At 66.2% G+C, this 56944-nt stretch carries 55 protein-coding genes (1 of these 55 running past the window's edge); 41 read left to right on the top strand and 14 right to left on the bottom strand.

Annotation, left to right across the window (positions count from 1 at the left end; genetic code table 11):
• Positions 1-74 precede the first annotated feature (74 nt).
• The 4 genes from MUG94_RS00285 (at position 75) to MUG94_RS00300 (ending at position 3305) form a co-directional block, all read left to right on the top strand.
• The gene (locus MUG94_RS00285) at positions 75-887 is read left to right on the top strand and encodes an alpha/beta hydrolase family protein (protein WP_227907414.1); all 813 of its coding nucleotides are present in this window, start codon (positions 75-77) and stop codon (positions 885-887) included.
• A 34-nt stretch (positions 888-921) separates the two neighbouring features.
• Positions 922-1842, top strand: a complete 921-nt coding sequence (locus tag MUG94_RS00290; protein ID WP_227907415.1) for a carbohydrate kinase family protein — start codon at positions 922-924, stop codon at positions 1840-1842.
• 27 nt (positions 1843-1869) lie between these two features.
• A complete protein-coding gene (locus MUG94_RS00295; RefSeq protein ID WP_227907563.1) occupies positions 1870-2406 on the top strand; it encodes a YbhB/YbcL family Raf kinase inhibitor-like protein in 537 nt (178 codons plus the stop codon).
• A gap of 95 nt (positions 2407-2501) precedes the next feature.
• Positions 2502-3305, top strand: coding sequence for an HAD family hydrolase (locus tag MUG94_RS00300; RefSeq protein ID WP_227907417.1), 804 nt, complete (start codon positions 2502-2504; stop codon positions 3303-3305).
• 52 nt (positions 3306-3357) lie between these two features.
• Here the strand turns inward: MUG94_RS00300 and MUG94_RS00305 are convergent, their stop codons facing one another.
• Genes MUG94_RS00305 through MUG94_RS00315 form a run of 3 tightly spaced genes read right to left on the bottom strand, consistent with a single transcriptional unit; the run spans position 3358 to position 8011 of the window.
• A complete protein-coding gene (locus tag MUG94_RS00305; protein ID WP_227907419.1) occupies positions 3358-4161 on the bottom strand; it encodes a phosphatase PAP2 family protein in 804 nt (267 codons plus the stop codon).
• A complete protein-coding gene (locus tag MUG94_RS00310) occupies positions 4158-5459 on the bottom strand; it encodes an alpha/beta hydrolase (protein WP_227907420.1) in 1302 nt (433 codons plus the stop codon). The genes MUG94_RS00305 and MUG94_RS00310 overlap by 4 nt, the downstream gene beginning before the upstream one ends.
• Positions 5456-8011, bottom strand: coding sequence for a bifunctional lysylphosphatidylglycerol flippase/synthetase MprF (locus tag MUG94_RS00315; protein WP_227907422.1), 2556 nt, complete (start codon positions 8009-8011; stop codon positions 5456-5458). The genes MUG94_RS00310 and MUG94_RS00315 overlap by 4 nt, the downstream gene beginning before the upstream one ends.
• A gap of 139 nt (positions 8012-8150) precedes the next feature.
• Here MUG94_RS00315 and MUG94_RS00320 point away from each other — a divergent pair, with 139 nt between their 5' ends.
• Together MUG94_RS00320 and MUG94_RS00325 are read left to right on the top strand one after the other, a co-directional pair.
• Positions 8151-8951, top strand: a complete 801-nt coding sequence (locus MUG94_RS00320) for a glycerophosphodiester phosphodiesterase family protein (RefSeq protein WP_227907424.1) — start codon at positions 8151-8153, stop codon at positions 8949-8951.
• A gap of 4 nt (positions 8952-8955) precedes the next feature.
• Positions 8956-10065: a glycerate kinase gene (locus MUG94_RS00325; protein ID WP_227890997.1), complete on the top strand. Its 1110-nt coding sequence runs from the start codon at positions 8956-8958 to the stop codon at positions 10063-10065.
• A gap of 12 nt (positions 10066-10077) precedes the next feature.
• On the opposite strand, the gene MUG94_RS00330 is transcribed toward MUG94_RS00325, so the two are convergent.
• Positions 10078-11391, bottom strand: a complete 1314-nt coding sequence (locus tag MUG94_RS00330; RefSeq protein WP_227890998.1) for a uracil-xanthine permease family protein — start codon at positions 11389-11391, stop codon at positions 10078-10080.
• A gap of 148 nt (positions 11392-11539) precedes the next feature.
• Here MUG94_RS00330 and MUG94_RS00335 point away from each other — a divergent pair, with 148 nt between their 5' ends.
• Positions 11540-12397: an SDR family NAD(P)-dependent oxidoreductase gene (locus MUG94_RS00335; RefSeq protein WP_227907425.1), complete on the top strand. Its 858-nt coding sequence runs from the start codon at positions 11540-11542 to the stop codon at positions 12395-12397.
• A complete protein-coding gene (locus tag MUG94_RS00340) occupies positions 12394-13806 on the top strand; it encodes an aldehyde dehydrogenase family protein (RefSeq protein WP_227891000.1) in 1413 nt (470 codons plus the stop codon). Before MUG94_RS00335 ends, MUG94_RS00340 begins: the two co-directional genes overlap by 4 nt.
• A gap of 83 nt (positions 13807-13889) precedes the next feature.
• Here the strand turns inward: MUG94_RS00340 and pgm are convergent, their stop codons facing one another.
• From pgm to MUG94_RS00355, 3 genes are all read right to left on the bottom strand, one after another.
• On the bottom strand, positions 13890-15521 hold the full coding sequence (pgm, locus tag MUG94_RS00345; RefSeq protein ID WP_227907426.1) for a phosphoglucomutase (alpha-D-glucose-1,6-bisphosphate-dependent): 1632 nt from the start codon (positions 15519-15521) through the stop codon (positions 13890-13892).
• 127 nt (positions 15522-15648) lie between these two features.
• Positions 15649-17118, bottom strand: coding sequence for a peptide MFS transporter (locus MUG94_RS00350; protein WP_479768614.1), 1470 nt, complete (start codon positions 17116-17118; stop codon positions 15649-15651).
• A gap of 177 nt (positions 17119-17295) precedes the next feature.
• Positions 17296-18723, bottom strand: coding sequence for an amidase (locus MUG94_RS00355; RefSeq protein WP_227907428.1), 1428 nt, complete (start codon positions 18721-18723; stop codon positions 17296-17298).
• A 130-nt stretch (positions 18724-18853) separates the two neighbouring features.
• On the opposite strand from MUG94_RS00355, the gene MUG94_RS00360 reads away from it, so the two are divergent.
• The 4 genes from MUG94_RS00360 to MUG94_RS00375 all read left to right on the top strand — a co-directional run bounded on the left by MUG94_RS00360 (position 18854) and on the right by MUG94_RS00375 (position 21582).
• Positions 18854-19171, top strand: a complete 318-nt coding sequence (locus tag MUG94_RS00360) for a rhodanese-like domain-containing protein (protein WP_227907430.1) — start codon at positions 18854-18856, stop codon at positions 19169-19171.
• Entirely contained in the window at positions 19168-20127 is a 960-nt protein-coding gene (gene pheA, locus MUG94_RS00365) for a prephenate dehydratase (protein WP_227907431.1), read from the top strand. Before MUG94_RS00360 ends, pheA begins: the two co-directional genes overlap by 4 nt.
• A gap of 60 nt (positions 20128-20187) precedes the next feature.
• On the top strand, positions 20188-21159 hold the full coding sequence (locus MUG94_RS00370) for a DNA topoisomerase IB (RefSeq protein WP_227907433.1): 972 nt from the start codon (positions 20188-20190) through the stop codon (positions 21157-21159).
• A gap of 153 nt (positions 21160-21312) precedes the next feature.
• Positions 21313-21582, top strand: a complete 270-nt coding sequence (locus tag MUG94_RS00375) for a hypothetical protein (RefSeq protein WP_227907438.1) — start codon at positions 21313-21315, stop codon at positions 21580-21582.
• On the opposite strand, the gene MUG94_RS00380 is transcribed toward MUG94_RS00375, so the two are convergent.
• A complete protein-coding gene (locus MUG94_RS00380; RefSeq protein ID WP_227907440.1) occupies positions 21579-22697 on the bottom strand; it encodes a diacylglycerol/lipid kinase family protein in 1119 nt (372 codons plus the stop codon). The two genes, MUG94_RS00375 and MUG94_RS00380, sit on opposite strands and share 4 nt — an antisense overlap.
• A gap of 86 nt (positions 22698-22783) precedes the next feature.
• Between MUG94_RS00380 and serS the strand changes: the two genes are divergently transcribed.
• Both serS and MUG94_RS00390 read left to right on the top strand, forming a co-directional pair.
• A complete protein-coding gene (gene serS / locus MUG94_RS00385; protein WP_227907446.1) occupies positions 22784-24061 on the top strand; it encodes a serine--tRNA ligase in 1278 nt (425 codons plus the stop codon).
• A 139-nt stretch (positions 24062-24200) separates the two neighbouring features.
• Complete coding sequence (locus MUG94_RS00390; protein WP_227891005.1) at positions 24201-25046, top strand: HAD family hydrolase; 846 nt, start codon at positions 24201-24203, stop codon at positions 25044-25046.
• A 21-nt stretch (positions 25047-25067) separates the two neighbouring features.
• On the opposite strand, the gene MUG94_RS00395 is transcribed toward MUG94_RS00390, so the two are convergent.
• Complete coding sequence (locus MUG94_RS00395) at positions 25068-25718, bottom strand: hypothetical protein (protein ID WP_227907448.1); 651 nt, start codon at positions 25716-25718, stop codon at positions 25068-25070.
• 80 nt (positions 25719-25798) lie between these two features.
• On the opposite strand from MUG94_RS00395, the gene MUG94_RS00400 reads away from it, so the two are divergent.
• Positions 25799-26017, top strand: coding sequence for a hypothetical protein (locus tag MUG94_RS00400; protein WP_227907450.1), 219 nt, complete (start codon positions 25799-25801; stop codon positions 26015-26017).
• A 103-nt stretch (positions 26018-26120) separates the two neighbouring features.
• On the opposite strand, the gene MUG94_RS00405 is transcribed toward MUG94_RS00400, so the two are convergent.
• Positions 26121-26666, bottom strand: coding sequence for an inorganic diphosphatase (locus MUG94_RS00405; protein WP_104053548.1), 546 nt, complete (start codon positions 26664-26666; stop codon positions 26121-26123).
• A 222-nt stretch (positions 26667-26888) separates the two neighbouring features.
• Between MUG94_RS00405 and dacB the strand changes: the two genes are divergently transcribed.
• The 23 genes from dacB to dhaM all read left to right on the top strand — a co-directional run bounded on the left by dacB (position 26889) and on the right by dhaM (position 49154).
• A complete protein-coding gene (dacB, locus tag MUG94_RS00410; protein WP_227907452.1) occupies positions 26889-28346 on the top strand; it encodes a D-alanyl-D-alanine carboxypeptidase/D-alanyl-D-alanine endopeptidase in 1458 nt (485 codons plus the stop codon).
• Positions 28347-28407: 61 nt separating this feature from the next.
• Positions 28408-29547: a zinc-dependent metalloprotease gene (locus MUG94_RS00415; protein ID WP_227891134.1), complete on the top strand. Its 1140-nt coding sequence runs from the start codon at positions 28408-28410 to the stop codon at positions 29545-29547.
• Positions 29548-29559: 12 nt separating this feature from the next.
• A complete protein-coding gene (gene tilS / locus MUG94_RS00420; protein ID WP_423724308.1) occupies positions 29560-30714 on the top strand; it encodes a tRNA lysidine(34) synthetase TilS in 1155 nt (384 codons plus the stop codon).
• A 36-nt stretch (positions 30715-30750) separates the two neighbouring features.
• Complete coding sequence (hpt, locus tag MUG94_RS00425; RefSeq protein WP_227891010.1) at positions 30751-31302, top strand: hypoxanthine phosphoribosyltransferase; 552 nt, start codon at positions 30751-30753, stop codon at positions 31300-31302.
• A gap of 219 nt (positions 31303-31521) precedes the next feature.
• On the top strand, positions 31522-33651 hold the full coding sequence (gene ftsH, locus MUG94_RS00430; protein ID WP_227891011.1) for an ATP-dependent zinc metalloprotease FtsH: 2130 nt from the start codon (positions 31522-31524) through the stop codon (positions 33649-33651).
• Positions 33652-33721: 70 nt separating this feature from the next.
• Positions 33722-34339, top strand: coding sequence for a GTP cyclohydrolase I FolE (folE, locus tag MUG94_RS00435; protein WP_227891012.1), 618 nt, complete (start codon positions 33722-33724; stop codon positions 34337-34339).
• A gap of 12 nt (positions 34340-34351) precedes the next feature.
• Complete coding sequence (gene folP / locus MUG94_RS00440) at positions 34352-35257, top strand: dihydropteroate synthase (protein ID WP_227907454.1); 906 nt, start codon at positions 34352-34354, stop codon at positions 35255-35257.
• A gap of 4 nt (positions 35258-35261) precedes the next feature.
• Positions 35262-35672: a dihydroneopterin aldolase gene (gene folB, locus MUG94_RS00445; RefSeq protein ID WP_227907456.1), complete on the top strand. Its 411-nt coding sequence runs from the start codon at positions 35262-35264 to the stop codon at positions 35670-35672.
• A complete protein-coding gene (folK, locus tag MUG94_RS00450; protein ID WP_227907457.1) occupies positions 35669-36166 on the top strand; it encodes a 2-amino-4-hydroxy-6-hydroxymethyldihydropteridine diphosphokinase in 498 nt (165 codons plus the stop codon). Before folB ends, folK begins: the two co-directional genes overlap by 4 nt.
• Positions 36167-36174: 8 nt before the next feature.
• Positions 36175-36684, top strand: a complete 510-nt coding sequence (locus tag MUG94_RS00455; RefSeq protein ID WP_227891016.1) for a DUF3180 domain-containing protein — start codon at positions 36175-36177, stop codon at positions 36682-36684.
• Positions 36677-37189 (top strand): PH domain-containing protein, encoded by a 513-nt coding sequence (locus tag MUG94_RS00460; protein ID WP_227907458.1) that lies wholly within the window; start codon positions 36677-36679, stop codon positions 37187-37189. Before MUG94_RS00455 ends, MUG94_RS00460 begins: the two co-directional genes overlap by 8 nt.
• Positions 37186-38823, top strand: a complete 1638-nt coding sequence (locus tag MUG94_RS00465; protein ID WP_227907459.1) for a PH domain-containing protein — start codon at positions 37186-37188, stop codon at positions 38821-38823. Before MUG94_RS00460 ends, MUG94_RS00465 begins: the two co-directional genes overlap by 4 nt.
• Complete coding sequence (locus MUG94_RS00470; protein ID WP_227907460.1) at positions 38810-39730, top strand: Rossmann-like and DUF2520 domain-containing protein; 921 nt, start codon at positions 38810-38812, stop codon at positions 39728-39730. Before MUG94_RS00465 ends, MUG94_RS00470 begins: the two co-directional genes overlap by 14 nt.
• On the top strand, positions 39727-40686 hold the full coding sequence (panC, locus tag MUG94_RS00475; RefSeq protein WP_227907462.1) for a pantoate--beta-alanine ligase: 960 nt from the start codon (positions 39727-39729) through the stop codon (positions 40684-40686). Before MUG94_RS00470 ends, panC begins: the two co-directional genes overlap by 4 nt.
• 147 nt (positions 40687-40833) lie before the next feature.
• Complete coding sequence (lysS, locus tag MUG94_RS00480) at positions 40834-42288, top strand: lysine--tRNA ligase (protein WP_227907565.1); 1455 nt, start codon at positions 40834-40836, stop codon at positions 42286-42288.
• A gap of 3 nt (positions 42289-42291) precedes the next feature.
• Positions 42292-42474 (top strand): hypothetical protein, encoded by a 183-nt coding sequence (locus MUG94_RS00485; protein ID WP_227891021.1) that lies wholly within the window; start codon positions 42292-42294, stop codon positions 42472-42474.
• A 97-nt stretch (positions 42475-42571) separates the two neighbouring features.
• The gene (locus tag MUG94_RS00490) at positions 42572-42898 is read left to right on the top strand and encodes a histone-like nucleoid-structuring protein Lsr2 (protein ID WP_227891022.1); all 327 of its coding nucleotides are present in this window, start codon (positions 42572-42574) and stop codon (positions 42896-42898) included.
• Between the two features lie 122 nt (positions 42899-43020).
• Positions 43021-45528: an ATP-dependent Clp protease ATP-binding subunit gene (locus MUG94_RS00495; protein WP_227891023.1), complete on the top strand. Its 2508-nt coding sequence runs from the start codon at positions 43021-43023 to the stop codon at positions 45526-45528.
• Positions 45529-45685: 157 nt separating this feature from the next.
• Positions 45686-46201: an amino-acid N-acetyltransferase gene (locus MUG94_RS00500; protein WP_227891024.1), complete on the top strand. Its 516-nt coding sequence runs from the start codon at positions 45686-45688 to the stop codon at positions 46199-46201.
• A gap of 181 nt (positions 46202-46382) precedes the next feature.
• The gene (locus tag MUG94_RS00505) at positions 46383-46559 is read left to right on the top strand and encodes a CsbD family protein (RefSeq protein ID WP_104159952.1); all 177 of its coding nucleotides are present in this window, start codon (positions 46383-46385) and stop codon (positions 46557-46559) included.
• A gap of 212 nt (positions 46560-46771) precedes the next feature.
• Positions 46772-47770 (top strand): dihydroxyacetone kinase subunit DhaK, encoded by a 999-nt coding sequence (dhaK, locus tag MUG94_RS00510; RefSeq protein WP_227907464.1) that lies wholly within the window; start codon positions 46772-46774, stop codon positions 47768-47770.
• 2 nt (positions 47771-47772) lie between these two features.
• Entirely contained in the window at positions 47773-48414 is a 642-nt protein-coding gene (gene dhaL / locus MUG94_RS00515; RefSeq protein WP_227891026.1) for a dihydroxyacetone kinase subunit DhaL, read from the top strand.
• Positions 48411-49154, top strand: coding sequence for a dihydroxyacetone kinase phosphoryl donor subunit DhaM (gene dhaM / locus MUG94_RS00520; protein ID WP_227891027.1), 744 nt, complete (start codon positions 48411-48413; stop codon positions 49152-49154). The genes dhaL and dhaM overlap by 4 nt, the downstream gene beginning before the upstream one ends.
• 10 nt (positions 49155-49164) lie before the next feature.
• Here the strand turns inward: dhaM and MUG94_RS00525 are convergent, their stop codons facing one another.
• Positions 49165-50127: an HhH-GPD family protein gene (locus MUG94_RS00525; RefSeq protein WP_227907466.1), complete on the bottom strand. Its 963-nt coding sequence runs from the start codon at positions 50125-50127 to the stop codon at positions 49165-49167.
• A gap of 88 nt (positions 50128-50215) precedes the next feature.
• Here MUG94_RS00525 and MUG94_RS00530 point away from each other — a divergent pair, with 88 nt between their 5' ends.
• Positions 50216-50902: a hypothetical protein gene (locus tag MUG94_RS00530; RefSeq protein WP_227891029.1), complete on the top strand. Its 687-nt coding sequence runs from the start codon at positions 50216-50218 to the stop codon at positions 50900-50902.
• A gap of 7 nt (positions 50903-50909) precedes the next feature.
• Here the strand turns inward: MUG94_RS00530 and disA are convergent, their stop codons facing one another.
• The 3 genes from disA to MUG94_RS00545 all read right to left on the bottom strand — a co-directional run bounded on the left by disA (position 50910) and on the right by MUG94_RS00545 (position 54719).
• Positions 50910-51986 (bottom strand): DNA integrity scanning diadenylate cyclase DisA, encoded by a 1077-nt coding sequence (gene disA, locus MUG94_RS00535; protein ID WP_227891030.1) that lies wholly within the window; start codon positions 51984-51986, stop codon positions 50910-50912.
• Between the two features lie 178 nt (positions 51987-52164).
• Positions 52165-53532 (bottom strand): DNA repair protein RadA, encoded by a 1368-nt coding sequence (radA, locus tag MUG94_RS00540; protein ID WP_227907471.1) that lies wholly within the window; start codon positions 53530-53532, stop codon positions 52165-52167.
• A 56-nt stretch (positions 53533-53588) separates the two neighbouring features.
• Entirely contained in the window at positions 53589-54719 is a 1131-nt protein-coding gene (locus MUG94_RS00545; RefSeq protein ID WP_227907472.1) for an FUSC family protein, read from the bottom strand.
• A 265-nt stretch (positions 54720-54984) separates the two neighbouring features.
• Here MUG94_RS00545 and pstS point away from each other — a divergent pair, with 265 nt between their 5' ends.
• Together pstS and pstC are read left to right on the top strand one after the other, a co-directional pair.
• Positions 54985-56109, top strand: a complete 1125-nt coding sequence (gene pstS, locus MUG94_RS00550; protein ID WP_227907474.1) for a phosphate ABC transporter substrate-binding protein PstS — start codon at positions 54985-54987, stop codon at positions 56107-56109.
• Between the two features lie 186 nt (positions 56110-56295).
• A protein-coding gene (gene pstC, locus MUG94_RS00555; RefSeq protein ID WP_104102602.1) for a phosphate ABC transporter permease subunit PstC crosses the window boundary here: on the top strand, positions 56296-56944 show its 5' portion. Its footprint extends 284 nt past the window's final position; 649 of the gene's 933 nt are visible here — the first part of the coding sequence; it begins with the start codon at positions 56296-56298; its stop codon lies beyond the right edge, outside the window.

Consider the following 56944-nt stretch of genomic DNA (forward strand, 5'->3'; position numbering starts at 1 on the left):
GTTGTGTTGCCGGCCGTCCGGTCCGACCGGACGCTAGGCTCAACTACCAGATTAGGCCAGATGAAGGGATGGTTATGATGCCGTTCGACCCGCAACGCCTTGCCTACGGTGAACACCCGGACCAATACGCGGAACTTACGCTGCCGGAGGACGACGACGGCGACGCTGTGCGTTCCGGAAACGTGCCGTCCGGAAACGTTACGTCCCGAAAGGCCGGCGGCGTGGTGGTCATCATCCACGGCGGATACTGGCGTTCCCGGTACACGGCAGAGCTGGGCCGGCCGGCGGCCCGGGACCTCGCCGCCCGGGGTTATGCCTGCTGGAACCTGGAGTACCGGCGGGCCGGCAACGGCGGCGGCTGGCCCGAAACGTTCGAGGACGTCAGCGCCGGCATCGATGCGCTTGAGCCGGCAGCCCAAAAGCACGGCCTGGACCTGGAACGGGTCACAGTGCTGGGACATTCCGCCGGCGGGCACCTGGCGGTGTGGGCCGCCGGGCGCACGGAGGCGGCGGTGCCAGTGACCGCCGTCGTCAGCCAGGCCGGCGTCCTGAACCTGGCCGAGGCGCTGGAACTGAACCTGAGCGACGGTGCGGTGCGCAATTTTCTCGGCTCCTCCCCGGACGCCGATCCGCACCGCTACCGCAGTGCGGATCCCATGCAGCGGCTCCCGCTGGCCGTGCCCGTCACCGCCCTGCACGGGGACAGCGACAAAAATGTTCCGCTGAGCCAGTCCGCCGGATTTGTGCAGGCGGCCGTGGACGCGGGTTCGCCCGCGGAACTGCGCATGGTCCCGGGAGACCACTTTGACCTGATCACGCCCGGCACGCAGGCCTGGGCCGCCGTCGTCGAAGCCGTGGCTGATGCGTCCGAACTGCGGGCAACTTAAGGAAACCGGGAGAGTGCTCTGTTAGGTTGAAAGCGTGCTTACAGTCATCGGCGAAGCCCTCGTGGACGAGGTTCTCAGCGACACCGCTCCCAAACGTTTCCATCCCGGCGGGAGCCCGCTCAACGTGGCCGTGGGCGTGGCCCGGCTGGGCCGTCCGGTGCAGTTTGTGGGCCGCTACGGCACGGACGCCTACGGGCAGCTGATCGGAGAACACCTGAGGGCGAACTCCGTGCTGACCCCGCTGCCGCCCGATGACCTGCCCACCAGTGTTGCCACCGCCGTCTTGGACCCGGCCGGCGGCGCCCGCTACACGTTTGACCTGCAATGGGAGCTCCCGTCCCTGGCTGACGCACTGCCCCCGCTGCTGGACGGCACCACCATGCTGCACACCGGTTCCATTGCGGCCATGCTGCGGCCCGGCGCCGATGCCGTGCTGCAGGCGGTGGAACGCGCCCGCCCCTCGGCCACCATCACCTATGACCCCAACTGTCGGCCCTCGACCATCACGGATGTGTCCTACGCCCGGGAACAGGCGGAGAAGTTCGTGGCCTTGGCCGACGTCGTCAAGGCCTCGGACGAGGACCTCGCCTGGCTGTACCCGGAGGAAGATCCCCGGGACGCCGCCCGGCGCTGGCTGGCCATGGGACCGGCGCTCGTCGCCGTCACCGGCGGATCCAAAGGAGCCTGGGCCGTGGCTGGCTCCGGGGAGGCTGAGGCCTCCGTTCCGCCCGTGACCGTGGTGGACACCGTGGGTGCGGGGGACTCCTTCATGTCAGCCCTCCTGGTTTCGCTCATGGACCGGGAGCTCGACGGCGGTGCCCGCCGTCCCGAGCTGGCCAGGATCGGCGCCGGGGACTTGTCCGCCGTGCTGGACTTTGCCGTCCGGGCCGCAGCCGTCACCGTCTCGCGGGCCGGCGCCAATCCACCGGCACGCGAAGACCTTTCCAACCCCTGACGAACCTTCCACGCCAAGGAGATCATGATGCAAAGCTATGACCCGTACGAAGCGCTTCCTTCGGTGCCGGCCTTTACCGTCACCAGCGAGGACTTCGCGAACATGGAACCGTTCAAGGCCGCCCAGTACAGCGGAAAAATGGGGATCCCCGGCGGGGAAGACGCCTCCCCGCAACTGACCTGGTCCGGAGCGCCTGAGGGCACCAAGAGCTTCGCCGTCACCGTGTTTGACCCCGACGCGCCCACAGGCAGCGGTTTCTGGCACTGGGCGGCCTTCAACATTCCGGAGTCCGCCACATCGCTGCCCGGCAACGCCGCCAACACGGACAACCTGCCGCAGGGCACCGTGCAGCTGCGGAACGACGCCGGATTTGCCGGCTTTGTGGGCGCGGCACCGCCTCCCGGCCACGGACCGCACCGGTACTTTGTGGTGGTCCACGCCGTCGACGTCGAAACCCTGGATGTTCCGGCCGATGCAACCCCCGCCTTCCTGGGGTTCAACCTGTTCACCCACACTTTGGCCCGCGCCCGCATGGTGGGTTTGGCCGAAGTCTCCGCCGACTGACCCTGCTGCCTGCCTCCGCATCCAGCCGTCCGGGCCGGATAGGCTGGATGCCTGCGCAGCTGCGCAGAAACCACAGCGAGTGAACGGGGTGCCCGGTGCGTCTGGTGGCAAGCGACCTGGACGGGACCATCGTGGGTCCTGACAACCGGATCAGTGAGCGGACCGTGCGCGCGTTTCGGGATTGCGCGGACGCCGGCGTCGACATTGTTTTTGTCACGGGCCGCCCGCCCCGCTGGCTGACGCCCCTCACCGACGCCCTGGGCCACACCGGCACCGTCATCTGCTCCAACGGCGCCGTCACCTACGACCTGGGCGCTGGCCGCGTGCTCAAGGCACAGGCGCTGTCCCTGCCGGATCTCTTCTCGGCCGCCGCGATCATCCGGGACCTTTATCCGGCTGTCCGGTTCGCTGCTGAAACCGTGGACGGCTTTCACCTGGCTCCGGGGTTCCTCGAATCCGGCTCTCAGGAGTTGCCGGGTGCTGCAGTCGCCGCTCCGCTGGAATCCAGCCTCACCGAGGCGGACACCGTGGTGAAGCTCTTGGCGCGGGTGGACGGTACCTCGCCTGATGAGTTCCTGCAACGGGTTCGACCGGCGGTGTCGCACTTGGTGTCCACCACGCATTCGGCGCCCACCGTCCCGCTGCTGGAGATGTCACTGCACGGCTTGAACAAGGCGGTCACGCTGGCTGACTACGCCGCTTCCCGTGACATTGCTCCGGCGGATGTGGTGGCCTTCGGCGACATGCCCAATGACGTGCAGATGCTGCAGTGGGCCGGGTGCGGGTATGCGATGGCATCCGGCCATGCCGACGCGCTGGCGGCAGCGGACCGGGTGGCACCGGCATTCGGTGACGACGGCGTGGCCCAGGTCCTGGAATCGTTCCTGCGCCGGCTTTAATGCCCGGGCGGGCTCTGACTTTTGCGAGTCCCGACTCCCTCAGCGGCGGCCTTCAGGGTCCGGCATCGACATCCAGCGCTGCCGCCCGGCGTGAGTGGAGCAGCCGGTGAACGGTGATGACCACCGCCAGCCAGGCCAGTCCCAGCGTCCACGCCACCAGGACATCGGTGAACCAGTGGTGGCCCAGATACACGCGGCTCAGGCCCACGGCCAAGGCGAAAGCGGCAGCGGCGGCTATCGTGAGCAGCTTGGCCCACCGTGCCTCCAGCCGCAGGATGATCAGGTAGGCCACCATCCCGGCGATCACCACCGAATTCAGCGAATGCCCGCTGGGGAATGACGCCGAGTGCTCGTAGGGCGGAACGGCGTCCGGCAGCGGAGGCCGGGTCCGGCCGATGAGGTCCTTCCCCGCCACCGTCATGAGCAGCGACCCCGCGGCCGCAGACACCATGAGCAGCACCGGAGTCCAGGACCGCCAGCGCCAGGCCAGCACCAGCATTGCCGTACCAGCCAGGATGGGCATGCCCACAGTGCCGGCCAAATTGGTGAACGCGGTCACCGCCCCGTCCATCCACGGCGAACGCACCGCCATTGCCGCATCGAGGGCAGGCTGGTCCAACAGTGCAACGCCGTCGGACTCCACAACCGATTCATAAACTTCGGCAGAGCCGAACGTCAGCAGGACGGCCGGAATCAGGCCCAATGCCAGGGTGATCAGCAGAGCAGCGTGCGGGGACGTCCACTGCGCCAGGCGGTACAGAAACGAAGCCGGCCAGGCCATCGTCCCGGGCTTTGGAGAGCTCCTGCCGCGGTTCCGGGGGCCGGGGGGAGGGGGCCCTGCCGTGTCATCGGTCATGAACCAAGTATGCCCAATCGGCGGCCGAGCCAATCCAGGTTGTTCGCCAACCCTGCCTGCCACACCTGCCAGGAGTGGCCGCCGGGAAGCACCTGGAGCGTCACCTGCATGCCCGCGGCCCTGGCCGCCTCGTAAACCTGGCGTCCCTCGGGTGTGTACACGGAGTCATCGGCACCCACGGCGATGATGCCGGCGGAATCCGGAAACGATTGTGCCGCCAGCCGGTCCAAGGCGTTTTGGGCCGTGAACCGTGACTTGTCCCCGCCGAAGTAGGTGTTGATGAGGGAATCCGTGCCCTGGGTAACGGTGGGCTCCGATTCGCCGGCAATGTCGATAAACGTGGGATAGGTGTCCGGATAGTTCGCGGCCAGCTGCAGGGCGCAGGTGCCGCCGTAGGAATAGCCGGCCACCGCCCATTGGCTGCCTCCGCTGAGCCCCGCCGCCAAATGCTGCCGCACCCAGGCCGGGACATCCACGGCCAGATAGGTTGCCGACGAACTGATGTCCGAATCGAGGCAAAGGGGCCAGTTGGTGTTGTCGGCGTTGGATGCATCCGGCATGACCACCACCGGAGCCAGCCCTTGGTGTTTGGCGGCGAAGGAGTCCATCATGTCCAGCAATTGTCCGCCCACCAGCCAGTCGTTGGGACTTCCGGGCTGGCCGTGGATGAGGACCAGGACCGGAAGGTTTACCGCCGCAGGAGACGCCAGATAAGCGGGCGGAAGGTAAACCAGTGCGGAGTTGGAGGCATAACCGGAAGTGCTGCCCGGGATTTCCGCCGAATAGACCTTGCCCTCCGACGGCATGCCCGGCGGCGCAGTCCAGTTCGCCTCCGTCGTGGCGGGCAGCCCGGCGGCCGATGCAGGGTCCCGGGTGGGAAGCGCTTCATCCACCGGACGGGGCGGACTGATCAGGGATTCCAGTGTTGGATACTGGGCGTAGGCGGCATTGACGGTGACCGCTACGGCTGTCAGTGCCAGCGACGCCGCAGTCACTGCCAGGAACCGGTCCCACGCCGCGTCCACCCGTCGAATCCGCAGCACGGCAAGGATTACAGCTAGTATTCCGAGTCCGGCATATACGTAGAGCATCCGGGGAAAGGACGCGTTCCACCAGTGGAAGACTGGTTCGGCCATCAGGAAGAGGATGAAGGTGATAACGGCTGCAGCCATGGCGGCCAGCGGCACCACCACGAGCAGATGGCGGGGTCTGCCGGCCGCCAGCCCCACCAGCGACAATCCTCCCAGGATGAGCAGCACCGCAGGGAGAACGCCGGTCAGCAAAGAGACAGAGTTCACCGAACGCCGTCCACAATCCGGCGCATCAGGGTGAAGCTCTGGCTCAGCGAGACCTCCGGCAGGTAGGCCCGGGCCACTGCATTCCCGATGGCGGGCAGGGACGCCGGGTCAAGGTAGGTCATGTAGAGAGGCACGTACTGCGGCTGGAACTTGGCTTTGAAGGCCAGCAGGGAACGGAACCCGTACACCGGTTCCAGAGTGGCCCCGAGTAAATCCAGGACGTGGTCCAGGATCGGCGCCTCACTCTCGCCGGCACGGCGGGAGCGGGCCAGCGGCGCACCGCTGAGACTGAGGGTTTCGTATCCTTCGTCCTGCAGCAAAACCGCGGCCGAGGCTATGAGGAAGTCCATGGCCGGACGGAACCCGGAGCTGCGCCTGCGCATGAAGTCCAGCGTCCAGCCCACAACATCGCCGTCACGGTAGATCGGCAGCCATGAGGTGACACCGTGTACTGTGCCGTCCCGGTCCATCGCCAACAGGCAGCGCACCTCCGGGTCATCCACCTCGTCAAGGCCGCCCAGAGTGAAACCCATTTCCGGCATTTTCTTATCCGCCACCCATTCCTCGGAGATGGCATGAAGCTGGTCGATGACGGCCAGCGGGGCGGTGGAGTAGTTGATCCACCGTGCTTCGATCCCGGCTTTGCGGGCATGGTTCATGGCGGTGCGGACGTCCTGGAATTTCTTCCCCTTGAATTCCAGTTTTCCCAGTGGGAGTACTGTTTCCTCGGCCACCTGCAGGCGGGAAAAACCCAGTCCCGCGGTGATCTTCTCCGTTTCCGATGTCACCGAATAAAGGCACGCCGCCAACCCGTTTGCGGTGCAGTAAGCGGCAAACCCCTCGACGGTCTCCCGCAGGTCCTCGGGCGGTCCCACCGGCTCACCCACGGTGAGGGCAACGCCCATTCCCGGGCGGAACGCCACGTAGGAATCGCCTGACGGTGCAAACCAGTACGTGTTCCCGGGCCACAGGGTCATCCAGGACATGGTGCTCCCGCCGTGCTTCATCAGCAGTTCACGCGCCCGGCCTTCGTCTCCGGCCTCGGGTGCGTGCGCGGGCTTCAGCCAGGACCCCAGCAGCATCACGCAGACAAAAACCCAGAAAAGAACTCCCACCCCCTCATACAGAAGGTCGGTGAACAGCGTCACGGGCAGCACCCCCGGCACTGCGGAAGTCAGTTCCAGGACCGGGAGGAAGCGCTTGGGCAGGTCCGCTATCAGCAGTGATGCCGAAGCACGGGGCGTGAAACCGTCCCGGTCCAGGAGGCCGGCGGCAACGTAGACAATGCTGAGGAAAACCGCCGCCCCGGCAACCCGGACCGCGAACCTGCGGTAGGTTCCCGCCGGCGCCGAAACGGTGAAGAGGCGGTGCGTCGCGGCCAGCAGCACCAGCACAGCCAGCGGAACAAGCAATGGCAGCCCCAGCGCCAGGGCATTCTGTGCCGTTCCCAGTTCATAACGATTTCCCGCAGTGTCGCCTCCAAGGAAGCGGATCACGCGCAGGCCTGCCAGAACCGTCATCACGCCCTGCAGGATCAGCCCGCCCGCCCACGCGAACCGGCGCCCCCGGCGCAATCCGTCGGAGAACACGGCCAGGAGTATCTGCGGCAGAACGGCCAGGAAGAAACCCGCGGGACCGGCGCGCAGCTGCAGCCTGGCGGAATTGCAGTCCACGGCCTGCCCCGGATCACCGCAGAGCTGGGCGAGGGTTTGCGGGTCCGTAATCTCCACATTGGTAAACAGATAGCGCAGAACTGCCAGCGGACCCACAGCCTGTGAGCTGAGGGCCGAAATCACCGGGCCAACAGCCGAAGCAAAGACCACCAGACCCACCAGGACGCGTGCTTCCCTGCGGGTGGAGACCAGCCGCCCGGGCCAGCGCGGCAGCCGGCCAAAGAGCAGGGGACCGCCGACGGCGCCCACGGTTGCCGCTGCCAGAACGGTGACGCTGTGAAATGACCCGCCGTACAGGGCCAGGAGCGCCAACAGGGTAAGGAGACCCACGCGCAGCCGGCGCCGCCACAGGGTGGAAAGCCGTGCGCTCAGTGCCGTGAGGGTGCCGCAGGCCAGGGCCACCGGCCCCACGAAGGATTCTGATTCCAGCGCCCGTGACCACTCCCCGGGTATGGCGTTCGCGGTGTGGGTGAAACCAATGGCAAGCAGCGCGCCGAGGACCTGGGATATCACTGCTGCCAGGGCAAACCGCACCGATCCCATCAGCCGCTCGGAGGGGAGTCCGGCGCCCAGGACCAGCACGGTTGCCGCGAAGTAACCCGGCAGCCCGGACGCCCAGAAGCCGGAAAGCAGCAGCGCGGGCCAATGGCCCGGCAGAGAGTCCGCTGACAAAACCACCCAGTCTGCCAGCGCGCCCCCCGGGCCGGAGCGCAGGCTTCCCGTTGCTGCACCCGCAATCCAGTAAAAGGCGAGAAAGGCCAGCGTTACCGGTGCCCGTCGTACGCCGCCGCGAAACCACTCCGCCTGCCAGAGCAGCGTCCTGCTGACGCCGGACCGGCCGAATCCTGCAGCAGCGCCAGCGGATGATGTAGTTGCCAAGCCAGGTACCTCCGCACCGCACGGATGTTGCGGGAACCGCGCTACAGCGGCCCATAGGGTGGTGACAGTCTAGGGCGGACGCAGCCCCAAATGGCATGCCTTTCCGGGCTGCGGAGGATTTCCCGGATAAAGTACGCGGGTGAGCTACCCCTACTTCAACGCCTCCGGCCCGCTGGGCTTCGCCCACCGCGGCTTTTCCCGGGAAGGCCTGGAAAACTCCATGCCGGCGTTCCGTGCCGCCGCGGCATTGGGCTTCGGGTATCTGGAAACAGACGTGCGCACCACGCGCGACGGCGTCCTCCTGGCCTTCCACGACGCCACACTGGACCGCGTTGCCGGCGCCGGAGGTCCGGTGGGAAACCTCAGCTACCGGCAGATCCAGGCAGCCCGCATCGGTGGACAGGCAAAAATTCCAACCTTTGAAGAGCTGCTCACCGAACTGCCGGGGGTGCGGCTGAACGTGGACATCAAGGATGCCGCGGGATCAGCTGAACTGGCCCGGCTGCTGGACAAGCACGGAGCCCATGAGCGTGTGCTCGTCACCTCCTTCTCCGATCGGCGCCGGCTGGCGGCGCTTCGGATCCTGCGCCGCTCGGGCCGGCGGGCCTCGAGTTCCGCGGGAGCTGTCTTCACCGCACTGACGGTGCTGCTTGCGCCCCTGGGGCTGGCCGGACCGCTGGCGCGCGTGGGCCGCTACCAATGCCTGCAGGTGCCCGAACGCCAGGGCCCGGTGAAGGTGGTGACGCCGTCGTTCCTCCGCCGCTGCCACCGGGCCGGGCTGCAGGTGCACGTGTGGACTGTGAATGAACCCGCCGACATGGAGCGGTTGCTGCAGGAGGGTGTGGACGGACTGGTGTCGGACCGCGCCGATCTGCTGGCCGGAATCCTGGCGAAGCGCGGAGCCTGGCCGCAGCAGGGTCCGGAGGGGATGGCAGGATAGGGGCATGCGCGTTCTCATAGCCCCGGACAAGTTCAAAGGTTCCCTCTCCGCAGTGGAGGCCGCCGCCGCCATGGCCGAAGGCGTGCTCGCCGTGTATCCGGAGGCGGACGTGATGCTCGTTCCGGTGGCCGACGGCGGCGAGGGCACCCTGGAAGCGGCGCTGGCCGCGGGTGCGCAGGAACGCACCGCCACTGTCCGCGGACCGCTGGGAGGAAACGTCACCGCCCTGTGGGCGCTGACCGGCGGCACGGCCGTGATTGAAACCGCCCGGGCCTCGGGCCTGATGCTGGTGGAACCCTCCGTGCAGTCGTCCCTGGCCGCGTCGAGTTACGGCAGCGGAGAACTCATCCGCGAAGCGCTGGACGCCGGAGCGTCGGAGATTGTCCTCGGCATCGGCGGATCGGCCATGACCGACGGCGGTTCCGGTGCCCTTACCGCCCTCGGGCTGCGGATCCTTGATGCTGCAGGTAACCCGGTGCCGCCCGGCGGAGCAGGCCTGTCCCTCGCCGCCGCCATCGACGCCTCCGGCCTGGATCCCCGGCTGGCCGGAGTGCGGATCCGCATCGCCGCCGACGTCACCAACCCGCTCACCGGCAGCGAGGGCGCGGCACACGTGTTTGCCGGGCAAAAGGGAGCGGATGCCACCGCGCGGCTGCTGCTGGATGAGGCGCTGGTCAAGTGGGCGGCGCTGCTGCTGCAAACCACCGGCGTCGACGTCGATACTGCCGGCGCCGGCGCGGCCGGAGGCTTCCCGTCGGGCTTCCTGGCGGTCACCAATGCCACGCTGGAAAGCGGCTTCGACGTGATTGCCCTGCTTACCGGACTGGACACAGCGCTGGAAAAGGCCGATTTGGTGCTGACGGGCGAGGGATCACTGGATGAGCAGTCCCGTTACGGCAAGGCGCCGCTGTCAGTGGCCGAGCGCGCACGGGATGCCGGCATCCCGGTTGTGGCTCTGGCCGGCCGCATCACCCTGCCGCCGCACATCCTGGCCGAATACGGCGTGGTGGCGGCCGTCAGCCTGCTGGACCTGGTGCAGGATCCGGCCGACGCGATGGTCCATGCCCAGCGGTGGCTGACGCGGGCCACCGTTCAGGCGTTGGAAGGGGCCTAAGCTAAGTCCCGCCTAGCCCAGGCGGCTCGGCGTGGAGCCCAGATCCTCGCCGGGTTCATCGGGATCGGTGCCGCGCCAGCGGGCAATCGACTGCATGCCGTGGAAGGCGATCAGGGTGGCGCCGGTGCCCAGGGCAATGCCGCCGAATTCCAGCCCGGCAACCACCCAGGTGAAGTTGGCGATGGCGATGATCAGTCCCAAGCCTGCGGTGGACAGATTGATCGGGTTGGAGAAATTCACCCGGTTGTCCACCCAGATCCGCACGCCCAGAATCCCGATCATGCCGTAAAGGATCACGCCGGCCCCGCCCAGGACGCCGCCGGGGACGGTGGCGATCATGGCACCGAACTTCGGGAACATGCTCAGCAGGATGGCGACGATGCCGGCCACCCAGTAGGCGGCGGTGGAGTACACGCGGGACGCCGCCATGACGCCAATGTTTTCCGCGTAGGTGGTGGTCGCCGAGCCGCCGCCGGAGCCCGCCAGGACCGTCGCGAGGCCGTCAGCCATCAGTGCCCGGCCGGCATAGGGATCCAGGTCCCGTCCGGTCATGGCGGCAACCGACTTTACGTGGCCGATGTTCTCGGCAACGAGCACCAGGACCACGGGCACGAACAAGCCGATGACCGAGAAATGGAAGGTGGGGGACTGGAACTCGGGCAGTCCGAACCAGGCGGCGTCGTTGATGGCCTGGAAGTCCACTTCACCCTGGATGATGGCGGCAATGTAGCCGGCAACCACGCCCAGCAGGATTGAGAGGCGGCCCAGGAAACCCTTGAACAGGACGGTCGCCAGCAAGATGGCCACCACCGTGATGGTGGCGGTCAGCGGGCCCTTCTCAAAGTTGTCCCGCGCGGAACCGGCGAGGTTCAGCCCGATGAGGGCCACAATGGTGCCGGTGACGACGGGCGGCATCAGGATCTGGATCCATTTGGTGCCCGCCCGCTGAACAGCCAGTCCGATCAGGAACAGGACGGCACCGGCCATGATGATTCCGCCCAGTGCTCCGCCGGGGCCGTGCTGGCTGGTGGCCGCCGTGATCGGAGCGATGAACGCGAAGCTGGAACCCAGATAGCTGGGCACCCGCCCGGCGGTGATGATCAAAAAGAGGATGGTTCCGAGGCCGGAGAACAGCAGGGTGGTGGCCGGCGGAAAACCGGTGAGCAGGGGCACCAGGAAGGTTGCGCCGAACATCGCCACCACGTGCTGGGATCCGATTCCGATGGTCCGCGGCCAGCTCAACCGTTCATCCGGAGCAACGTACTCTCCGGGTTTGATGGTCTTGCCGTCGCCGTGAATTGTCCAGGCCGTACCGAATTTGCTCATGGGTGTGCCTTTCGAAGACCCGCGGTTGGTTCGTGCAGAATAGTACCGGGCTTTGACAGCCGGGGTGTTATGTTGCAAACCGCATCTATTTTACCGGAGAACAACCGGGCGGAAACAGCGGTTTTCGCCCGTGAACGGACGGAACAGCATGGGTATTTCAGCGGCAGGCCGCACGGTTCTCATTACCGGCGCGGCAATGGGCATGGGCAGGCTTTACGCGGAGCGGGCAGTGCGCGACGGCGCCGCTCACGTAGTGCTGTGGGACCGCAACGCCGAGGCACTGGAGGCCACCGCGGCGGACTTGCGGGCCCTGGGCGGCAGCACCGTCCACCCCTATGCCCTGGATGTCAGTTCCGTGGCTGAAGTTACTGCCGCCGCCGAGAGTGTCCTGGCCGTCGCCGGAGTTCCCGACATCCTCATCAACAATGCCGGCATTGTCCGCGGAAAGTACTTCTGGGAGCATGACCATGAGGCCGATATTGATGCCGTCATGCAGGTGAACACACTGGCTCCCATGCACATCACCCGGGTGTTCCTGCCGCAGATGATTGCCCGCCGCACCCCGGCGCGGATCCTGAACGTCGCTTCGGCGTCGGGCACCCTGTCCGTGCCGAAGATGAGCGTCTACACCGCCTCCAAATGGGCTGTCATCGGCTGGAGCGATTCGCTGCGGCTGGAACTGAATGAATCAGGCAATGGGCACGTTCAGGTCACCACCCTGATTCCGAGCTACATCAAAACCGGAATGTTTGCCGGTGCACGCGGCCCGCTGCTGACGCCGCTGATGGAACCGGAGTATGTGGTGGACCGTGCCTGGGCGGCCCTGATGGAGGGCAAGGCCCGCATCCAGCTGCCCTGGACCGTGCCGCTGGGCAGCGCCCTGAGAGGGCTGCTGCCGCAGCCGGTATGGGATGTGGTGGCAGGACGGGTTTTTAAGGTGTACCAGTCGATGGACCATTTCACCGGACGTCCTGCCGCTCCCGCGGCAGCGGAGGGCAAGCGATGAGTGCGACAGCCCAACACGAGACCACGGGAGGCACTTTCGGTGCGTCCATACCCTCCGTGGTGGCAGGGGTGCGCCGCGCCTACGATTCCGGGGTCACCCGCCCGCTGGACTGGCGCCGAACGCAGCTGCAGGGCCTGATTCGGCTGCTGACCGAACGGGAAGCAGAGCTCAGCGCGGCGCTGGCGCAGGATCTGGGCAAAAACCCGCTGGAAGGCTACCTGACCGAAATCTCCATCACCGTCTCGGAGACTGAATATGCCCTCAAGCATTTAGCCCAGTGGACCCGCAGCACCAAGGTTCCCGTGCCGCTGGGCCTGAAGCCCGCCTCCGCGAAGACAGAACCTCAGCCGCTGGGCGTGGTGCTGATTATTGCGCCGTGGAACTACCCGGTGCAGCTGCTGCTGGCTCCGCTCATCGGAGCGCTCGCGGCGGGCAACGCCGCGGTGCTGAAGCCTTCCGAGCTGGCGCCGGCCACCTCCCGGGCCATGGCCGAACTGCTGCCCCTGTATCTGGACCCGGCCGCCGTCGTTGTGGTGGAGGGTGGGCAGGAAGCGAGCACGGCGCTGCTGGCCGAGCGGTTCGATTCCATCTTCTTTACCGGCGGTGAGCGGGTGGGCCGGGTGGTCCTGCAGGCCGCCGCCCAGTACCTGACGCCGGTCACGCTGGAGCTGGGCGGGAAGTCACCGGCAGTGGTCCTGGACGGCAATTTCGCCGCGATCGCCCGCCGTCTGGTGTACGGCAAAATGCTGAATGCCGGCCAAACCTGCGTGGCGCCGGATTATGTGCTGGTCACCGAGGAGGCCGCACCCAAACTGCGCAAGCATCTGGTGCGGGCCGTGGCCGAGCTGTTCGGGAAGGATCCGGCACGGAGCGCGGACCTGGGACGGATTATCAACGAGCAGCACTGGGACCGGCTCCACGGCCTGCTGGAAAGCGGCACCGTGCTCGCCGGCGGCCGAGGGGACCGGAACTCGCTGTATCTGGAACCGACCATCCTCACCGAGGTGTCACCGGATTCGCCCGTGATGCAGGAGGAAATCTTCGGACCGATCCTGCCGCTGCTGACGGTGAAGGACCTGGACGAAGCCATCTCCTTCATCAATGACCGTCCCGTGCCGCTGGCGTCCTACCTCTACTCGCAGTCAGCGGCAGCCCGGAAAACCTTCGAGGCCCGGGTGCGGGCCGGAAGCGTGAACCACAACGTGAGCACCGTGCAGCTGGCGGTTCCCGGCCTGCCCTTCGGCGGTGCCGGAGCCAGCGGCACCGGCGCCTATCACGGCAAATACACGTTCGACACGTTCAGCCAGCTGCGCCCGGTGTTTACCAAGGGCACGGCGCTGGACACGCTCAAGGTGGCCTATCCGCCGTACAACGGGCTCAAGCGGCGGCTGCTGCGCCGCCTGCTCTGACCGGCCGGGATAAGCGCACGGTCCGGGATAAGCGCAAAGGGGGTGCACCGCGCGGTGCCCCCCCTTGTGTTGTGCGCCTGAAGCTAGGAAATAACGCCGTCCACAATGGCCTTGGCTTCGGCCTGCACCTGGTGCAGGTGTTCCTCGCCCTTGAACGACTCCGCATAGATCTTGTAGACATCCTCGGTGCCGGAAGGCCGGGCGGCGAACCAGGCATTTTCCGTGGTGACCTTCAGCCCGCCGACGGGAGCGCCGTTCCCGGGCGCTTCGGTCAGCCGGGCGGTGATCTCCTCGCCGGCCAGGGTGGTGGCGGTGACGTCCGACGGCGAGAGCTTGGCCAGCGCCGCCTTCTGCTCCCGGCTGGCGGGCGCATCCACGCGGGCGTATTCCGGATCGCCGAACTGCGCGGTGAGCTCCCGGTAGCGCTGGGACGGGGTCTTGCCCGTCACGGCGGTGATTTCGGAGGCCAGCAGGGCCAGCAGGATTCCGTCCTTGTCGGTGGTCCAGGCCTTGCCGTCCAGGCGCAGGAAGGACGCACCGGCCGATTCCTCGCCGCCGAAGGCCGCCTCACCGGACAGCAGCCCCGGAACAAACCACTTGAAGCCCACCGGGACCTCCATCAGGGTCCGGCCCAGATCGCCGGTCACCCGGTCGATCATGGAGGAAGACACCAGGGTCTTGCCCACCATGGCGTCCTTCGGCCAGCCCGAACGGTTCCGGTACAGGTAATCGATGGCGACGGCGAGGTAATGGTTGGGATTCATCAGCCCGGCGTCGGGCGTGACAATTCCGTGGCGGTCGGCGTCGGCGTCGTTGCCCGTGGCAATGTCGTACTCGTTGGCCCGGGCAATCAGCGAGGCCATGGCGAACGGGGAGGAGCAGTCCATGCGGATCTTCTCGTCCCAGTCCAGGGTCATGAAGGCCCACTGCGGATCCACGTTCGGGTTGACGACGGTCAGGTTCAGGTTGTGCCGTTCCGCGATGGCACCCCAGTAGTCCACGGACGCCCCGCCCAGCGGATCAGCGCCAATGTGCAGCCCGGATTCGCGGATGGCGTCCAGGTTCAGGACCGAGGGCAGGTCCTCAACGTAGTTCTGCAGGAAGTCGTAGGTTCCCACGCCGTCGGCGAGCCGGGCCTCACCGAGCGGAATGCGCTTCACGCCGCGGAGCCCGTCCTCCAGCAGCTCATTGGCCCGGTTGGCAATCCAGTTGGTCGCCTCGGAGCCGGCCGGCCCGCCGGTGGGCGGGTTGTACTTGAAACCGCCGTCGGCCGGAGGGTTGTGTGAGGGGGTAATGATGATGCCGTCGGCCTGCTCGGTGCGGCCGGCGTTGTATTTCAGGATGGCGTGGCTCAGCGCCGGGGTGGGGGTGAAGCCGTTGCGGGCATCAATGAGCACGTTCACGTTGTTCCCGGCGAGCACCTCCAGCGCGGTGTTCTGGGCGGGTTCGGACAGGGCGTGGGTGTCCTTTCCCATGAACAGCGGGCCGGTGATGCCCTGGCCGCTGCGGTACTCCACGATGGCCTGGGTGATGGCGGCAATGTGCGGCTCGTTGAAGGCGCCGTTCAGCGACGAACCGCGGTGCCCCGACGTCCCGAAGACCACCCGCTGCGAGGGATCGTTCATATCCGGAGAGAGGTCCTGGTAGGCATCCAGGAGGGCCGTCAGATCAACGAGGTCGGAGGATTGGGCAACTGTGCCGGCGCGGTTAGACATACCCCTAAGCATGCCAAACAAATGCCTTACGCGGCAGACCGGCGTTAAACGCAGGACGACGACGGCGTAAGCCGCCGCCGTCGTCGTCCGCTTGCCGGTGCACGCACCGCGGGTTGGGAGGTAGTGCTTAGCGCACGCCACCCATCATTTTCTTGATGGCCGGGGTGCCGGCAGCCAGGGCCACGCCAATGACGATGGCCGTGATGCCGCTGAACAGGAAGTAGCTGACCTCGGTTTCCGGGTCGTAGAACTGCGCCAGCCAGCCCGCAAGGGTGGTGCCGAGCGAGACCGACAGGAAGAACAGGGCCACCATCTGGGTCCGGAAGATTTCCGGCGCGAGCTTGGTTGCCACGGACAGGCCGATCGGGGAGATGAACAGCTCGGCGAAGGTGAACAGCAGCAGGATGCCGACAATGGCCAGCAGCGGGGTGCTGTTGGCGCCGCCGCCGGAGAACGGAATGAACGCCAGGAACGCCAGGCCCATGACGGCCAGGCCGAGGGCGAACTTCAGGGGGGAGGACGGCTGCCGGTCGCCCAGCTTGGTCCAAACTGCCGCGAAAACGGCAGCGAAGATGATGATGAAGATGGGGTTGATGGACTGCACCCAGCTCGGCGGCATCTCCCAGCCGAAGATGCGGCGGTCAAGGGAGGTGTCAGCGTACAGGGCAACAACCGTGAACTGCTGCTGGAACAGGGCCCAGAAGGCGGCGCTGGCAATGAACAGCGGCATGAAGGAGTACACGCGGCGGCGTTCCAGGGGGCCAACCTTGGGGCTGCGCAGGATGATCACGAAGTAGGCGATGGAGGCAATGATGGCCACCGCGGCCATCACCACTGCCAGGTTCTCCGCCTTCAGCAGGCCGAAGGCGACGGCCAGGGAAACGATCACCAGGGCGGCGGCGACAATGCCGCCCATGACGCCGTACTTGCTGCGCGGCAGCGGGTTGGTCACCTCGTGGGCGGCCTCGGGCAGGTACTTGCGGGTCATTCCGTACTGGATCAGGCCGATGGCCATGCCGATGGCGGCCAGGCCAAAGCCGTAATGGAAGCCGAGGCGGACCTGGAGAAGACCGGTGAGCAGTGGCCCCACCAGGGCGCCGAGGTTGATGCCCATGTAGAAAATCGAGAAACCGGCGTCGCGCCGTTCATCCTTCTGCGAGTACAGCGTTCCCACGAGGGAGGTGGCATTGGCCTTGACGCCGCCGGAGCCGAGGGCAATCAGGATCAGGCCGGCGGCCAGGCCCACTGCGCCCGGAAGGACAGCCAGGGAGATGTGGCCAAGAACCACGATCGCGGCGGAGTAGAAGAGCACGCGTTCGGATCCGAGGACCCGGTCCGCAAGCCACGCACCAACGATGGTGGACAGGTACACGCCACCGCCGTATGCGCCCACCAGCGACGTCGCAACGGCAATGTCGATGCCGAGGCCGCCGTCGGTGACCGAGTAGTACATGTAGTACAGCAGGATGCCCTGCATGCCGTAGAAGGAGAACCGTTCCCACAGCTCAACGCTGAAGAGGTTCGCCAACATGCGGGGATGGCCAAAGAAGGACTTTCGGGCCGGCGTGGCGGCTGAGGTGCTGGGATTAGAACTCACCATTGCATGTTCGCACCGGAATATGTGTGCCTTGAAGGGGTAAAGGGTGAATTTTCCCGTATCTAGGGGCCAGTATGCTGACGAAACGTGACAAGTCTCACCAGGATTGCGCCTCTGACCTGCACTGTTACGAGGCGGGTCGCGGAACATCCTCTATCGGTGCGCTAAAATTCTCCGTCACTTTTCCAGCTGGGCGGCGACGGACAGGAGCTCTGCCTCTCGGCCGGGGCGTCCGATCAGCTGGATTCCCATGGGCAGCCCGTCCTCGGTCCGGTGGGTGGGAAAGGTGATGGCCGGCAGCCCGCACACATTCACCATTGAGGTGAAGGGGGAGTATTGGCACTGCAGTTCATAGTCCCTGAGGCCCTGCGCATCGCCCTCAAGTGAACTGTCCCAATACCAGCCCACCGGGCGCGGAGTCTGGCCCAGCGCCGGGGTCAGAATCATGTCATAGGCGTTGTAGGCACGGATGGTGTCTTGCTCGAAGCGGTGCAGGACATCGATGGCCGAGACCAGATCCGCCGCGGACCGCTGCTGTGCGCGGCGGCGCACGGCGGCCGTGAGCGGCAGGAGCCGCTCCTCGCCGCCGGCCGGCAGCTCGAGCGCAGCCAGTCCGGCGGTCCACACGGCCTGGAAAGCGTCCGGATAGCGCTCGTCGTAGCTCAGTTGCGCCTCGACGACGTCGTGTCCGGTGCCGGCCAGCGCTTTGATGCCGGCCTCCAGTGCCTGCACCGCCTCCGGGTCCAAGATGATCTCCAAGCGGGAAGAAAAGGGAGAGAGGGTGCTCACTCCGATCCGGAACCTGCCCTCCGCACGTTGGGTGGCCGTAAGGAAGCTTTCCCCGGCGGGTGCTGCGGAGGTTGCATGAAAGTTTGGCTCGGCAACCATGGCGTCCAGCAGCAGCGCGGCATCAGCGGCAGTGCGGGCCAGTGGTCCGGCCACCACAAACTGGCCCAAATCGGACTGCCCGGAACCGGACGGGACGCGGCCGCGGTTCGGTTTGAGGCCAACCAGTCCGGTGGCGGCTGCCGGAATGCGGACTGATCCGCCGCCGTCGGTCCCCGGCGCGAAGGGCAGCATGCCGGCGGCAACGGCCGCGGCGCTGCCTCCGCTGGAGCCGCCGGGACTCAGCGCGGGGGCGAGGGGGTTGCGGGCCGGGGGGCCGATCAGGTTCTCGCTGTAACTGCTCAGGCCGAATTCCGGGACCTGCGTCTTGCCGAGGCTGATGGCGCCGGCCCGGCGCAGCACAGCTGGGAGCGGACCGTCCGCTTCCGGAACATAGGCAGGCAGTGCCGCCGTTCCCAGCGTGGTGGGAACCCCGGCGACGTCGGCAAGGTCCTTGTGTGCAAGCGGCATCCCGTGGAGCAGTCCCAGCGGCCGGCCGCGGGCAAACCGTTCATCGGCGGCGGCGGCGTCCTTCAGTGCCGCTTCCGGAGTGGTCAGGAGAAAGGCGCCCAGAGCCGGGTTCAGCTCCTCGATCCGGGCCAGGAAATGCTCTGTCACCTCACGGGCGCTGATTTCACCGGCGGCAAGGGCATTGCGCAGCTTCAGCGCCGTAAAATCCCGGAGTTCTCCGGATGAAACGGAATGAGGTTGATCAGGCATGTGACCTCCGGGGACGGGAATATTATTTTCCGGGCAAGGCTCCCACTATAGGCTGGGAGGAAGCAGACCCAGGGGGACCTCATGGCGCATCGCCGAAGCTCCCCATGACGCAAGGACAGGAACCGGAAAAATGGAAAACGTATCGGTTGACTCCATCAGCAAGGACGCCAAAATCCTGGACGTGCGTGAAGACTATGAATGGGAGGCCGGCCACATCGACGGCGCACTCCACATTCCGCTGGATTCGCTGCCGGAGAGCCTCGACGATCTTGATCCGGATACGGATCTCGCCGTCATCTGCCGCAGCGGCGGACGCAGCGCACGGGCCACCGCATGGCTGGAGTCCCACGGCTATTCCGCAGTGAATGTCACCGGCGGAATGGGTGCCTGGTTGGAAGCCGGAAAGCCGATGGTCTCCGACAACGGGCAGGATCCCACGGTCGTATGAGCCTTTCGCCAGGCGCCGGTTCCGACGTGTCGGACCCGGTGACCTACACCTATCTGGGACCCGAAGGCACCTTCACCGAAGCAGCACTGCTGCAGGTTCCGGGGGCCGAGACGTCGGAACGCATTCCGGCAACCAGCGTCACCGCCGCCCTGGAAATGGTGCGCAGCGGGCGCGCCTCTGCCGCCGTAGTCCCCATCGAGAACTCGGTGGAGGGTGGTGTCAGCGCCACCCTGGATGCCATCTCCGCCGGCGAGCCGCTGCGCATCCTGCGTGAAATCCTGGTTCCCATCACCTTTGTCCTGGCTGTCCGGCCGGGGCTGGGGTTGGCCGATATCAGCACTGTTTCCACCCATTCACACGCCTGGGCGCAGTGCCGGGACTGGGCCAATACCAATATTCCCCAGGCGGCATATTTGCCGGCTTCCTCCACTGCCGCCGCGGCGGTGGGCCTCCAGGACGCCGAGCCTGGCTTCGACGCGGCCATCTGCTCGCCGTTGGTGGCGCAGCGGCTGGGACTGTCGGTGCTGGCCGCCGGCATCGGCGATGTTGCGGAGGCCGTGACCCGCTTTGTCCTGTTGAGCCTGCCCACGTCCCTGCCCGCCCCCACGGGGGCCGACAAGACCACGCTGGTGGTGCCCCTTCCGGAGGACCATCCGGGCGCCCTTATGGAAATCCTGGACCAGTTCTCCGCCCGCGGAGTAAACCTGAGCCGGATTGAGTCCCGCCCCACAGGGCAGTTCCTGGGGGATTACTTCTTCAGCATCGATGCCGACGGCCACATCCGGGACGCCAGGATGGCTGACGCCCTCAGGGGCCTGCACCGGATCAGCCCGAACCTGCGGTTTCTCGGATCCTATCCCCGGGCGGACCAGCGCGAGCCCGAGGTTCCCCGGCACTGCAGCGACGAAGCGTTCCGGTCCGCTGACCTCTGGCTTGAGGGCGTCCTGGGAAGCTAGTCTCGCGGCAAGGGAAGTTCAACTTCAGCAGCGGTATCCCGCCGAAAAGAAGAGAGCACGATGCGCCTGCGGCGGACCAACTGTGAGCATCCGGGCTACTCGCGGCAGAAGCGGGGCCGCGGCTTCAGCTACCGCGATCCGCGCGGGGACATCATCACCGAGCGGGAAACCCTGGACCGGATCCGTGCGCTGGCAATTCCTCCGGCCTGGACCAACGTGTGGATCAGCCCGCATGCCAACGGCCATATTCAGGCCACCGGCACGGACGCTGCGGGCCGGCGGCAGTACATCTACCATCCGCACTGGCGCGAACTGAAAGACCGGGAAAAGTTCGACCGGTCGCTGGAATTTGCCCAGTCGCTGCCCGCAGCCCGGCGGCTGATCACCAAGCATCTGCGCACCGATGGAACCGGCCCGCAGCGTGCCTTCGCGGCGGCACTGCGGATTGTCGACGCCGGCGCGCTGCGAATCGGAGGAGAGCGCTACGCCGAGGTTAACGGTTCCTACGGCACCACCACCCTGCGTGTTGAGCATGTCACTGTGCAGGGAAACGAGGTGCGGTTCGACTTCCCCGGCAAAAGCGGACAGGAATGGCACACCCTGATTGAGGATCCGGACCTGGTGGCGGCCCTGACGCCAATGCTTGCCCGCCCGGGCGCCGATACGGCGCTGGCTTATGAGGGGATTGACGGCCAGTGGCACAGCATCTCCGCCTCCGCCCTGAACGGCTTCCTTCGTGAAGTCACCGGGGGCGACTTCACGGCCAAGGACTTCCGCACCTGGCAGGCCACCGTGGTTGCTGCCATGCATCTGGCCCGGGCCTTTCCGCTGGCTTCCAGCAAGACCGACAAGCGCAAAACCATTGCCGCCACGGCTAGGAAAGTGGCTGATCACCTGGGAAACACGCCCTCCGTCGCCCGCAAGTCCTATATTGATCCCCGCGTGGTGGACCGTTTTTTCGACGGCGAAGTTATTGAGGTGACGGGGTTTTCCGCCTCGGAGACTGCCGTTCGGGTGATGCTCACGGACTAGGGCCTGCCGGTCCGTGTTTCATCAGCCGGTCAGGCTGGACTTTTCCGGTTTCAGTGTTCATAAGTATGCTGATGTTGTGGGCGCGGCAATTTCCGCACCTGCGCGCTGCAGGGCCTGCCACTGGTCCTGTTTCACTATCAGGAAGGTAAGCGAATGTCTGAGTACCCCAATGAGGAAGAACAGCTGACCGACCCCAAGCCAAGCGGCCAGTCCACCGGTGACGACAACTACCGCGGGGACGCCGGCGATCAGGGCAATGACATTCGGTTCGCCGAGGAAGAAGCACTGATCCGGGAGCAGGCCTCACCGGCGTCGCTGAACAAGGATGACGAGGGTGAATACACGGACCGCGACGATGCCGACGGTGCCGGGAACACCAAGGATGAAGGCGGCTACACGGACGCCGAAGGCACCCAGGACTAGTTCCGACCGCCCGCCCGGGCCGAGGACCGTGCCACGGAGTACGGACTCGGAAGCCGGGGCTGCTGCTGGTCCGGTGACGGTGCCCGGACCAGCAGCGCCAGCGGATCCACCTCCACGCGGACACTGGTTGCTGCGCCGGTCAGATCACCGTCCAGCTGGGTTTCCGTGGGGTGTGCCACCCAAATCTCCACCGTCCGTGCCCGACGGTAGTCGATCATCGGAATGTTCCGCGGATGCTTGGTGACCACTTTGCCGGCCACCCACAGCCAGCCGGCCAGGCTGCGCGGGCTCATAATGACAACGTCCAGCAGCCCGTCATCCATTTTTGCTTCGGGAATGAAGTCGATTCCTGCGGGAAGCTTGCCCAGATTGGCGAACAGGATACTGCGGACCTTGCGCATCTGGGGCGGCTCCCCGTCCAGGGAAATGCTCATCTTGGTGCGGCGTCCGGGCAACAGCCTCACGCCCGCCTCGCTGTAGGCCAGCCAGCCCACCCGTTTCTTCAGGTCATCCCGGGTGGCCGCAATCACCTCGGCGTCCAGCCCGATTCCTCCCATGACGAGGAACGTGCTGCTGCGGCGCTCACCGGTGACTGCGTCATCAAAGTCAATGGTGCCCATGTCAATGCGCCTCTGGTTGCCGTGCAGCGCCGTGCGGATCGACGCCGCCAGGTCCGCCACCGGAATCCCCAGGTTTCGTGCCAGCAGGTTGCCTGTTCCGAGCGGCAGCAGCCCCAATGCGGCAGGGGTGTTGGCCAGCGCCCGGGCCACCTCCCGGACTGTTCCGTCCCCTCCGCCGGCAAGGACGACGTCGGCCCCCAGTTCCACCGCGCGGCGCGCCTGCTCGTAACCGGGGGATTGCCTTGTGGTTTCCAGGATTAGCGGAGGATCCCAGCCGGCCAGTTCACAGGCCTCCGCCAGGAGCGCCCGTGCCGCTGGCGCCTGCAGCTTGACGGGGTTCAGCACCAGAGCAATCCGCTGGTGACCCGGCGCCAGGGTTTTGACCACAATCCGCTTCTTAGCCAGCCGCCGCCGACGCGCCGCCACCTTCCATGCCGCAAGGGCGATCAGGGCAGCGGCCAGCAGTGCAAGAAGGACGATCAGCGGTGCGGACATAGTGATTCCCAGCCTAACCCGGTCCCGGTCAGACGCTCACCGGGGCCCATGCCTGTCCCCGTCAGGGTTTTGGGTACTCTTGAATCGTGATCGATGTTAATGAGCTCCGCGAAAAACCCGAAAAATTCCGAGCCTCCCAGCGCGCCCGCCAGGCGGACGAGTCCCTGGTGGACGCGATCATTGCCGCCGATGCTGCGCGCCGCGATTCGCGCACCCGCTTTGAGGGCCTGCGCGCCGAACAGAATGCCTTCGGCAAGCGCGTCGCCAAGGCCAAGGGAGAGGAAAAGCAGGCTCTCCTGGCCGAGGTCAAAGAACTGGCCGGCGCCGTGAAGGCCGCCGGCGCTGAGGCAGACGCCGCCCAGGCCGAATCTGACGCCCTGCTGCGGCGCATCCCCAACCTGATCCAGGACGGCGTACCCGCCGGCGGTGAGGATGACTTCGAGGTTCTCAAGACGGTCGGCACGCCCCGCGACTTCGAAGCCGAAGGCTTCACCCCCCGCGACCACCTGGAAATCGGTGAACTGCTGGGCGCCATCGACATGGAACGCGGCGCCAAGGTGTCCGGATCCCGGTTCTACTTCCTGCGCGGCGTTGGCGCCCGCCTGGAACTGGCCCTGCTGAACATGGCCATGGACCAGGCCGTCCAGGCCGGTTTCGTGCCCATGATCACCCCCACGCTGGTGCGCCCGGAGACCATGCAGGGCACCGGCTTCGACGTGGCGCACGACGCCGAGATCTACCGGCTCGCCGAAGATGACCTTTATCTGGTGGGCACCTCCGAGGTTCCGTTGGCCGGCTACCACGCCGACGAAATCCTTGACCTCAACGGCGGTCCCGTCCGGTATGCCGGCTGGTCCTCCTGCTACCGCCGCGAGGCCGGCTCGCACGGTAAGGACACCCGCGGCATCATCCGGGTCCACCAGTTCAACAAAGTGGAAATGTTCATCTACACCAAGCCCGAAGACGCCGCCGCGGAACATCAGCGGCTGCTGGCCTGGGAAGAGGAAATGCTGGCCAAGGTGGAGCTGCCCTACCGGGTGATCGACACCGCCGCGGGGGACCTGGGCATGTCCGCGGCCCGGAAGTTCGACTGCGAAGCGTGGGTTCCCACCCAGAACGCCTACCGCGAGCTGACCTCCACCTCCAACTGCACCACGTTCCAGGCCCGGCGCCTGAACATCCGCGAACGCCAGGACGGCGACGGCAAGGGCACCCGCGCCGTCGCCACGCTCAACGGCACCCTGGCCACCACCCGGTGGATCGTGGCCATCCTCGAGCACCACCAGAACCCGGACGGCTCCGTGACGGTTCCGGCTGCCCTGCGTCCGTACCTCGGCGGACTTGAGGTCCTGCCGGTCCTGTAGGAAGGACCGCAGTTCCGATCCAGCGGTGCGGCGGTTCCTGTTCCTTTACCCGGAACAGGAACCGTTTATCCCATCTCACCTGCACACATATGTGAGCCGCGTCCTTTCAGGATCTGCGGCCATCTGTTTAACTAAGGCGATGACTACTTTGACGAGCACCGGCATCGAAGACCGGCAGAACCCTGACCGCAACGTCCACCTGGTGGCACTGGACGTGGACGGCACCCTGGTGGACCATGACGGGCACATGTCCGCCGGTGTCCGCGAAGCCGCCGAAGCTGCGATTGCCGCCGGCCACCACCTGGTCATCGCGACCGGACGGTCCTACGGCGCAGCACTTCCCATCCTGGAGCGGCTCGGCATCACCAAGGGCTACTGCGTCGCCTCCAACGGCGGCGTCACCCTGCGGGTGGATACCTCCCTTCCGGACGGCTACGAAGTCATGGACCGGGTGGTTTTCGATCCCCGGACAGCGCTGGACGCCCTGCGGATCAAGCTGCCCACCGCAAAGTTCGCCCTGGAGGACTCCCACGGCAACTTCCTTTCCACCGAGCGCTTTCAGGATGCCAGCTTTGGCGTGGAGGCCCAGGCGGTGGACTTTGAGCGGCTGCGCAGTGCCGAAGCAGTCCGCGTGGTGGTCTTCAGCGTCGACTCCACGGCGGAGGAGTTCGGTGAGGCTGTCCGAGCCATAGGCCTGCACGGCGTGACATATTCCGTGGGTTGGACCGCCTGGCTGGACATCGCCGCCGAAGGTGTCACCAAGGCCAGCGCACTGGAAAACGTGCGCAGCGCGCTGGGCATTGAGCGGAAGCACACGCTGGCCATGGGAGACGGCCGCAACGACATTGAAATGCTGGGCTGGGCGGCCCGCGGCGTGGCCATGGGCCAGGCTCCGCAGGAAGTGCTGGAGGCAGCCACCGAAGTTACCGGCACTGTCTATGAAGACGGCGCCGCCACCATCCTCCGCGGTCTCGCCGACAGCTAACCGTCCCGCGGGCAGCCTGTTTCAGGCTCCCTGCGCCGCTGGTTCGAAGACCGAAGCTGCAACCGAAAGTGCTGCAGGTCCGGCGCTCAGCGCGAGCAGCCGTGCCGCCGCGGGCCGGGTGGCCCACTCCTCCTGCCAATGGGAACGCACCACGGCCTTGCTGACCGCCTGCGTGGTGATGCCCAGGATTTCCGCAACGTATTTTTGCTGCCCGCGGGCGCCGGGAGTCATAAGGTCCAGCACTTTCCACTCGGCGTCGGTGCGGCTGGCCACGATCTGGCCGAGCAGCCGCAGCACGGCCTGGGCTTCTGCGGCGATGTCCGCGTCCGGTCCGTCCACGGCCAGCGGAATGCGTTCGCCGGTCTTCTGCGCCCGGACCACGGCGCGGCGGGCATACACAAGCCCAAACCCGTCATTGTCCAGGATGTTCTGCTGCAGCGGCGGATGCACCTCGCCGATGCCGATTCCCACGTTCCAGCGCCGCTGCCGGATCGCAGCCAGTGCGGCATCGACCGCCGTGGAGGCATCGGCCAGCACGCCCTGCGCTTCGTCGCCCACGGAGCGCTGAAACGGAACGGCTGCGGGCAGATGGCGGAGCGAACGGATGAGTTCCGGAACCAGGTCCCCCGATTCGCGCGAATCCCGCTGGTTGATCGTCAGCACGTAATGCATGGGTTCAGCATGCCAGAGGACCCCAAAGACAACCGGGATCGGTTGCGGCGCGCCCCGGATGCATCGCCTAGAGTCGGCAGATGAAGAATTCCAGCGGGCAGCCGCCCAACCCAAGACCCGTCTCCCTGATTCCGCTGTTCTTTGCGCTCGGGGTCATTCTGCTGGGCCTTTGGGCTGCATGGGTAACCGGCAGCTGGGTGTTGCTCGCGGTTGCCGTTGCCGTTGCGGTCCTGCCCGCCCGCACCTATGGCGGAGATGTGCGCACTTGGGCGCGGCGGCGGGCCCGGGAGGGCAGGTGAACGAGTAGGAGTCCAAACGACGACGGCGGCCGTCCCCCGGAAAGGGAACGGCCGCCATCGGGCACCTGCTTGATCCGGACCCTGTAACGGCTCCGGGAACGCGCTAGTTGTTCTGGGGGTCGGCGTCGACGTCGCGGCCCTGGGGCTCGTCCTCTTCGCTGCCTTCGCCGAGAGCGGCGAAACGGGCCAGGGAAGCTTCCACCTCGGCCTCGGCTTCCTCACGGCCGGCCCAGTCGGCGGCTTCAACCCACTTGCCGGGCTCCAGATCCTTGTACTTGGTGAAGAAGTGCTTGATCTCGTCAAGCAGGAAATCGGAAACGTCCGAGATGTCCTTGATGTGGTCAAAACGGGGATCAACCGGCACGCACAGGACCTTGGCGTCTCCGCCGCCGTCGTCCACCATGTTGAAGACGCCGATGGGGCGGGATTCCACCAGCACGCCGGGCATCAGGTCGAAGTCCTGGAGCATCACCAGGGCGTCCAGCGGATCGCCGTCTTCGCCGAGGGTGTTCTCAAAGTACCCGTAGTGGGTGGGGTAGGCCATGGACGTGAAGAGGATGCGGTCCAGGCGCAGGCGGTGGGTTTCGTGGTCGATTTCGTACTTGACCCGGGATCCCTTGGGGATCTCGATGGTGACGTCGAGCTTCATGGATACTCCTCTGGCGTGGCACCGGCATGGCACCACAAAACGGAACAGGCTGATAAAAGCGCCAACAGCCGCGTGTTTGTCCGCGTCAGTGCGGGCTGCGGCGCCGGTCTAGTCTTAAAGATATATGTCTTGGTCCGCAATCACTGCCTGACGCAGTGAATGGGGCGGTTGGACAGTCCTTGGAAAACCCTGAAAAAGATTGCGAAAGGCAGCGGTGAGGCCATGGCTCGGGTGTTGTCCGGCCTCCTGCTGACCCTGGTGCTGGCGGTCCTCGTGGTTCCGTTGTGCCTGTATGCGGGTCCCCCGGTCCTGGCCGCGCTTGCGCGGGACCACCCGCAGCGGGAGCTGGTGGTGCCGTCCCACGAGGAGGCCCCGGCGGTCCTGTCCTCCGGGAGCGGGGAGTTTCCGGCGCCGGCCGGCCCGGGTGCGCCCCTGCCGGACGCGGAAGAGCTGGCGGCCCGCCTGGACGCTGAGCTGGAGGTTTCCGGCAGCGGTGAGTTCCACGGGGCCGTGGTGGACGCGCTGACGGGAGAGGTCCTCTATGACCTCGACGGCGGTGCCGCGGCAACTCCGGCCTCCAGCCTGAAGGTCCTCACTGCCGCCGCTGCCCTGTCCGTCCTCGGATCCGACACCCGGTTTGAAACTTCCGTGTATGCAGGAAACACACCCGAAACCGTCGTCCTGACCGGCGGGGGAGATGTGCTTTTGGGCTCCGGCGAAGCGGAGGAGGACGCCGTCGTCGGGCATGCCGGCCTGCAGACGCTGGCGGAGCGGACAGCCGTTGCCCTGGCCGGGCGTGAGGTGTCCGGAACGGTGAGCATCCTGGTGGATGACACCCTGTTCACGGGTGAGGCGCTCTCACCGGCCTGGAATGAAGAGGACATCGAGGCGGGAGAGGCCGCCGCCGTGTATCCGCTGGCGATCAACTCGGCCTGGGCTGTTGAAGGACAGCAGTCCGGTGCCCGGGTGGAGGACGCCGCACTCACCGCCGGAGAGGCTTTCGCCGCCGCCCTGGAAACCGCTGCCGCCGGCTACGGCTTTGAGGTGGATCCCGAGGTCACCCGCGGAACGGCAGGCGACGGCGCAGACCGTTTGGCCTCCGTGTCATCGGCTCCGGTAGCGGAGCAGGTGCGGCAGATGCTGCTCGCCTCGGACAACTACCTGGCGGAAACGCTGGGCCGGATGACGGCGCTCGCGGAGGGCGGCGAAGGCTCCTTCGACGGTGCCGCAGCCGCCGTCGAATCGGCAGTGTCCGGGCTCGGGGTGGACACCTCCGGGATGGTCCTGGCGGACGTCTCAGGACTCGGCAGCGGAACGGAAATCACCGCACTGCAGCTGGCACGGACCGTAAATGCCGCACTGACTTCCGCGGACAACAGCGTCCGCGACCTGCCCTATTCCCTGCCGGTGGCCGGACTGAGCGGAACCCTGGCCTCGCGGTTCACAGACGCAGCCTTCACCGATTCTTCCGCTGATAAGGAAACTCCGGTGGCCGGACTGGTCCGCGCCAAAACCGGCACCCTGCTGGCGGCAACCTCGCTCACCGGATTCGTGACCGACGCCGACGGCCGGCTGCTGTCCTTTGCCTTCGTGGCCAACGGGCTGGAGGGCAACACTGTCCAAGCCCGTGAAGCCGTGGATGCGGCTGCCGCCGCCCTTGCCGGCTGCGGGTGCGGCTGACGCGGTTCGGCGTTCAGCGAACCCTCCTGCCATTGGAGGACCTGTGTGGTCTGATGGACGGATGGAGAGCTATCAGCAGCACCCTGCCCCGGCCGGCCCCGACCTGGTGAACTGGGACCTGGCCGCCGGAACGGCTGCCACCCTCGTGTCCGCCGGACCCAAGATGTCCGCCCGGGAGATCCGCGGGGCAGTGGCGGACCTGCGGGCGCGCGCAGACGAGGCGGTGACCCACGTGCACCGGATCACGGGTTTGGACGCCGCACGCGACCTGCGGGATTCAGAGGTCCTCGTGGTGGACCGCGCGTCCTGGGCCAAAGCGAATTCGCGCAGCTTTGCCGTGTTGATGAATCCTGCGCTCGAGAACCTTGCCCGGACGCATCCGGAGCAGCTCAAGGGCGCCAACACCGCGCTCAGCGGCACCCTGACCGGCGCCCAGCTCGGCGCTGTGCTGGCCTTCCTCTCCTCGAAGGTGCTGGGACAGTACGATCCCTTCGCTGCCCAGACCCCCGGCGGTCCCGCAGGCGGCAGGCTCCTGCTGGTGGCGCCGAACATCATCACCCTGGAACGCGAGCTGAACGTGGATCCCTCGGACTTCCGGCTCTGGGTATGCCTGCACGAGCAAACCCACCGGGTGCAGTTCGCGGCCGCACCCTGGCTGCGCGGGCACATGATCGAACAGATCGGCCTGCTGACCGACGGCTTGATGGACAAGGCCCAAACCCTGTCCGAGCGCCTGGGCCAGGCAGCCAAGACCCTTGCCTCCCCTGAGGGGCGGAATGCCCTCACCGGCAGCAATGACGACGGCGTTCCCCGCCGCCCGATGGACATCATGTCCCTCCTGCAGGACCCGGAGGACAAGAAGCGGATGTCGCACCTGACCGCGGTCATGTCCCTGCTGGAGGGGCACGCCAACGTGGTGATGGACGCCGTGGACGCCAGCATTGTTCCCAGCGTGAAGACCATCCGCCAGCGGTTCAACGCCCGGGGTAAAAGCCACGGCTGGCTGGACCGCTTTTTCCGCCAGATCATGGGCCTGGACGCGAAGATGCGCCAGTACAAGGACGGCTCCAAGTTTGTCCGGTCCGTGGTCGACCGTGCGGGAATGGAAGGGTTCAACCGGGTCTGGGAGGGCCCGGAGAACCTGCCCACCGAAGCCGAAATCCACAACCCGTCCCTCTGGATGACCCGGATGGGGCTCTAACCGAACGTGCAGATGCCAACTGATTCTGATTTCCCCGCCCCCGCCCCCGCCCCCGCTTCCGGCTCCATGGCGGCACGCAGGCCGCGCAAACGCCTGAACCCCACCCTGGGCAAAGCACGCAACATGCTCCGCGACGCCCTGGTGGACGCGGGCCTCGAGCCGCGCGGCACAGCTTCGGCGCCGCCGCCCCTGCTGCTGGTGGCCTGCAGCGGCGGACCCGACTCGCTGGCCCTGGCCGAAGCGGCGTCGTTCTTCGCCCGCCGCGGCGACTACCGGGTGGGTGCCGTCGTCGTGGACCATGCCCTGCAGCCCGGATCGGCCGAGGTGGCCGCGGCAGCCGCAGCGAAGCTAACGGACATGGGGCTGGACCCGGTCCAGGTCCGCGCCGTTTCAGTGCCGGCTTCCGGCATGGGACCCGAGGCCGCGGCCCGGACTGTCCGCTATGCGGCGCTGGATGCGGCCGTGGAAGAGACAGGAGCCGACGCAGTGCTGCTGGGCCACACCCTCGACGACCAGGCCGAGCAGGTGCTCCTGGGCCTGGCCCGCGGATCCGGCACCCGGTCGCTGGCCGGGATGCGCCCCATCCGCGGAAAGTACCTGCGCCCGCTGCTCGGCCTGCGCCGGAGCGAGACCGAGGAAATTTGCGACAGCGAAGGACTGGACCCGTGGTTTGACCCCAGCAATGCGGATCCGGCGTTCGCACGGTCACGGGTCCGGGCCGAGGTGCTGCCCTTCCTGGAGGACAAACTGGGGCCGGGAATTGCCGAAGCACTGTTCCGTTCCTCACGTATTCTCGCCGGTGACGCCGACTACCTCGACGCCGTGAGCGCCGACATGTTCGCCAAGCTGCGCGTGCCGCAGGCACCCGCATCCGGGGCCGGAGACGCTCAGCCGGACATGATCCTGCTGCCCGAGGCGCAGCTGCGGGAGCTGGCTCCGGCGGTGCGGCAGCGCGTTCTGGCCCTCGCCGCCGTCGAACTCGGAGGTGCCCAGCCCAGCTGGGAGCGCCTGCGTTCGGTGGAGGCGCTGCTGAGCCGCACAGGCTCCGCCGGGCCCGTGGAACTGGTCGGCAAAGTCAGCGTGTACCGGCAGGTCCGCAACAATCCGGTTCCCCAAGGCCCCTCCGGCTATGGCAATCTTGTCTTTAGGAAAAAGAGCAGCACCTAAAATCCAGCTGCAACATCTCGCACCCGGGAGCCATTCGTGGATTCACACGACGTCCAGTCAGACCTCAAGCACGTTCTCTACACCAAAGAGCAGATTCAAACACGGGTTAACGAACTCGCGGCAGAGATTGACCGCGATTACGCCGGACGCGACGTCCTGCTGGTTGGCGTGCTCAAGGGTGCCGTGATGGTCATGGCAGACCTGTCCCGTGCCCTGCACAGCCACGTCACCATGGACTGGATGGCAGTTTCCTCCTACGGTTCCGGCACGCAGTCCTCCGGCGTCGTCCGCATCCTCAAGGACCTTGAAACCGACCTTCTGGGCAAGCATGTGCTGATCGTCGAAGACATCATCGACTCCGGCCTTACCCTGTCCTGGCTGCGCACCAACCTGCAGTCCCGCGGACCGGCCAGCGTCGAGATCTGCACGCTGCTGCGCAAGCCCACCGCCGCGAAGGTTGAAATCGACGTCAAGTACGTCGGTTATGACATCCCCAACGAGTTTGTGGTCGGGTACGGCCTGGACTTCGCCGAGAAGTACCGCAACCTGGACTTCATCGGAACCCTGGCTCCGCACGTTTACGAGTAAGCACCAACGCAGTTGGGCGGCACCGGACAACGAGCCTGCGGGCCGCTTCCGGTGCCGCACCCGCGATCAGCATCACGCCGGCCTCCTACGCCCTGAGGGAACTTTCCCGGTATTCCGGACGTGTTCCATCAGGTAACGGTGTATAGCTTGTTCAAGTATATTTCCGCGCATTATCAGCGTTGTTGATCAGGAGGGACGGGGCGCACGCCCTGACGACGAATGAAATCTAAGAACTTCCTCAAGGGCCCGTTTATTTGGATAATCCTGGCGCTGGCCCTTCTTGTGCTCATTCTTCCCACCCTTTCCCCCAGCGGGGCAACACAGGTGGACACGAGCGTGGGCCTTCAGCTGCTCAAGGACCAGAAGGTGGAGCAGGCCAAAATTTACGACGGCGAGCAGCGCGTGGACCTCACGCTCGAGGAGCCGTACAAGGACAGCAGCGGCAAGGAAAGCGAGAACGTCCAGTTCTTCTTCGGCACTGCCCGCGGTGAGGACATTGTTACCGCGGTGAATGAGTCCGGCGCCGAAGGCTTTACCGACCAGCCGGTGCAGACCAACTGGTTCACCAGCTTCTTGGGCCTGTTCCTGCCGTTCATCATTCTCGGCGTCATCTTCTGGTTCCTCCTCTCCCGCATGCAGGGCGGCGGGTCGCAGGTGATGAAGTTCGGAAAGTCCAAGGCAAAGCTGACCAACAAGGACATGCCGCAGGTAACCTTCGCCGACGTCGCCGGCGCTGACGAGGCAGTGGAGGAACTGCACGAAATCAAGGAGTTCCTGCAGGATCCGGCGAAGTTCCAGGCCGTGGGCGCCAAGATCCCCAAGGGCGTGCTGCTGTACGGCCCTCCCGGCACCGGTAAGACCCTGCTGGCCCGCGCTGTGGCCGGCGAGGCCGGAGTGCCCTTCTACTCCATCTCCGGCTCGGACTTCGTCGAGATGTTCGTCGGCGTTGGCGCGTCCCGCGTCCGCGACCTGTTTGAGCAGGCCAAGACCAACTCCCCGGCCATTATCTTCGTGGACGAGATTGACGCCGTCGGCCGTCACCGCGGTGCCGGCGTGGGCGGCGGAAATGACGAGCGCGAGCAGACCCTGAACCAGCTGCTGGTGGAAATGGACGGCTTTGACGGCAATACCAACGTCATCCTGATTGCCGCGACCAACCGTCCCGACGTGCTGGACCCCGCCCTGCTGCGCCCGGGCCGCTTCGACCGCCAGATCGGGGTTGAGGCCCCTGACATGCAGGGACGCCTGCACATCCTGCAGGTGCACGCCAAGGGTAAGCCGATGGCCGAGGGCGTCGACCTGGAAACCGTGGCACGCAAGACCCCCGGTTTCACCGGTGCAGACCTCGCCAACGTGCTCAACGAAGCTGCGCTGCTCACCGCGCGCTCCAACGCCCAGCTCATCGATGACCGGGCACTGGACGAAGCCATCGACCGCGTCATCGCCGGCCCGCAGAAGCGCAGCCGCGTGATGAAGGAACTTGAGCGCAAGATCACCGCCTACCACGAGGGCGGCCACGCCCTGGTGGCAGCGGCGCTGCGCAACACCGACCCCGTCACCAAGGTGACCATCCTGCCCCGCGGCCGCGCCCTGGGTTACACGATGGTGCTGCCGCAGGATGACAAGTACTCGGTCACGCGCAACGAACTGCTGGACCAGCTCGCCTACGCCATGGGCGGACGGGTGGCTGAAGAAATCGTGTTCCACGATCCGTCCACCGGCGCGTCCAACGACATCGAGAAGGCCACCGCCACGGCCCGCAAGATGGTCACTCAGTACGGCATGAGCGAGCGGATCGGTTCCGTGAAGCTCGGCAGCGGCGGCGGTGAACCCTTCCTGGGCCGCGACATGGGCCAGGAACGGAACTACTCCGACCAGGTGGCCTACGTTGTCGATGAGGAAATCCGGCGCCTGCTGGATAACGCCCACGACGAGGCCTACCAGATCCTGACCGAAAACCGGGATGTCCTGGATCGGCTGGCACTGGAACTGCTCGAACGCGAGACGCTGAACCAGGCCGAGATCGCCGAGGTCTTCCACGACGTGCGCAAGCGCGACGTCCGCGAAGTCTGGCTGTCAAAGCCCACCCGACAGGTCCACAGCCTGCCGCCGGTGGTCTCCGCCAAGGAGCGCCGCGAAGCAGCAGCCAACGGGCAGCCGGATCCGGATTCCGTCTCCCCGCAGGACCAGATTGCGGATGCCGACCTGCCCCAGGGCTTCGATGTGTCCAGCAACGGTCTCCCGCAGCCCGAGGGCAGCGGGTCCGGGCATCCCGGCAACCAGGGTGGCGCCGGCGGAACGGCCGGACGCACCGACGGCACCGGCACCCCGGAGCAGAACAACAGCTAGCAGCGAACGGCGGCCCGGCACGAAAGTGCCGGGCCGCCGTCGTTCCGGACACGCACGGTAGGATCAAGCAGTGACGGATTTCGACGATGAACTGACTGAGGAGAATCTCTCCGGTCCCCTGGCTCCCGTGGACCAGCCCCGAATCGAGAAGGCGGTCCGCGAGATCCTGCTGGCCATCGGCGAGGACCCCGACCGCGAAGGGCTGCAGGACACGCCCAAACGCGTGGCGAAGTCGTATGCGGAGATCTTCGCCGGCCTGCACCAGGACCCGGCGGACCTGCTCGCCACCACTTTTGCGATTGAGCATGAAGAGATGGTCCTGGTGAAGGACATTTCGTTCTTCTCCACCTGCGAACATCATCTGGTGCCCTTCCACGGCACCGCGCACATTGGCTACATACCGTCCCAGGACGGCAAGGTTACCGGGCTGAGCAAGCTGGCCCGGCTGGTGGAGGTCTATGCCCGCCGCCCCCAGGTCCAGGAGCGCCTGACCACCCAGATCGTGGAGGCCCTGATGGCCAACCTCAGCCCGCGCGGCGCCATAGTCGTCATCGAGTGCGAGCACCTGTGCATGTCAATGCGCGGGGTACGCAAGCCTGGAGCCAAGACCGTCACCTCGGCGGTGCGCGGCCAGCTGCGCGAAACCGCCACCCGTGCCGAGGCCATGAGCCTCATTCTCGGACGTTAGGACGCCATCCCCATGGATTCACTCGCCGCCGCACCCGGCACCGGTCCGGCCACGTCTCCGCTGCGGCTGCTGAGCCCGGCCCGGGCGCCGCGCCGGTTCGAGGACCTGCCGTCCGACCGCACCCTGGTGATGGGAATCCTGAATGTCACCCCGGATTCCTTCAGCGACGGAGGACGCTTCGCTGACACCGGGGCAGCCGTCGATGCCGGCCTAAAGATGCACTACGACGGCGCCGACCTCATCGATGTGGGCGGCGAGTCCACCCGGCCCGACTCCGTCCGCATCAGCCCCGAAGAGGAACAGGCCCGGATCCTGCCCGTGGTCCGTGCCCTGGTGAAAGCCGGCGTCCTGGTCAGCGTGGACACCATGAACGTGTCAACGGCGGAAGAAGCCATCGCCGCCGGCGCCGTGCTGATCAACGATGTGTCCGGCGTGGAAGTGGACCCGGCCATGCCGGAGCTGGTGGCCCGCACCGGCGTCCACTACGTGCTGATGCACAGCCGCGGGGCGGTCCGCAGCAGCGATCCGCACGCCGCGTACGGTTCAGTGGTGGACGAGGTTCTTTCCGAACTCACCCGGATCCGGAACGCGTTCTACGCCGCCGGCGTCGCGCCAGAGCAGATCATCATCGATCCCGGACTGGGGTTTTCCAAGAACGGCTCCTCCAACTGGGAGCTGCTGCGGGCCACCGAACGCCTGAATGCCCTGGGTCACCGGGTGCTGATTGGCGCATCCCGGAAACGTTTCCTGGGGTCCCTGCTGGCCCGGTCCGGACAGGCGGCCCCGCCCCTGGAACGCGACGACGCCACAGTGGCCGTAACGGCGCTGGCCGCCTTCTCCAACGCCTGGTGCGTGCGCGTGCACAACGTCGGCCCCAGCGTTGACGCCGTCAAGACCACCGCCGCCTGGAAGGGCTGACACATTGGACACCAAGATCACCAGCAACGCCAACACCGCCTCCCGCGCCGTGCGGGACACCATCACCCTTACCGGCATCACCGCGCAGGGCTTCCACGGCGTGTTCGAGGAGGAACGCCGCAACGGCCAGCCCTTTGTCGTGGACCTGGTGCTGCACGCTGACCTGCAGCCCGCCGGAATCAGCGATGACCTGACCAAGACGGCGCACTACGGCATCCTCGCCGAACAGGTGACGGCCATCATCACCGGCGATCCGCTGAACCTGATCGAAGCACTGGCCGAGCGGATCGCCGAAGCCGTCCTCAGCAGTTTTGAGACGGTGGACGCCGTGGAGGTCACCGTGCACAAACCGCAGGCACCCATTACGGTTCCCTTCGGCGACGTGGCAGTGACGATCCGCCGGAGCCGGGCATGAACGCCGGCGCCGTCACCGCAGTCCTGGCCCTGGGCAGCAACCTCGGCGAGAGCCGCGACACGCTGTCCGACGCCGTCGCGCAGCTGGCTGATCATCCCGGCGTCCGCCTGCAGGCAGTTTCCCCGGTGGTGCGCACCCGCCCGGTGGGCGGACCGGACCAGCCCGACTACCTCAACCTGGTGGTGTCCGTGGAGACGGACCTGGCACCGCACGAACTTCTGGCGCACTGCCAGGCAGTTGAGAACGCGCACCACCGCGTGCGCGAAGTCCGCTGGGGGCCGCGGACACTCGACGTCGACATCATCACCTACGGCGATCTTGTGCTCGACGACGAAACCCTGACCCTTCCCCATCCGCGCGCCGCCACCCGTGCCTTCGTGCTCCAGCCCTGGGCCTGGATGGATCCGGACGCCGTGCTTTCGGGAACCCCCGTTGCCGAACTCGCTGCCTCGGCCGAAGACCTTCCCGGCCTGGAAATCTTCGAAGGGGACTGATCCTCACCGTGGGAAGCATCCGATACCGCTGGCTCGCCGTCATTATCCTGGCGTCCGGGGCGGCCGGCTGGCTGGTTAACGACTGGGCCACCCGCAACTCGCTGCCCGCACCGGTCCTGAGCGTCTTCGGGCTGCTGACCGTCCTGCTGATTTCGGGAGCCACCCTCGTTCTGGGGCTGCGGGTGCGGCGCTGGCAGCAGGGCAGCCGCGACCGGGAGCTGGACCCGATTGCTGCCGCCCGCACGCTGGTCCTGGCCCAGGCGACCGCGTACGCGGGTTCGCTCCTGTTCGGCTGGCACGCCGGAATCTTCCTCGAGCAGCTGCCCCTGTGGTCCCTGCGTCCGGGGCATGCTGCCACCTGGGGGTCATTGGCTATGATCGCCGGAGGGGTGCTCATGATCTCCGTTGGTCTGCTGGTGGAACGTTTCTGCCGGCTGCCGCCGGGTGATTCAAACGGGCGCGGCACCGCCGCCCGCCCGGACGCCCCGGACGAACGGGAAGACGGAGAATATGCCTAGCGAAGCCATCGATCCGGACGGTCTGTCCTGGGAGCACATCTCGCCCAGGTACCTCACAGTCCGCCTCATCGGCTGGGCGGTGGAAACCCTGCTCACCGTGGCCGTCACCTGCGTTCCCCTGATTCTTCTGAGCATGGGGATCTGGACCTGGGTTCCGGACTGGCTGGCCTGGGGCCTTCCAGCGCTGACCGCCGCCGGATACCTCTGGCGCGGAGTGCTGCTGCCGCGCCAGGTGCGTGCCGTCTGCTACGCCGAGCGCAACGAGGACTTCCTGCTGCGCCGCGGCATCTTCTTCCAGCGAACTCTCGTGGTTCCCTACGGCCGGATGCAGTATGTGGACGTGACGGTGGGACCGCTCGAACGTGCCTTCGGCCTGTGCTCCCTGAAACTGCACACTGCCGCGCCCGGAACCAACGCTGATCTCCCTGGCCTGCCGGCCTCCGAGGGTGCACGCCTGCGTGAGCACCTGTCCGAACGCGGCGAAACGCAGTTGGCCGGACTGTGAGCGTTCCGCAGGACGGGGAGTGGTCCCGTGTCCATCCGGTGTCACCGCTGGTCCGCGGCTGGATCGCGCTGGCCGCGATCGCCTTTGTTATTGGCCGGAACTGGTTCGAAGAGGTCGCCGGCTTCCGCGGGAACAGCGCCGGACCCGGCGAACCGCTCGACGGAACAGCGCTGCTGATCGGTGCCGGAATCCTCGCCGTGGTCCTGGTGATCCTTGCCGGCATGTTTTTCCTGTCCTGGTGGTTTACCCGTTATCAGGTCACCGACGAGCACGTCCGTGTCCATTCCGGCGTGGTGTTCCGCAAACAGCGGCAGGCACGCCTGGACCGGGTGCAGGCCATCGACATTGTCCAGCCCCTCCTGGCACGGCTGTTCGGGCTGGCTGAACTGCGTTTCGAGGTTGCCGACGCGGGAGAATCAGCGGTCCAGCTTGCCTATCTGAAGCTCGATGATGCTCACCGCCTTCGTGCCCTGCTCCTGGACCGTGCTTCCGGTGCAGGCACGGGAACCGGGATGGAAACCGGTTCCGGAATTACGGGAGCAAAGTCCGGCGGCACAGAATCCGACGGTATGCCGGGGTCCGGGGCCGCTGCCGGCGGCAACGCGCACTCCGGAGCCGGCGGCGCCCCGGGGGAAACCCCGGAGCAGCCCGTCCTGGAGCTGCGCCCGGGCCGGGTCATCGCCTCCACCCTGCTCTCCGGCACCACCTTGTTCCTGCTCATCGGCGTCATTGCTGTCCTCATTGTCACCGCCGCCACAGGCGAAGCAATCAGCCTGGCCATCCTGCTGCCCATCCTGTTTGGCACCGTCGGAGGGTACTGGACCGAGTTCTCCACCTCCTTCAACTTCCGCGCCGCGGTGTCCCGGGACGGTATCCGGCTGCGCTACGGGCTGCTGGACACCCGCACGCAGACAGTGCCTCCGGGCCGGATCCAGGCTGTGTCCGTGACGCAGTCACCCCTGTGGCGGCTGACCGGCTGGTACCGGGTGTCGGTCAACGTGGCCGGTTACGGCGCCGGCACCAACTCCGACACCCAGGCCCGCACCAAGCTGCTGCCTGCCGGCACGCTCACCGAAGTGTTTGCCGTCCTTGCCCTGGTTCTCCCGCAGCCGGGAACCGACCGTCCGGTGGACCTCTTCACTGCCGGAATCACGGGACGGGACAGCGTTGACGGTTTCACGACGACGCCGCGCCGCGCCCGCTGGATAGCGCCGCTGGCGTGGCGCCGCAACGGTTTTGCCCTGACTGACACGGCATTGCTGATCCGCAGCGGCGCGCTTTGGCGGGTCCTGTCAGTGGTCCCGCACGAACGGACCCAGTCCATGGCCCTGCAGCAGGGTCCGCTGCGCCGGCGCTTTGGCACCAGTGACCTGATCCTGCATTCCACTCCCGGTCCCGTCCGGCCGCATGTGCGGAAAATCGACGACGACGACGCGCGCCGGCTGTTCCGGGAGCAGGCCGCCAGGGCACGCGATGCCCGGCGCCGGGACCGCACCATCCGGTGGAACAGCCCCGCCGGCACCGGACCAACTTCGCCGTCAACCGCGGCCGGCACCGTCGGTTCACCCGCGGGGCATGATGCACCGCTTTCCCCTGACCCGGTTTCCAAGGAGTACCCCCATGAACAGCTCTGATACGAGCACCGCAGAGAAGCGGCGGCGCGGCCGGCTAGGCATCGGCGTGATCGGCGCCGGCCGGGTTGGAGCCGTCCTCGGCGCGGCCCTGCGCGCAGCTGAGCACGCCGTCGTCGGCGTTTCCGCAGTGAGCGAGGAAAGCCGTGAACGCGCCGCCAACCTGCTGCCCGGCGTCCCCATCCTGGAGATTCCCGACATTGTGGAACGCTCTGAACTGGTGCTCCTGGCCGTTCCCGATGACGCCCTGGGGCCGCTGGTTTCCGGACTGGCGGCAACCAACGCCTGGCAGGCAGGACAGCTTGTTGCCCACACGTCGGGCCGCTTCGGCACGGAGATCCTCGAGCCGGCCCGCCGGGCCGGCGCCATCCCGCTGGCCCTGCATCCGGCCATGACCTTCACCGGCATGAGCCTGGACCTGACCCGGCTGGCGGATTGCTCCTTCGGCGTGACGGCACCCACTGCCGTGCTGCCCATTGCCCAGGCACTGGTGGTGGAGATGGGTGCCGAGCCGGTGGTCATCGACGAGGCGGACCGGGTCAACTACCATCTGGCGCTGGCGCATGCCTCCAACCATCTGGTCACTATCGCGGCCCAATCCACCCAGCTGCTCAAGGACATTGGCGTGGAAAACCCGGACCGCCTGCTGGGTCCGCTGATGCGCGCTTCGCTGGAAAACGCCCTGGCCTCCGGCGAGCATGCCCTGACCGGCCCCGTTGCCCGCGGAGACGCCGGAACCGTGGCAGCCCACCTCGAGGAAATGGCAGCCCAGGACAGTGCCGGGCTGCGGGACACCTACCGTGCCCTTTCACTGGCCACCGCGCTGCGGGCCATCGACCGCGGGCTGTTGAGTGAAACCCGGGGCAAGGCCGTCATCGACGCCCTGACCCGGGACGCGGACGGACAATGAGCGCGCCGCGGCTGCTGCACACGGCAGCGGAACTGAAGGCTGCCATCGCTGAAACGCTCGCGGCCAAAGCTGCCGCGAGGAGTGCCGGTGGCGACGGCGCCGGGGACAGGAAGCCGGACGGCCCGCTCAGTCTTGGGCTGGTTCCCACCATGGGTGCCCTGCATACGGGGCATCGCGCGATGATGGACGCCGCCCGGGCGGAGAACGACGTCGTTGTTGCCACGGTGTTCGTCAATCCCCTGCAGTTCAACGATCCGGAAGACCTGCGGCGTTATCCGCGCACCCTTGAAGCGGATCTTGAACTGCTCGGCGACGCCGGGGTGGACCTCGTATTCGCGCCCGAAGAGTCGGAAGTGTACCCAGGGGGACCGCCGCTGGTTCGGGTGAGCTCCGGGGAGCTGGGAAACCGTTACGAGGGAGCCTCGCGGCCAGGGCATTTCGACGGTGTGCTGACCGTGGTGGCCAAGCTCCTGCACTATGCCGCTCCCACCGCTTCCCCGGCCGTGTCCCCCGTCCGCTACCGTGCGTACTTTGGGCAGAAGGATGCCCAGCAGCTGGCGCTGATCCGGCGGATGGCTGCGGACCTTGGGTTCGACGCGGAAATCAAAGCCGTTCCCGTGGTCCGGTCAGCGGACGGACTGGCCGAATCCAGCCGCAATGTTTTCCTGGACCCGGCCCACCGCCGAGCCGCAGCGGTGCTTTCCCGCGCCCTGTTTGCCCTGCGGGACTCCGTTTCCGCCGGCTCGCCCCCGGACCTGGCCGGCGCCGTCGCCCTCGTGGAAGCGGAACCGCTGGTGGAACTGGACTACTTCGACATCGTGGATCCGCAGACGCTGCAGCCGCTGGGGTCCGCCGACCGTCCGCTGGAAAAACCCGCGCTGGCACTTCTGGCGGCGCAGGTGGGCCCCGTGCGCCTGATCGACAACCTGCCGCTGGAGATTCCAAGGACCGGTTAAACCACCCGGCTGAGCGGCCGCCGTGAACAAGCTGGGTGCGGGCCGTAAGCCTGCGCCGCGCGGCTCTGTAAACTTAAGGGTGTGACCACATCTAACTCCGTTCCCGGATCCAACCCCGTTCCCGAAGCAGCCGACACGTCTGAGCAGATGCGCATCCGCGCAGAGAAGCGGGCTCGTCTCATCGCCAGCGGTTCAGAGGCCTACCCGGTGGGTGTGGAACGCACGCACTCCCTTAAAGAGATTCGGGAAAAGTTCGGGCACCTGCAGGCCGATGAGACCAGCGGCGAGACTGTCGGCGTGACCGGCCGCGTCGTCTTCATCCGCAACACCGGCAAGCTGTGCTTCGCCACCCTCCAGGAGGGAAACGGCACCCGCGTGCAGGCCATGCTCAGCCTGGCTGTCGTTGGCGAAGAGGCCCTGGCCGAGTGGAAGGCCCTCGTGGATCTCGGGGACCACGTCTTCATCCGCGGCGAAGTCATTTCCTCGCGCCGCGGCGAGCTCTCGGTCATGGCTGAATCATGGTCCATGGCCTCGAAGGCACTGCGCCCCCTGCCGGTGCTGCACGCCGGATTGAACGAGGAGACCCGGGTCCGGCAGCGCTACGTGGATCTCATGGTCCGCGAGGAAGCCCGCGACATGGTCTACAAGCGCGCGGCGATCATCCGCGGCGTCCGGGACACCCTGCACAACCACGGTTACGTGGAAGTGGAAACTCCCATGCTGCAGCTGATCCACGGCGGAGCGGCGGCACGTCCGTTTGAAACGCACCTTAACGCCTTTGACCAGAAAATGACCCTGCGGATCGCCACCGAGCTGTACCTAAAGCGGGCGGTTGTCGGCGGCATTGAACGGGTCTTTGAGCTGGGCCGCATTTTCCGCAATGAGGGTGTGGACTCCACCCACAGCCCTGAATTCACCACGCTGGAATGCTATGAGGCGTACGCGGACCAGTACGTGATGGCGGACCGCATCAAGGAAATCATCCTGCACTGCGCCGACCTGGTGGGCAGCCGCCAGATCGAAACGGAGGCCGGAACCATTGATTTGGACGGCGAATGGAAGTGGCTGTCCGTTTACCCCGGCCTTTCCGAAGCCGTCGGTGAGGAAATCACCCCCGATACCAGCGCCGAGACCCTGCGCGGAATTGCCGAAAAGCATGACGTCAAGGTGGACCCGAAATGGGACGCCGAAAAGCTGGTGGTCGAGCTGTTCGGTGAAATTGTCGAACCCACCTTGATCCAGCCGACCTTCGTGTATGACTATCCGCCGTCGGCCCAGCCGCTGGCCCGCCCCAACCGCAATGACCCCCGCCTCATTGAGGCCTGGGACCTCATCATCGGGGGCATGGAGCGCGGCACCGCCTTCTCGGAGCTCATCGACCCCGTCATTCAGCGCGAGCGTCTCACCGCGCAGTCCCTCAAGGCTGCCGGAGGCGACGATGAAGCGATGGCCCTTGACGAGGACTTCCTCCGTGCCCTTGAATACGGTGCACCGCCCATGGGCGGCATCGGTCTGGGAATTGACCGTCTCGTGATGCTTTTCACGAACACAGGTATCCGGGAAACAATTTTGTTCCCCCTGCTAAAGCCGGAAATGGGTTAGACCATGGAATACGTAGAAGTTCTGCTGCCCTCAGTCTGTGTTGGAGCTCTCTTTTATTTTGTGATGAAGGCGCTTCTCAACGTTGACCGATCGGAGCGAAAGGCACTGGCTGAAGCGGAACGCGAAGCCGATCTTGCGGCCGAAAGAGAAGCAAGTAGTCAAGCCCCGGAAAAAGAAAGTAATTAAAATCCTGCGTTTGCTTTGACGGGGCATTCACAATTGCGTCATACTCTAAGTGGTCTCATTATCGTTTTTCCGGTTTAACACTGCTTAGGAGCCTGTCGTGGCGCAAAAGGTAAAAATCATTCTGGTCGATGACCTCGATGCTGGAAGTGCGGATGAGACCGTGCGGTTCGGTCTGGACGGATCCCAGTACGAGATCGACCTGTCCAAGGACAATGCAAAGAATCTTCGTGCGGCCCTGAAGCCCTACGTGGACGCGGGCCGCAAAGTTGGCGCCCGTACGGGCCGCCCCCGCGCTGCCGGTTCTGCACGCAGCAACGAAGCAGCGCAAATCCGTGAATGGGCCCGCAGCAACGGGTACACCGTCTCGGAGCGTGGACGCGTGAACAGCGAAATTATCGAAGCGTACCGGGCCGCCCAGGGCTAAGGTCCGGCGGGGCCTCCCGGGGACCTTATCCGGGGGCCGGGGTCACGCCTACGGCGAACACGCTCCTTAAGCACGTGCCGGACACGTAGCATCGAATTACGCGTTAGCTAGGAGTGTGCCTCATGTTTGAAAGATTTACCGACCGTGCCCGTCGCGTTGTCGTGCTTGCCCAAGAAGAGGCTCGCATGCTCAACCACAACTACATCGGCACCGAGCACATCCTGCTCGGGCTCATTCATGAGGGCGAAGGTGTCGCAGCTAAGGCCCTTGAATCCCTGAGCATTTCACTCGGTGCCGTGCGTGAGCAGGTGCAGGAGATCATCGGTCAGGGCCAGCAGGCCCCGTCCGGCCACATCCCCTTCACCCCCCGCGCCAAGAAGGTTCTTGAGCTCTCGCTCCGGGAGGCCCTGCAGCTTGGCCACAACTACATCGGCACCGAGCACATCCTGCTCGGACTGATCCGTGAAGGCGAAGGCGTTGCAGCACAGGTGCTGGTCAAGCTTGGAGCTGACCTGAACCGGGTGCGCCAGCAGGTCATCCAGCTGCTCTCCGGCTACCAGGGCAAAGAACCCGTCAGCTCCGGCGGACAGCAGCAGGAAGGCCAGCCGGCAGGTTCGGTTGTCCTGGACCAGTTCGGCCGCAACCTCACCCAGGCTGCACGCGAGTCCAAGCTCGATCCGGTCATCGGACGCGAGCATGAGATGGAACGGGTCATGCAGGTCCTGTCCCGCCGCACCAAGAACAACCCTGTTCTGATCGGTGAGCCCGGCGTCGGCAAGACGGCAGTTGTTGAGGGACTGGCCCAGGCCATTGTCCGCGGCGATGTTCCCGAAACCATCAAGGACAAGCAGCTGTACACGCTTGACCTGGGTTCGCTCGTCGCCGGTTCCCGCTACCGCGGTGACTTTGAGGAACGCCTGAAGAAGGTCCTCAAGGAGATCCGCACCCGCGGAGACATCATCCTCTTCATCGATGAGATCCACACCCTTGTGGGCGCCGGTGCCGCTGAAGGCGCCATCGACGCAGCTTCCATCCTGAAGCCGATGCTGGCCCGCGGGGAACTGCAGACCATCGGTGCCACCACTTTGGACGAGTACCGCAAGCACATCGAGAAGGACGCAGCTCTGGAACGGCGTTTCCAGCCGATTCAGGTCAACGAGCCCTCCGTTGCGCACTCCATCGAAATCCTGAAGGGCCTGCGGGACCGCTACGAAGCGCATCACCGCGTGTCCATTACGGACGCCGCGCTGACCTCTGCCGCAACTCTGGCCGAGCGCTACATCAGCGACCGCTTCCTTCCGGACAAGGCCATTGACCTGATCGATGAAGCCGGTGCCCGGCTGAGGATCCGCCGCATGACCGCGCCGCCGGAGCTCAAGGAAATTGACGAGCGCATTTCCGCGCTGAAGCTGGAAAAGGAATCAGCGATTGATTCCCAGGACTTCGAGGGCGCTGCCTCCCTGCGGGACAAGGAGCAGAAGCTCCAGGACCAGCGGGCGGAAAAGGAGCGTCAGTGGAAGTCCGGCGGCCTGGATGACATTGCCGAGGTGGATGAGGAACTCATCGCCGAGGTGCTGGCCAATTCCACCGGCATCCCCGTGGTCAAGCTCAGCGAGGAAGAATCCACGCGCCTGCTCAAGATGGAAGACGAGCTGCACAAGCGCGTTATCGGTCAGGACCAGGCGATCAAGTCCATCTCGCAGGCCATGCGCCGCACGCGGGCCGGCCTCAAGGATCCCAAGCGTCCGGGCGGTTCCTTCATCTTCGCCGGTCCCACCGGTGTGGGTAAGACGGAGCTCGCCAAGGCACTGGCGGAATTCCTCTTCGGTGACGAAGACGCGCTGATCACCTTGGACATGTCCGAATACTCCGAGAAGCACACTGTTTCCCGGCTCTTCGGTGCCCCTCCGGGATATGTCGGCTACGAAGAAGGCGGGCAGCTGACCGAAAAGGTCCGCCGCCGTCCGTTCTCCGTGGTGCTGTTCGACGAAGTTGAGAAGGCCCACGCTGACCTGTTCAACTCGCTGCTGCAGATCCTCGAAGACGGCCGCCTGACTGACAGCCAGGGCCGGGTGGTGGACTTCAAGAACACCATCATCATCATGACCACCAACCTGGGAACCCGGGATATCTCCAAGAGCGTCTCCACGGGGTTCCAGTCCGGCACGGACACCAAGACCGGTTACGACCGGATGCGGGCCCGGGTCACGGAAGAGCTGCGCCAGCACTTCCGCCCCGAATTCCTCAACCGTGTCGATGACACGGTGGTGTTCCCGCAGCTCACGCAGGACGAGATCGTTCAGATCGTGGACCTGTTCCTGGAACGCCTCGGCAAGCGCCTGGCAGACAAGGGAATGACCATCGAGCTGACCCCCGCGGCCAAGGAACTGCTGGCCACGCGCGGCTACGATCCCGCCATGGGTGCCCGGCCGCTGCGCCGGACCATCCAGCGCGAGATCGAGGACCAGCTCTCCGAGAAGATCCTGTTCGGAGATCTCAAGCCCGGCGAACTGGTATCTGTGGACGTGGAGGGCGAAGGAGACGACGCCACCTTCACGTTCATCGGCCACGGCGTGCCGAAGGCGCTCGAAGAAGCTCCGTCTGCAATTGAGGCGGGCGTCGGGGACTAACCCCCGCGCAGCCTGAACAGCAGCACAGCTTGAACTGACGAAAGGACCCGGCGGGCATTGCGCCCGCCGGGTCCTTTCGTCTTTCCGCGTCACCTTCTGTTGCGTGTGTTGACGGCTGTTTTGCGCCCGGCCGTCCGTGCGGTCCTAGACTGATCCGGTGACTTCCGAGACCACCATCACCGTCCGCCGTGCCCGCACCTCCGACGTCCCCCGCATCCGTTCGCTCGTGGCACCGCTGGCGGAGGAACGGATCCTGGTGGCGAAGGAAGCGGTTGCCTACTACGAAGGGCTGCAGGAATTCCGGATTGCGGAAGGGCCCGACGGCGAGGTGGTGGGGTGCGGCGCGCTGCACGTGATGTGGGAAGACCTGGCCGAGGTCCGGACCCTGGCTGCGGACCGGCAGTGGCGCGGACGCGGAATCGGCCACCTTCTGCTGGATACCCTGCTGGCCGACGCCGCCGAGATTGGAGTGGAACGGGTCTTCTGCCTGACCTTCGAGGTGGATTTCTTCCGCCGCCACGGGTTCGAGGTGATGGCCAACCAGTCGGCGGTTGACCCGGAGGTCTACTCACAGCTGCTGCGGTCCCACGACGAGGGCGTGGCGGAGTTCCTGGATCTGGCCAGGGTCAAACCCAACACGCTGGGAAACACCAGGATGATCCGGAAACTGTAGACACGGCCGCCCCTGCCGCCCGGCACCGCCGCCCCGTGTTCGCGAACAGGTGAACTGCCCCGCAGCTGCTGGCCATCCACCCGTACGGGTGGATAAGCTCAGGGTACTTAGCATCATTCACGGTCCGGAGAAACGGCAGTCACTGCCGGCCGGATCAACGATCAGAAAGCGGGTTCCAATTATGGGCGCAGATGACAAGGTGCAGAATTCAGCCGAAAAGCTTGGCGGCAAGGTCAAGGAAGGCCTCGGCAAAGCAACCGGCAACGAGAGCATGGAAGCTGAAGGACACGGCGACCAGGCCAAGGGCAGTGCCAAGCAGGCCGGCGAGAACATCAAGGATGCTTTCAAGGGCAAGTAGGACATAGCGGACATAACACGTCCCAACAGCTGTGGGAGGGGTCTAAGGCCCCTCCCACAGCTGTTTAATGCGATCCCTTCGGGTGCCTGTCCAGCAATCGGTGACGGGAGTAGGGTCAAAGGCAAAGCGGAAGTCTTTGCCGATCCCGAACTGACCTGCGCAGCGCCCCCGCGGCTGCGCGGGACGACGTGCACCAAAGGAGCTGCTGAACCATGAAGAAGCTTATTAATGATCCGCGCCGGGTCGTTCCGGAATCCCTTGCCGGGTTCGGAATGGCCCATCATGATTTGGTCCGTGTGCACAGCGACCCGGACCTGGTCCTGCGGCGGGAGCCTTCGCAGGGGAAAGTTTCCCTGGTTTCGGGCGGCGGCAGCGGGCACGAGCCGCTGCACAGCGGCTACGTGGGCCATGGAATGCTTGACGCGGCAGTGCCGGGAGCCGTGTTCACGTCTCCCACCCCGGACCAGATTCTTCCTGCCATCACAGAAACCGACACCGGAGCCGGGGTCCTGCTGATCGTCAAGAATTACACCGGAGACATCCTCAACTTCGAGACGGCGGCAGAACTTGCGCAGGCGGAGGGCGTCACCGTCGTCACGGTGGTGGTCAATGACGACGTTGCGGTTGAAGATTCGCTGTACACGGCCGGTCGGCGCGGAGTCGCCGGAACAGTTCTGCTCGAGCGGATAGCAGGCGGTGCTGCAGAGCGGGGAGACACGCTGGAGCAGGTGGCCGCAGTGGCCGAGCGTGTCAACGCCAATGTCCGGTCCATGGGAGTGGCACTTGCACCCTGCACCGTGCCGCACGCAGGTGAGCCAAGCTTCACGCTGGCGGACAACGAGATCGAGCTGGGCGTCGGAATCCACGGTGAGCCCGGACGGCACCGGATGCCCATGGCGTCCGCCGACAGCATCACCGACCAACTGCTGGAGCCGGTCCTGCAGGACGTGGCGGCTGCTGCCGGCGATGAGGTGCTCCTGTTCGTCAACGGTATGGGCGGAACCCCGCTGAGCGAGCTGTACATCATGTACCGCCGCGCAGCCGAAGTGCTGGCCGAGCGTGGCATCCGGGTGGAACGCTCCCTGGTGGGGAATTACATCACCGCCCTGGACATGCAGGGCGCTTCGGTGACAGTGCTCCGGTTGGATAATGAGCTGACGGAACTTTGGGACTCGCCGGTCAACACGCCGGCCCTGCGATGGGGGATGTGACCATGTCATTGGATGCAAAGTGGGCGGCACAATGGATGCGCGCCTCAGCCGCCGCCATGGCGGAGAACCGGCAGCGCCTTATTGACCTGGACCGGGACATTGGCGACGCGGACCACGGAGAGAACATGGACCGAGGTTTCTCGGCTGTCGTGGAGAAGCTGGACGCGGACGGAACGCCTGCCACACCGGGAGACGTGATGAAGCTTGCGGCCATGACCCTGATGTCGAAGGTCGGCGGGGCCGCCGGGCCGCTGTACGGCACAGCCTTCCTGCGGGCCTCCACCGCGGCCGGCACTGCCGCGGAGCTGGATCCGGAGGCACTGGTTGCTGTGCTCACGGCCGCACGGGACGGAATCGTGGCCCGCGGAAAAGCCGAAGTTGGAGACAAGACCATGGTGGATGCCTGGACGCCGGCAGTAGAGGCAGCCCAGACATCAGCAGGGGCCCAGGCCGGACCGGCCGAGGTGCTGGCCGCAGCGGCGAACGGTGCCCGGGCGGGGCTGGCCGGCACTGAACCGCTGATCGCGCGCAAGGGACGGGCCAGCTACCTCGGAGAGCGCAGTGCAGGCCATCTTGATCCCGGTGCTGCTTCCACGGTCTTGATCCTGCAGGCCGCGGCATCCACGGCGGAAGAGGGCGCATGAGTGTTGGACTGGTCATCGTTTCCCACAGCGCGAAACTTGCTGAAGGCGTTCGGGAACTGGCGGAGCAGATGGCCCGGGACGTGAAAATCGAGACGGCCGGAGGTACGGACGACGGCGGGATCGGCACCAGCCTGGAAAAGATTTCCGCTGCCATTGCCGCAGCGGACACCGGCGACGGTGCCCTCCTCCTCGCAGACCTCGGATCGGCCGTGATGACTGCGGAAACGGCGGTGGAATTCCTGGACGATGACCAGCGCGCCCGCGTCCGGTTGGCCAACGCGCCCCTGGTCGAGGGGACGGTGGCGGCGGCAGTTGCCGCACAGAGCGGCAGAACCCTGCAAGCCGTGCTGCAGGAAGCCGAGTCCGCCGGGGGAATCCCGGGGCAGGCAACCCCGCCGGCCGGGTCCGGGACCGGCACGGATGCTGCTGCGGGTGCCGGGGAGCCCGATGACGGGGCCGATGACCTCGATCCCGCCGATGACGATGTTCACACCGGTTCGTGGGAGCTCATCAACCCGGCGGGCCTGCATGCCCGGCCCGCAGCGGCCGTGGCACAGGCAATGGCGGATCTGGACGCTGAAGTCCGCATCAACGGGGTGGACGCCAAGTCCGTGATGATGCTGATGACTCTGGGCCTGGGTCAGGGTCAAACCCTGACCCTGACGGCACGCGGTCCCGATGCCGCCCGCGCAGTGGACATGATGGCTCTGGAAGTGCGGAACGGTTTCGGAGAGATCTAGCCGGCAGTGATCAAGCGGGAAGCTGCAGCCCCGCGTCGCTCTCCTCCGCCAGCTTGTCCGCCAGCAGGCCGGCCAGGGCACGCTCCAGCTGGCTGGCCGGAGCTCGCAGGGCATGCAGTTTGGACAGTGCGGCGGGCTCCGGATCCGCATCCTCCGCTGCGCCGTCCGCCGCCAACAGATCCGGCGGGCCGACCAGCAGTTTCCGCGGCACCGGCTCCCGGGCCTGGCGCAGCACGGCCATGAGGGCGCCGCGGACCTGCCGGTCCGTGCCGGCCCAGGTTTGGCCTTTGGGCACATACTCTGGTGCGGGTTCCCCGGCTGCCACCCAGGCACACCGCCGCTGCACCGGGCACAGCGCGCACTTGGGCGACCGGGCAGTGCATACCAGGGCGCCGAGCTCCATGACGGAAGCGTTCCAGGCCACGGAAGCGGCGTCGTCGTCGGGCAGCAGTGCCACGGCCAGCCGCATTTCGGCGGCGTTCAGCGCCGGGGCGGGCAGCGCCTTGCCGGAGAGTGCGCGGGCGTGCACCCGGCGGATGTTGGTGTCCACCACCGTCTCCCGGCGGCCGAAGGCAAACGAGGCCACCGCCGCAGCGGTGTAGGTCCCCACACCGGGCAGGGTCAGCAGTTCGTCCCGGGTGCCGGGAACGGAGCCGTTGAAGCGCTCCGTCATGGCTGCCGCGGCGGCGTGAAGGCGCAGCGCCCGCCGGGGGTAGCCCAACCGTCCCCACGCGCGAACCGCCTCGCCGCTGGGTTCGGCGGCCAGGGCTGCAGGAGCGGGCCAGCGCTCCATCCACTGCTGCCACACCGGCAGGACCCGGATCACCGGGGTCTGCTGCAGCATGATTTCGCTGACGAACACACCCCAGGGGCTGCACTCCGGACGCCGCCATGGAAGATCGCGCGCATTGGCCGTAAACCAGCTAATGATCTCCGTATGCAGCTGCGGTGCCTGCTGCAGGCCCGGTTCCATGCAAATCTCCCTCGGTTATGACCAGCAATACTCTACTAACCGGCGTGGTGCTCCCGGTAATCCGGAGCAGGGTACCTAGCCTTAAGTCATGGTTGGGAATGCATCATCAAACAAGGCACCAGGGCGGCCCAGCCCGGCTGTCTACCGGCGGCGCAGGATCGTCGCCGGCATCCTCGCACTGCTGGTCGTCATTGGCCTCATCGCGGGCATCATCGCCGTGGCCGGCTGGCTGCGGGGGGACGACAGCGCGTCGGCCGCGGACACGGTCTCGGAAGCCACCATTCCCGGACCGGAGAGCAACCAGCCCGGTGCCGCCAACGCATCCGGTGCGGCTACTGCTGCTCCGGCTCCGAAACCCACAGCGACGGAAAGCGCCGCCGCAGCACCTGCGCTCTGCCCGGCCGCCTCGGTGGGAGTCAGTGCCACCACCGACGCCCTGAGCTACGCCGCGGGCGTGACGCCGGTGCTGACCATGACGGTCACCAATACCGGAGCCGAGCCCTGCGACGTCAATGTGGGCACCAGCCAGATGGAGTTCATTGTCACCAGCGGCTCAGACCGGATCTTCTCCTCGGAGGACTGCCAGCAGGCCGGCGAGGATCTCTTCAAGACCATCGAACCGAACACTGTGGAGACGGCCAAGTTCACCTGGGACCGCCAGCGCTCAGCGCCCGGCTGCTCGGAAGTGGCCAGCAACCCCAACCCGGGAACCTACACCTTTACGGCGCGGCTCGGAGACATCAGCAGCGAACGAACCACCTTCGAACTCGAGTAACAACCCGTTACATAAAACGGTCGAGCAGGCTGGTCTCCGCAATGCGGGAGAGCCCCTCGCGCACTGTCCGGGCACGCTGCTCGCCGATGCCGTCCACCGTCATCAGGTCATCGATGTTGGCGGCCATCAGGTTCTGCAGGCCGCCGAAATGGTCCACCAGCCGGTTGGAGACCGCCGGCGGCACTGACTTGATGTTGCTGAGCAGCCGGTAACCTCGCGGCTGCACCACGGCCTCGAGTGAATCCTGGCCGGGCTGGAAGCCGACGACGGCGGCAATCTTGCTCAAGTCGATCATGTCGGAGGAGCTGAGGTTCTGCAGCGTGGCCACCTGGTCTTCGGGCCGCTGGGTGCCGTCCTGCAGGTCCGCGTAGTCCCGGACGATCATTTCACTGCCCGGCCCCAGGCCGGCGGTGAGTTCCTCGAGCTGCAGGGACAGCAGGCGGCCGTCCACGCCGAGTTCGAGGACATACTGGGAGATTTCCTCGGAAATCCGGCGGACCATTTCCTGGCGCTGCAGGGTGACTGCCACATCCCGGACCGTGACCATGGCTTCGATTTCCAGGGCGGAGAGGGAATTGGTGACCTGGTCCAGGCGCGCACGGTAGCGTTCCAGGGTGGCCAGGGCCTGGTTGGCGCGGGCCAGCACCGGCTCGGAGCCCTCCAGAACATGGCGCAGCCCGCCCACGTAAAGCTGGATGATCTGCATGGACTGGCTGACCGAGATGACGGGGAACCCGGTCTCAATGGCCACCCGCTCCGCGGTGCGGTGGCGGGTGCCCGATTCATGGGTCTCAATGGTGTGGTCCGGGACCAGCTGCACTGCTGCCCGGAGAATGGTCTTGGCGTCCTTGTCGCAGACTATGGCGCCATCCATCTTGGCCAGCTCGCGCAGGCGGGTGGGGGAAAAATCGATGCCGATGTCGAATCCGCCGGAGCAGATGGAGTCAACGGTGCGGTCAAAGCCCAAGACGATGAGGGCGCCGGTGCGGCCGCGCAGGATGCGTTCGAGGCCGTCGCGGAGCTCCGTTCCCGGGGCTACCCTGGCAAGGGTGGCTTTCAGTGAATCTTCGGGACTTCGTGCCACGGTCACTTCCTTCCGGCCGTCGGGCCCACTGGCGTTCTGGGCGGACACTGCACAGACACTTTCCCTATAGTAGTGGTCCGGGACGGGACAATGGCCACCTTTGTGCCGTGCAACGCGCAGAGTTGCGCCCGGACCGCACTGACGTGTGCTGCATCAGACGCGGAAGGATCCGGCTGTCCTAGAACAGGAGCTCGAGGGCCTCCGTCAGAGTGGACACCTCCCGGACCCGGAACCCGGCCGGAACCGCCACCGGACCGTTGGGTGATGCCGGGACCACCGCGTGCGTGAAGCCGAGGCGCTCCGCTTCCTGGATGCGCCTGGCAATGCCGGGAATGGGCCGGACTTCTCCGGCCAGGCCAACTTCCCCAAAGGCAATCAGCTGTGCGGGAAGGGGCTTGTTCATCTTGGCGGACGCCACGGCAAGAGCCACGGCAAGGTCAGTGGCCGGTTCGCTGAGCTTGACCCCGCCCACGGTGGCCACATAACTGTCATCCTTGGCCAGGTTCATGGACGCCCGCGCCTGCAGCACGGCAAGCAGCATGGCAACCCGCGATGAATCCAGTCCGCTGGTGGCGCGCCTCGCCTGGGAGTTGCTGGTTTCGGCCAGCAACGCCTGGACCTCAGCCAGGAGCGGGCGCTTTCCTTCCAGTGTGACGGTGATGCAGGTCCCTGAGACCGGTTCCTTGGTGCGGGAGACAAACAGACCGGAAGGATCCGCGAGTCCCACGATTCCTTCCTCGGTGAGGTCGAAGCAGCCCACTTCGTCAGTGGGGCCGTATCGGTTCTTGACCGCCCGCAGCAGCCTCAGGCGGGAGTGGCGGTCGCCGTCGAACTGGCAGACCACATCCACGAGGTGTTCCAGCAGGCGCGGCCCGGCAATCGACCCGTCCTTGGTGACATGTCCAACCAGCAACGTGGTCATGTTCCGTTCCTTGGCCGCGGCAATCAGGGACGCTGCCACCTCGCGGACCTGGCTGACGCCGCCGGCGCTGCCGTCCACGGCGGAACTGCTCAGGGTCTGCACGGAATCGACGATCAGCAGTCCGGGCTTGACCTGTTCCACCTGGCCCAGTGCCTGGCCCAGATCGGTTTCCGCGCTCAGGTACAGGAAATCCGATACCGCTCCGATGCGCTCGGCCCGCAGCTTCACCTGTGCCGTGGATTCCTCTCCGGTGACATACAGGACGTCCCGTCCGAGGTTTCCCACCTTGGCCGCCACATCCAGCAGCAGCGTGGACTTTCCGACACCCGGCTCACCGGCAAGCAGGATCACGGCCCCCGGAACAAGTCCGCCGCCCAGGACGCGGTCCAGCTCATCCACTCCCGTGGGCTGATAGGCGGCCGTGGTGGAATCCACGTCGGCAATGCGCTGGGCGGGACGGGCAACAGTGGCTGCCGCCGTGGTGCGGGCTATGACCTCGCCGGCTTCCTCCACGGTGCCCCAGGCCTGGCACTCGCCGCAGCGGCCCACCCATTTGGCCGTGGTCCAGCCGCACTCGGCACAGCGGTAGTTGGCGGTTTTTGCGCGGGCAGTCTTGGTGGCCATAAAAACAGGCTATCCCGGCGCAGTGACACTTCCGTACGGGAGCAGGGGAGGCCCGATCACACCGCGGAGAGGCAGCGCACTGCTTCCTCATGGGTGAGGCCCGTCGATTCAAGCAGGTCCACCACCAGGGGCCGGAAGAGCATGAGCAGGGCGTCACCCTGGATATTGGTGATGCCCAGGGCGCCGGGGTTCAGCTGCGCGCCGACGGCGGCCAGCTCGTTGCGTGCCTGGCGAAGGTGCCTTTCCCGCGTTCCCCCGGACTCGCCGCCGGCCAAGGCGCGGGCGAGGACGTCGACGGCGTCGGCCGTGTCATTCACCACCTCCGTAACCCGCTCGATGGCCTCGTCATTGAGGGCGGCATGGTTGATGACCGACGTCGTGCGGCGCGCAAAGACCCGGCTGTTGCGCACCGCCAGGTCCAGATAGCCGATGGAACCGCGCAGGTCCCCGAGTTCGGCCAGGTGTCGCCGGTAGGCGGGGGATATCCGGGCGATCTCACGGGCGTCGCGCACGCTGCGGGTGAGCAGGTCCAGCTGGGGCTGCGTGTTGCGCGCCCGGACCAGGGCGTGCCAGGCAATCGTCGAGTCACTTTTGGCCACGGCTTCCGCGCACTGGCGCAGCACTGCGGAGAGCTCATGCAGCAGGTCGCGGACATTGGCCTTCGGCTCCCGGCGGGGATCGCGGGGAGCGAGCATGGTGGCCAGGAGAGCAAACAATCCGCCCACGAGGGCGTCTGCGCTGCGCGTGAACACGCCGCCGTCCGGGGCGGGAAGCAGGACCACCAGCAGCGACTGCAGGCCGAGCTGGGTGGTGAAAATGACGCCGCGGTCCAGGAAACGGGCCAGCATGACGGAGATAAAGAGGACGACGGCGGCCTGCCACAGCCCGGTGCCCAGCGCGTGCAGCAGGAGTTCGCCGATGCTGATGCCCAGGGTGCAGCCGATGCCCACCTCCAACACCCTCCGCGTGCGCGGCTCGCGGGAAAACCCCAGCGAAATGAGCGCGGCGGTGGCGGCGAAGAGCGGCCCCTCATGGCCTAGGACGTACTCGGCAAAGCCGTAGGCACCCACGGCGCAGATGGTCATCTGCAGTGCGGGGATGATCGAATCGCGGCTGCGCCGCAGCCCGACCCGGACCCGGTTGCGCAGGAACCCCCGGCTTTGGGCAATGCGGTCGCGTGGGGGCATGCCAACAGTCTAGGGGCCGCACGGCGTGCCCTCCATCCGGGCGCGCACTGTGACGCTCGGCAGCGCCGGTCATCCCTGCCGGCAACGTCCGCTGCCGGCGGGGATGACCGGGCGGGTCAAAGTTCTCTCCGCCGCTTGGCCCCGTTCACCTTTCGTTAACCTTCCCCCTCCACCATCGGTGAAGGGACGGTGTGACGTCCCGGTGTGCCGGCACATGCCGGACCGCCAGCTCCACGGAAAAACGAGCCCTTGAAAGGGGCCAGACGTGTCGGTAATTCGTATTATCCGTTCCACCGCCCTGCTGTCGGCCGCCGCGCTCGCCCTGTCGGCGTGCGGCAGCGACAGCGCAACCGCCCCCGCCAGCGGCAACACGCCGTCGTCCTCATCGGAAAGCACCCTCACGGGTACCCTTTCCGGATCCGGCGCCTCCTCCCAGGATTCAGCGATGCAAGCCTGGATCGCGGGGTTCACCGCTGCCAACCCGAATACCGCCGTGCAGTACTCTCCGGACGGATCAGGTGCCGGACGCAAGGCGCTGCTGGCCGGGGGCGTGCAGTTTGCGGGTTCGGACGCCCATCTGAAGGACGAGGAAGTGGAAGCTTCGATTGAGGCCTGCGGGCCCGACGGCGCGCTGCACATCCCTGCCTATATCTCGCCCATCGCCATCGCCTTCAACCTGGACGGCGTGGATGAACTCAACTTGGATGCCGACACGATTGCCGGCATTTTCCGCGGCGACATCAGCAGCTGGAACGATCCGGCCATCGCGGGCCAGAATGAGGGCATCGAGTTGCCCGATACGCCCATCACCGTTGTCCACCGCTCCGACGAGTCGGGAACCACCGAAAATTTCACCGAATACCTTGCGGCTGCGGCACCTGCGGTGTGGACCACGGAGGCAAGCGGTGAATGGCCGGCCGACCTGAACGGCCAGGAGAACGCGCAGGGCACCAGCGGCGTGGTGTCCGCTGCCGGTGCCACCGACGGCGCCATCACCTACGCCGACGCCTCCGCCGTCGGCAGCATGGGAACGGTCTCGGTAAAGGTTGGCGGAGAGTACGTCCCCTACAGTTCCGAGGCCGCCGCCAAAGCCGTGGAAGCCTCCACTCCGGTGACCGGCGAAGGCCGGCCCGCTGCAGACATGGCCATGAATTTGGCCCGCGACACCACCGAGTCCGGTGCCTATCCTGTGGTCCTGGTCTCGTACCACATTTACTGCACCAGTTACCCGGACTCTGAAACCGTTGACCTGGTGAAGGCCTTTGGCTCCTATGTCGTCAGCGAAGAGGGACAGGCTGCTGCAACGGATGCAGCAGGCAACGCGGAGCTTTCGGAGCCGCTTCGCCAGAAGGCCGAAGCGGCCATTGCGAGCATCAGCGTCTCGAAATAGCCGGTGCGGGCGGCGGAGCTGCAGCGTTCCGCCGCCGGCGGCAGGCTCTCCTATTCGCAGCCTCCGCCGGGGCGTGGGACAGTAAATGGGGGGATTGCAGCGGCAGACTGAGGCGCCGCGTCAAGGGATCCGTGCAGGGTCAGTAGAGTTTAAGAAGTTGCCAGTGAAGAACCGAAGGGTTGTGCAGTGTCCAGCAAGTCCATAGAAGGCACCGGTGGTGCCGGCCGTGCCGGAGACAAGGTGTTCTCCGGAATCACGCTCTTGGCCGGTTGCCTCATCCTTCTTGTCCTGTTTTCCGTGGCTGTGTTCCTGCTCTGGCAGGCGCTGCCCACCTTCACCGCGGATTCCGCCGACATCAGCGGCGGCGAGGGCTTCTTCACCTACATTTGGCCGCTGGTCATCGGAACGGTCATCGCTGCGGCCATTGCCCTGCTCATCGCGACGCCGGTGGGCATCGGCGTCGCGCTGTTTATCTCTCACTACGCGCCGCGCCGCATGGCGCAGGGCCTTGGCTACCTCATTGACCTGCTGGCGGCCATCCCGTCGGTGGTCTACGGCGCCTGGGGCATGATGGTGCTCGCTCCGGCCCTGGTTGGCCCCTACACCTGGCTGGCCGACAACGCCGGCTGGATCCCGATCTTCTCCGGTCCGGCCAGCCAGACCGGCAAGACCATGCTGACGGCGGGAATCGTCCTGTCCGTGATGGTGCTGCCGATCATCACCTCGCTGACCCGGGAAATCTTCCTGCAGACTCCGAAACTGCATGAGGAAGCAGCTCTGGCCATGGGCGCCACCCGCTGGGAAATGGTCCGCATGGCGGTCTTTCCCTTTGCCC

The organism is Arthrobacter gengyunqii, assembly GCF_023022985.1.
GTDB classification, from domain to species: domain Bacteria; phylum Actinomycetota; class Actinomycetes; order Actinomycetales; family Micrococcaceae; genus Arthrobacter_B; species Arthrobacter_B gengyunqii.

Bases quoted from the DNA above. Each gene is read 5' to 3' on its own strand.
- MUG94_RS00285 (WP_227907414.1), top strand. From the start codon at position 75: ATGATGCCGTTCGACCCGCAACGCCTTGCCTACGGTGAACACCCGGAC.
- MUG94_RS00295 (WP_227907563.1), top strand. From the start codon at position 1,870: ATGCAAAGCTATGACCCGTACGAAGCGCTTCCTTCGGTGCCGGCCTTT.
- MUG94_RS00305 (WP_227907419.1), bottom strand. From the start codon at position 4,161: ATGACCGATGACACGGCAGGGCCCCCTCCCCCCGGCCCCCGGAACCGC.
- MUG94_RS00325 (WP_227890997.1), top strand. From the start codon at position 8,956: ATGCGCGTTCTCATAGCCCCGGACAAGTTCAAAGGTTCCCTCTCCGCA.
- MUG94_RS00330 (WP_227890998.1), bottom strand. From the start codon at position 11,391: ATGAGCAAATTCGGTACGGCCTGGACAATTCACGGCGACGGCAAGACC.
- MUG94_RS00335 (WP_227907425.1), top strand. From the start codon at position 11,540: ATGGGTATTTCAGCGGCAGGCCGCACGGTTCTCATTACCGGCGCGGCA.
- MUG94_RS00340 (WP_227891000.1), top strand. From the start codon at position 12,394: ATGAGTGCGACAGCCCAACACGAGACCACGGGAGGCACTTTCGGTGCG.
- pgm (WP_227907426.1), bottom strand. From the start codon at position 15,521: ATGTCTAACCGCGCCGGCACAGTTGCCCAATCCTCCGACCTCGTTGAT.
- MUG94_RS00355 (WP_227907428.1), bottom strand. From the start codon at position 18,723: ATGCCTGATCAACCTCATTCCGTTTCATCCGGAGAACTCCGGGATTTT.
- MUG94_RS00360 (WP_227907430.1), top strand. From the start codon at position 18,854: ATGGAAAACGTATCGGTTGACTCCATCAGCAAGGACGCCAAAATCCTG.
- pheA (WP_227907431.1), top strand. From the start codon at position 19,168: ATGAGCCTTTCGCCAGGCGCCGGTTCCGACGTGTCGGACCCGGTGACC.
- MUG94_RS00370 (WP_227907433.1), top strand. From the start codon at position 20,188: ATGCGCCTGCGGCGGACCAACTGTGAGCATCCGGGCTACTCGCGGCAG.
- MUG94_RS00375 (WP_227907438.1), top strand. From the start codon at position 21,313: ATGTCTGAGTACCCCAATGAGGAAGAACAGCTGACCGACCCCAAGCCA.
- MUG94_RS00380 (WP_227907440.1), bottom strand. From the start codon at position 22,697: ATGTCCGCACCGCTGATCGTCCTTCTTGCACTGCTGGCCGCTGCCCTG.
- MUG94_RS00390 (WP_227891005.1), top strand. From the start codon at position 24,201: ATGACTACTTTGACGAGCACCGGCATCGAAGACCGGCAGAACCCTGAC.
- MUG94_RS00395 (WP_227907448.1), bottom strand. From the start codon at position 25,718: ATGCATTACGTGCTGACGATCAACCAGCGGGATTCGCGCGAATCGGGG.
- MUG94_RS00400 (WP_227907450.1), top strand. From the start codon at position 25,799: ATGAAGAATTCCAGCGGGCAGCCGCCCAACCCAAGACCCGTCTCCCTG.
- MUG94_RS00405 (WP_104053548.1), bottom strand. From the start codon at position 26,666: ATGAAGCTCGACGTCACCATCGAGATCCCCAAGGGATCCCGGGTCAAG.
- dacB (WP_227907452.1), top strand. From the start codon at position 26,889: ATGGCTCGGGTGTTGTCCGGCCTCCTGCTGACCCTGGTGCTGGCGGTC.
- MUG94_RS00415 (WP_227891134.1), top strand. From the start codon at position 28,408: ATGGAGAGCTATCAGCAGCACCCTGCCCCGGCCGGCCCCGACCTGGTG.
- tilS (WP_423724308.1), top strand. From the start codon at position 29,560: ATGCCAACTGATTCTGATTTCCCCGCCCCCGCCCCCGCCCCCGCTTCC.
- ftsH (WP_227891011.1), top strand. From the start codon at position 31,522: ATGAAATCTAAGAACTTCCTCAAGGGCCCGTTTATTTGGATAATCCTG.
- folP (WP_227907454.1), top strand. From the start codon at position 34,352: ATGGATTCACTCGCCGCCGCACCCGGCACCGGTCCGGCCACGTCTCCG.
- folK (WP_227907457.1), top strand. From the start codon at position 35,669: ATGAACGCCGGCGCCGTCACCGCAGTCCTGGCCCTGGGCAGCAACCTC.
- MUG94_RS00460 (WP_227907458.1), top strand. From the start codon at position 36,677: ATGCCTAGCGAAGCCATCGATCCGGACGGTCTGTCCTGGGAGCACATC.
- MUG94_RS00470 (WP_227907460.1), top strand. From the start codon at position 38,810: ATGAACAGCTCTGATACGAGCACCGCAGAGAAGCGGCGGCGCGGCCGG.
- panC (WP_227907462.1), top strand. From the start codon at position 39,727: ATGAGCGCGCCGCGGCTGCTGCACACGGCAGCGGAACTGAAGGCTGCC.
- lysS (WP_227907565.1), top strand. From the start codon at position 40,834: ATGCGCATCCGCGCAGAGAAGCGGGCTCGTCTCATCGCCAGCGGTTCA.
- MUG94_RS00485 (WP_227891021.1), top strand. From the start codon at position 42,292: ATGGAATACGTAGAAGTTCTGCTGCCCTCAGTCTGTGTTGGAGCTCTC.
- MUG94_RS00495 (WP_227891023.1), top strand. From the start codon at position 43,021: ATGTTTGAAAGATTTACCGACCGTGCCCGTCGCGTTGTCGTGCTTGCC.
- MUG94_RS00505 (WP_104159952.1), top strand. From the start codon at position 46,383: ATGGGCGCAGATGACAAGGTGCAGAATTCAGCCGAAAAGCTTGGCGGC.
- dhaK (WP_227907464.1), top strand. From the start codon at position 46,772: ATGAAGAAGCTTATTAATGATCCGCGCCGGGTCGTTCCGGAATCCCTT.
- dhaL (WP_227891026.1), top strand. From the start codon at position 47,773: ATGTCATTGGATGCAAAGTGGGCGGCACAATGGATGCGCGCCTCAGCC.
- dhaM (WP_227891027.1), top strand. From the start codon at position 48,411: ATGAGTGTTGGACTGGTCATCGTTTCCCACAGCGCGAAACTTGCTGAA.
- MUG94_RS00525 (WP_227907466.1), bottom strand. From the start codon at position 50,127: ATGGAACCGGGCCTGCAGCAGGCACCGCAGCTGCATACGGAGATCATT.
- MUG94_RS00530 (WP_227891029.1), top strand. From the start codon at position 50,216: ATGGTTGGGAATGCATCATCAAACAAGGCACCAGGGCGGCCCAGCCCG.
- radA (WP_227907471.1), bottom strand. From the start codon at position 53,532: ATGGCCACCAAGACTGCCCGCGCAAAAACCGCCAACTACCGCTGTGCC.
- MUG94_RS00545 (WP_227907472.1), bottom strand. From the start codon at position 54,719: ATGCCCCCACGCGACCGCATTGCCCAAAGCCGGGGGTTCCTGCGCAAC.